Raw genomic sequence first — 56,371 nt, forward strand, 5'->3', positions numbered from 1 at the left:
TGGGCAGCTGCAGGTCCGGGGTGATGACTGCGCTGGCGCTGTCCAGGGTTTCGCGGTTAGTAGGCGCTGCCCGGTGGCAGCTGATGGTGGAGGCCAGCAACAGGCCGCAAACGACGAGAACGGGGGTGCGGAAAGGCATGGCCAATATTCGGCAGCTCTACGGCAAATAGCAAACGCCCACCAACCGCAGGGCAGTAGGTGGGCGTGGCAGATGAATTGGTAAACGAAAAGCAGCCAGGCAGGTAACCTCTAGCTTGATTAGGCGTCGAGCTTCTGGCGCAGGAGCTGGTTGGCGAGCTTGGGGTCGGCTTTGCCACCGGTGAGCTTCATCAGCTCGCCCATGAACATACCCGTGAGGCTTTTTTTGCCGGCGCGGTACTCGGCCACTTTGGCCGGGTTGGCATCCAGCACTTGCTGAATCATGGCTTCCAGCGCACCGGCATCTGACTGCTGCAATAAGCCCTGGGCCTCAGCGGCGGCGGCGGCGGTGTGCGTGGGGTTGTCGAGCAGGAACGGGAACAGCTGCTTGCTGGCTACCGAGTGGCCCACCTTGTTTTCGTCGATGAGCCCAATGATGTCGGCCACATGCCGGGGCGTGAGCGGGAACTGCTCCAGGGTGAGGGCCCGCTCGTTCAGGTAGGCCTTCACGGGGCCCGTTACCCAGTTGGCGGCGGCTTTGGCGTTAGAGGTCAGGCGTGTCAGCTCGTCGAAGTACAGGGCTATGTCCTTATCGGCCGTCAGCACGGTGGCGTCGTAGTCGGAAAGGCCCAGCTCGCCGGTGAAGCGGGCGTAGAGCTGCTGGGGCAGGGCGGGCAGCTCGCTCTGGATGCGGTGCAGCCAGGCATCGTCAATCACCACCGGGGGCAGGTCGGGCTCCGGGAAGTACCGGTAGTCGTTCATGGTTTCCTTGCTGCGCTGGCCGCTGGTAGTGCCGGTCTGCGCGTCAAAGCCGCGGGTTTCGCTGATAATTTCCTCCCCGGCTTCGAGCAGGGCAATCTGCCGCTCTATTTCGTACTCGATGGCGCGCTGCACGTTGCGGAAGGAGTTCATGTTCTTCACCTCCACCTTGGTGCCGTACTGCGCGGCGCCTTTCAGCATCACCGACACGTTGGCGTCGCAGCGCAGGGAGCCTTCCTCCATGTTGCCGTCGCAGATTTCGAGGTACTCCACCAGTTTCTTGATTTCGGCCAGGTATGCGTAGGCTTCCTCCGAGGTGCGAATGTCCGGCTCACTCACGATTTCGATGAGCGGCACGCCGGCGCGGTTCAAGTCCACCAGGGTTTCTACTTCGCCCGCTAAGTGCATGGATTTGCCCGCATCTTCCTCCATGTGAATGCGCGTAACGCCAATGCGGCGCTCCGAGCCGTCGGCGAGGCGGATATCCACGTGGCCCTCGTAGCAGATGGGCGTCTTATCCTGGGTTATCTGGTAGCCCTTGGGCAGGTCGGGGTAGAAGTAGTTTTTGCGCGCAAACAGGTTGTCGCGGCGGATGTGGCAGTTGGTGGCCAGGCCCATTTTCATGGCGTACTCCACGGCCGTGTAGTTCACGCGGGGCAGCGTGCCGGGGTGGCCCAGCGTAATCACGCTCAGGTTGTTGTTGGGCAGGGCGCCGTACTCGTTTTCATCCGAAGAGTACATTTTGCTGCGCGTGAGCAGCTGGGCGTGTACTTCCAGGCCGATGACGGGCTGGTATTTGGCTTTAATAGCTTCGTCCATGTAGCACAGGTTGGCTTGCGCCGAACTTTGATTTCCGCAGCAGTTGCGGCGGGGCTGATTGTGGGTGCAAGTTAAGGACTCGGCCGCTAGGAGCACGAAAGCGGGCCGCAGGAAAGTTTTCTCCGCGTCCCACTCCGGTTTTCAGGCTTGCCTATGCGGTTCCTCAGTCGTTGACCACCGGCACGTTGGCATCCAGGAAGGCGGTGCTGGCCCGGTTGTAGGCCTCGTTGAACTTCTGGCTCTGGGTGTTCAGGGTTTTGATGTAGCGGTTGTAGTCCTCCACATCGGCGCGGGTGAGCTGGTCTTTGCGCAGGAGCAGCTCCTGCAGCTTGCGGAAGTCGTTGCCGCACTCCACCACGTAGAAGTTGGCCAGGTTCTTCGCCGCGTCGCGGTACTGGTTCTGCTTGCCCCGAAAAGCGGGCAGGGCCGCCAGCTCGGCGGCCGAGGTTTCGGCGGCTTCCAGCTGGGTGCGGGCCGTCTCAAAGGCCGCGGCGTCCTGCTTGGTGAGGGCCGCAGAGAAGGCGGCATTCACCTTTTCCAGGCGGAAGGTGGTCAAATACACTTTGTGGTGGTAGGCGCTAACCTCGGAAATCTGCCGCATGGTTTCGCCCATTTTCCGGCTGGCGGGCGTTTCCTGCATGGTCAGGCCGAACTGCCGGGCAAAGCGCTGCTGGGCCGCCTCTACACTGTCGCCGGCGGCTTCCAGCTTGGCTTCGGCCTGCTCCATAGTGTCGAAGTACTGCTGCATGGCTTCCAGGCTCTGGGTGCGGCCGGCGGCCAGGGTATTCACCTTTTTGTAGTCGAGCGAGTACACGCTCAGCATCTGCTGAAACGAGGCCTTGGCTTTGTCGCGGAAGTCGGTGTTGCCTTTGAAGGCCGGCAGGTGGGAAATCTTGGCCAGGGAGAGTTTATTCTGGGTGATGACGTCCTGCAGGCGGGCCGCAATCTTCTTCTCATTCTCACTGTGCGCCGATTTGCTGATGTAGCGAAGGCACTTCTGCATCATCACCTGCTGCTCGGCCACGATGAAGTTGTTGTACTCCACGGGCTCCGTGAACCTGGTTTGGGCCGTGGCGGTGGTGCCAGCCAGCAAAAGGAAGGCGGCGGTGAAAAGGGTAGAAAGGCGCATAGTTGAGGTTATAAAAAGTGGTTTTTAGCGGACTTGAAAGGTTACTGGCACTGTAAAATCCGCGCTGGCTGGCGTTCCATCTAACTTGCCGGGGGTCCAACCATGAAGCGTTTTTACCACACGCAATGCCTCCGCATCCAAACTCGGGCTTACGCTTTTCAAGACGCGTGCATTAACCACCTGTCCACGGGAGTCAATTGTAAAACTGACCATTGATTTGCCTTGCTCTCCGTCACGGAGCGAGTTAGCTGGATACACTGTGGCTGAACGGATAGCCTCCAGCAACGCATTTATGCCACCCGGATACTCCGGCAATTGTATGAAAGGAATCCAGGAAGTGGATTTGCCGGCCGCATCAAAACACTGTGAAACCATACGCTTCCCTAACTTAAATTCCTCTTGGCGGCGCAAAACCCCATTGGAATAATACACCAGTACTTTTCCCTGACGTTTACCCGCCACAAATCCTTCCTGGGTGTATATCTGTCCCGATTCGAACCAGCGGCGGTGGATACCATGCAACGTGCCTTTTTGCAGGTTGCTGTAGGGAATTTCCTCCTGCTTTTTCCCCGAAGCATAGTAGTGGGTAATTACGGCCGCCCCCTTCGCTAGCCGAGTCGTATCAGTACGAGCAGCTTGCAACGGGTGAAAACTTATGCTATTATTCTCCCCTAACTCGGTTTTGAAGAATCCATTAATGGATTGCCCGTTAGCTGAATAAGCATCAAGCAAAGAAAAAGCTATACTAACTATCCAAGCACAATGCTTGATAACACCAGAGCGAGACATTATTTAGTCGTACTAATGGACATGAAAAATGGGCGCTGCAAGACATCCTGCCTTACAACGCCCATTGCGGTTTAGTAGCCGAATAGTCAAAGCTATTAAACTAGCTCTTGATTAGCAACTACCCCAGCAGCCCGCTTACCAGCGCCTCAGCCTTGCTGATAGCAGCGCCTAGGCCGGCTACGTTCTTGCCGCCGGCCGTGGCGAAGAAGGGCTGTCCGCCGCCCCCACCCTGGATTTCCTTGGCCAGTTCGCGCACCAGCGTCGAGGCGTTGAGCTTGCCACCTTTGGCCAGCTCGTCGTCCAGCATCACGGCCAGTTGGGGCTTGCCGTCGATTTCGGCGCCGAGCACGGCTACCAAGTTGGGCACGGCCTGGCGAAGGTTGAAGGCCAGGGTTTTGAGCGAATCAGCGGAAGACGCCTGCACTTGCGCGGCCAGGAAGTTCACGCCATTCAGCGCCTTCACCTGGCCAGCCAGCTGGTCTTTCTGCTGGTTGATGCTCTGCTGGGCAAACTGGTCGATCTGCTTGCGCAGGCCGGCAATTTCCTCGGTTTGCTTTTCGATGCTGGGAATGAGGTGCTGGGGGTTGCCCAGGGCCTCGCGCACCTGGGCCAGCAAGTCCAGCTGCTGGTTCACGAAGGCTTCGGCAGCCTCGGCCGTCACGGCCTCAATGCGGCGTACCCCGGCCCCTACGGCGCTTTCCGAGGTGATTTTGAAGAAGCCAATGTCGCCGGTGGTACGCACGTGGGTGCCGCCGCAAAGCTCCACCGAGAAGTCCCGGTCGAAGGTGATGACGCGCACGAACTCCCCGTACTTCTCCCCGAACAGGGCCGTAGCCCCCAGGCTCTTGGCCTCTTCGATGGGCACGTTGCGGCGCTCATCCAGCGGAATCTGCTGGCGGATGCGCTGGTTGACAATGGTTTCCACCTGCCGCAGCTGGTCGTCGGTTACTTTGGTGAAGTGGGAGAAGTCGAAGCGCAGCAGCTTCTCATTCACCAATGAGCCTTTCTGCGCTACGTGCATGCCCACCACCTCGCGCAGGGCCGCCTGCAGCAAGTGCGTAGCGGTGTGGTTGCGGCGGATCTGGTCGCGGCGGGCAGCATCAAAGCGGGCCGTAAACTCGCCTTCCAGGTCCTGGGGCAGTTCCAGCACGGTGTGCACGATGAGGTCATTTTCCTTCTTGGTGTCCAGCACGCGCACCTTGCTCAGCGCCGACTCCAAGTAGCCCGTGTCGCCAATCTGCCCGCCCGACTCTGCGTAGAACGGGGTCTGGTCGAGCACCACCTGGTACTCGGTTTTGCCTTTGCGGTCGGTGCGGCGGTAGCGCAGGATACGGGCCGGGGCCTGCTCCTGGTCGTAGCCCACGAAAGCCGGCTGTTCCTCTGAGTCGTGCACAATTACCCAGTCGCTCTGCTCAGCCTCCTGCGCGTTGCGGGAGCGGTTTTTCTGCTGTTCCAGCTCCTTTTTGAACCCGTCCTCGTCCACCGTCAAGCCCTTTTCGCGGGCAATGAGGGCAGTGAGGTCGAGCGGGAAACCGAAGGTATCCGACAATTCGAAAGCGGTTTTGCCGTCGATGCGGTTGCCGTTGGCATTAGCGGCTTCTTCCAGAGCATCGAGGCGGCGCAGGCCGTTTTCCAGGGTTTTGAGGAAGGCAATTTCTTCCTCCTCTATCACGCGCTGTACAAACTGCTGCTGGGCCTTCAGCTCGGGGAAGATGTTGCGCATCTGCTCGGCCAGCACCGGCACGATTTTGTACAAGAACGGCTGCTTCTGTCCCAGGCTCGAAAACGCGTAGCGCACGGCCCGGCGCAGGATGCGCCGAATCACGTAGCCGGCCTTCACATTGCTGGGCAGCTGGCCATCGGCAATGGTGAAGGAGATGGTGCGGATGTGGTCGGCAATGACGCGGATGGCAATGTCGGTCTTCTCGTTTTCGGTAGCCGGCTGGTCGTTCACGGTGGCCGGGGCGGTACCGTGGTACTGGATGCCGGCCTCGGTGGCAATGAACTGAATCAGCGGCTGGAAAACGTCGGTGTCGTAGTTGGACTTTACGCCCGACACGGCCATCATCAAACGCTCGAAGCCCATGCCCGTATCTACGTTCTGCTGAGGCAGTTTTAGCAGCGACTTATCGGCACGACGTTCAAACTCCATGAACACGTTGTTCCAGATTTCAACTACCTGCGGGTGGTCGGCATTCACCAGCTCAGCTCCGCCTTTCTGGGCAATTTCGGCTTCGTCGCGCAGATCGATGTGGATTTCGGTGCAGGGGCCGCAGGGGCCGGTGTCGCCCATTTCCCAGAAGTTGTCCTTCTTGTTGCCGGGCAGAATCCGGTCGTCGGAAGTGTACTGGCGCCACAAGTCCTGCGTCTCCGTATCGGGGCCGAGGCCGTCGCCCTGGTCGCCCTCGAAGTAGGTGACGTACAGCCGCTCCTTAGGCAGCTTGTATACCTCGGTGAGCAGTTCCCAAGCCCAGGCAATGGCGTCTTTCTTGAAATAGTCCCCAAACGACCAGTTGCCGAGCATCTCGAACATGGTGTGGTGGTAGGTGTCGTAGCCTACCTCTTCCAGGTCGTTGTGCTTGCCCGATACGCGCAGGCACTTCTGAGTGTCGGCAATGCGCTTGAAGGGCGCGGGCTTGTTGCCGAGAAAGTAATCCTTGAACGGGGCCATGCCCGAGTTTATGAACAGCAGCGTGGGGTCGTCCTTGACCACGATGGGCGCCGAGGGCACGATGTGGTGGCCTTTGGAAGCAAAGAAATCCAGGAATTGCTGGCGGACGTGGCTGGCGGTGGGCAGTGACATGGTAGAATAGATGACGGCGGGCGCAGAAATTGGCCGCGGCCGGGATTTTGGCTACTTTTCGCCTTTCCGGCGGAAAGGCGCTAGCGGCAAAGGTAGCCGACTGAGCCGGAAAGCGAAATTACCGCCGCCAAGCTGGCTTTTTTGGCCGTCATTCCGAGCGAAGCCGAGGAATCTCGCGTGCTTATGTTGTGGTGTCAATCATGAGTTACCACACTAGCGAGATTCCTCGGCTTCGCTCGGAATGACGTTCTTTAGAGTTTAGAATACCTCCTGCCCCATCCCATGCCCTACAAAGACCGCGAAATCGAAAAGCAGTACTTCACCATCGGCGAGGTGGCCGCGCAGTTCAACGTGGCACCTTCGCTGATTCGCTTCTGGGAAACGGAGTTTGAGGAGCTGCGCCCGCGCAAAAGCAAGAAAGGCAACCGTCTCTACACGCCCCAGGACATCGACACGTTCCGCACCATCTACCACCTGGTGAAGGAGCGCGGCTACACCATTCCCGGCGCCCGCGACATGCTCAAGCAAAAAGGCCCCCAGCTCAAGGAGAAAATCGACGTGATTCAGAGCCTGGAGCGGGTGCGCAAGTTCATGGTCACGATGAAAAAGGAGCTGGACGCCATTGGAAAAGCGCAGCAGGGGTAATTATTCTTCTGCTTGCCTAATCTGTGCAAAATAGTTCGTAGCAGCTCCTGCGGCGGGCAAGCTAATTCCTAAGAAAAAACCAATCAGATCAGGAAGAAGGCTGAAGACCGAATTTAGGACGAAGCCTAAGAGGAATTGTGTGCCGAAAGCCCAAAGCAGAACTTGTTTAATTTTAACTGATTCTGATGGATACTTAGATTGAAGTACTTTGTAGGTCAGGAATCCAACACATAATGGCATGATAAGATACCTCATTAAAAAATAGAATGTTAACATGACGATGAGGCTTGATACATCATCTTCCGTCATGTGGTCAAAAGGGTTCCAATGATATTCGGCATGAGCAGGCATAGCAATAAACATCATTGACACTCCTGCCAAAGAAGCAAAACGTAACAATTTCAGATATTTCATACTGGTCTGTACTCTTATGTATTCTCTACACTAAAGTTCATTGAAATAAATTCATGAACGACGACACCCTGCTCCACGAAGTCGCCCTGACGCTGTTTCCCGGCGTGGGGCCGCAGCTCACGCGGCAGCTGATGAGCTACGGGGGCTCGGCGCGGAACGTACTGCACCTGCTGCCGGGCAAGCTGCTCAAGATTCCGGGCGTGGGACCGGCCACGGTGGCCGTACTTACCGGCAAGGAGCGTATGGCGGCCCTGCAGCAGGCAGAAGCATCGGTACGGAAAGCGGAGAAAGAAGGCATACAACTGCTGTTTTACACCAGCAAGCAGTTCCCGGCCCGCCTTAAGCACATTCCCGACGCGCCAGTGCTGCTCTACTACCAGGGCACGGCCGACCTCAACCAGCCCAAAACCCTGGCGCTGGTGGGCACCCGCCAGGCCACCGACTACGGCCGCGAGCAAACCGAGCGGCTGGTGCGCGGTGTCGCCTCCCACCGCCCGCTGATTGTGAGCGGGCTGGCCTACGGCATCGACATTGCCGCCCACCGCGCGGCCCTGCAGGAAGGACTGGACACGGTAGGCGTCATGGCGACGGGCCTCGACGTCATTTACCCTCACGCCCACCGCAAAACCGCCGAGAAGATGCTCAGCCAGGGCGGCTTGCTCACGGAGTTTCCCTTCGGCACCCCGCCCGACAAGTACAACTTCCCCGCCCGCAACCGAATCATAGCCGGGCTGGCCGATGGCACTGTGGTAGTGGAAGCCGCAAAAAAAGGCGGGGCACTGATTACGGCCGACCTGGCCCAGGGCTACGACCGGGACGTGCTGGCCGTGCCGGGGCCCCTGGGGTCGGCGGCCTCCGAAGGCTGCCACGAGCTGATCAAAACCAACAAAGCCGCGCTGTACTCCGAGCCGGCCGATATCGAGCAGGTGCTGAACTGGGACCTTGCCCTCCACCTCACCGGCAAACCCCAGGCCCCCACCACGTTCGACCCGCTGGATTTTACGGATGAGGAGTTTGGACTCCTGACGGTACTGCAGCAGGCTCCCAACCGTGAGGAACACCTTGATTCCCTGGCCTGGAAAGCCCAGCAGCCCGTGCACCAGGTGGCTTCCCTCCTACTGGGTCTGGAGTTTCGGGGGCTGGTGAAGGCGCTGCCGGGCAAGCGGTTCGGGCTCAGCTGATTTCTTTGCGCATGGTATGACATCAACAACGTTCCTGCTCTACAACGGTCGGTTGCTGCCCGAAGCCGCGTTTGCCTTGCCTTTGCCCAACCGCGGGCTTTCCTTCAATGATGGATTTTTCGAAACCCTGGTGTGGAGCCAGGGCCGCCTGCGCTACGCTGAGCAGCACGCGCGCCGCATGCAACAGGCCGCTGCTGTATTAGGCTTAGAGCTTCCAGAGGCAATAAGTACTGCCCAGCTAGAAGCCGCTTTAAGCCAACTTGCTCAAGCCCAGCAGCTACCCCAGGTCCGGATGCGGGTGCAGCTCTGGCGGGCTGGCGCTGGGCTCTACACGCCCGAATCTCAGGAAGCAGAGTGGCTGGCTACGTCCCAGCCCTTCCAAGCCAACGACACACCCGTTCAACGTGCTGACTTTGCTAAGACGGTACAGACGCAGGTCTCCCCGGTATCATTTTGTAAAGGCCCTAACGCGCTACTATACGTAATGGCGGCCCGGGAGCGGCAGCAGCGGGGACTCGACGACTTGGTGTTGTTGTCGGTGGCGGGCTACGTGGCGGAAACTATTTCAGCGGCCATTTTCTGGGTGAAGGATAAGCAGCTCTACACCCCGGCCTTGACGACGGGCTGCGTGGCCGGGGTGCGCCGGGCACATCTGCTCCAGGTTGCCCGGCAGCAAGACATCGAGTGCCACGAGGTCCTGGCCCGCCCCGAAGAGGTGCAAAGGGCAGATGCAGTGTTTTCGGCCAACGTGGCCGGTATACGCTGGATCAAACAGCTGGGCACGACTTGCTGGGAGGCTGAGCATCCGCTGCTCAGCCAGCTGCGGCACTGGGAGGCGCAGCCCTGACTTTATCGACCCGGCGGAGTTTAACTTAAGCGCCTTACCGCCACCCGTGGCGGTAAACCACCCACGCCATTGTGCCCCAGAAGATCAGCAGCAGCGCAATACAGAAAGCCTGACCGAGAAGATTTCCCAGCCGGCTGCCTTCCTGCTGAAGGCTTTGTGGTTGCTGCCAGAGCTGGCGTAGCGGTACCTGCCCGCGGCTCTTGACCGAGAGGCTGAAAAGGCCTACCAGCCGCGCCAAACCACGAAAAAGCCAGCCGAAAAGCCCATCGACTAATCCCTCTAGTACGAAACTTGCAACTGCCTCAAACATACCGATGCTATGGTGGAAGCTATACCGCCACCGGGGCTTTGATGGCAGGATGCGGATGGTAATTTTCCAACTGAAAATCCTCGTACCGGAAGGCGAAAATATCCTGCACGTCAGGGTTCAGGCGCATCTGGGGCAGCGGGCGGGGCTCCCGGGTGAGCTGCAGGCGGGCCTGCTCCAGGTGGTTGCTGTAGAGGTGAGTGTCGCCGCCGGTCCAGATGAATTCGCCGGGCTCCAGACCAGTTACCTGGGCCATCATGAGCGTAAGCAGGGCGTAGGACGCAATATTGAAGGGCACACCGAGAAATACGTCGGCGGAGCGCTGATAGAGCTGGCAGCTGAGCTTGCCATCGGCCACGTAAAACTGGAAGAGGGCGTGGCAGGGCGTGAGGCGCATGAGCGGCAAGTCGGCCACGTTCCAGGCCGATACCACCATGCGGCGCGAATCGGGCTGGGTGCGCAGTAGATGTACCATCTGGCTGATCTGGTCGATGCTCTGCCCGTCGGGGGCTGACCAGCTGCGCCACTGCTTGCCGTAGATGGGGCCGAGCTGCCCGTTTTCGTCGGCCCACTCCCGCCAGATCGTCACGCCCACGTCTTCCAGGGACTGGTTGCTGGTGTCGCCGCGCAGAAACCAAAGCAACTCGTGGATGATGCTTTTCAGGTGGACTTTCTTGGTCGTCACCAGCGGAAAGCCTTCCTGCAAGTCAAACCGCATCTGGTAGCCGAATACCGAGAGTGTGCCCGTACCGGTGCGGTCGGTTTTCTGGGTGCCGTGGTCGAGAATGTGTTGGAGCAGGGCGTGGTACTGGCGCATAGAAGGCGAAAAAGCAGGTCAGGGGAAGAAGTCAAAAGTACAGAAACCCGCCCGAAACGCCGGTACGCTTTGGGCGGGTTTCTGCTGCTCATTCGTCCTTTGCTAGGTGGACAGTGAGCAAAAAGGGCGTCATGCTGAGCATAGCCGAAGCATCCCTACAGCTGGCTAACTTCTACTGTGAGGACGAAGCGGTAGAGATGATTCGGCTATGTTCAGCATGACAGTTTGGAAAGTTTTTCATGTCCTTAGGCGTGTATTGCCCATACAGGCTACCAGCCAAACCGGACCACGTAACTGCCTGGCAATTTAAAGACTACTTACCTGCACCCACCCTCAGCTTCTTCAGATGCTCAACTGCCCCGGTGTTCTGTGGATTCAGGGCCAAGGACTGCTGATAGTTGCTAATGGCCAGCGCGCTATTGCCCTGCATTTCATAGGCCTCCCCCAGGCTGTCGTAGGTATTCCAGCTGTTAGGGTGCAGGTCCACATTCAGCTGGAACAGCTCGACTGCCTGCTTGATCTGGCCTTGCCGAGCCAGCACATAGCCCCACTCATTTACAGCGTCTTCGGACAGGTGCAGCTCGGGGTGCGTTTTCTTCACGGCATTGTACACATCGAGAGCCCGGCCGTGGTCTTTCGAGGCCAGAGCGCTGCGGAATGCCTGTAGCGCCGGCGGCACGCCGTACACGCCTTCCACTATCTGGTGGGCAAGATCCCACAGCCGCCCCTGCGTTTGCGGGTCCGATTCGTTGGCCAGCACCACAATGCCAAAGCCCAGCTCGGGGTAAAAGCTGCAGTAGCTGGCAAAGCCGAAGGTGCCGCCGGTGTGCACAAACTGCCGCTTGCTGTCCGGGGTCTGGCGCATAGTCCAGTTCAGGCCAATAGCTTCTGCGTCCACGCGTCCCCAGGTTATCTGATGACTTAGGGCTACGGCTTTATTTGATTCTGCCAGCTGGTAAGCCAGATACTTCACCATGTCGGCCGCGCTGTAGCGCAAGCCACCTGATGGTTCCAGGTTCCCGATGAAGTGGTACGGCATTCGGTGGCCCTTTTCATTGTGCCCCACCGCCAGCTGGCTATTCCCGGCTTTTGCCTGCACGGCGCTTTGCAGCTGCAGCGGCTTGGCTATGTATTTTTCCACCAGCTTTTCGTACGGCGTCTGGTAGACGCTTTCCAGGATGTAGGCCAGCAGCTGCGCCCCGGCGTTGGAATGCCGCGGAATCAGGCCGGGCACCGTATCGGGTTTTACGGCGTGCAGGTCGGCGTAGAACTGCTGCTTGGTGTAGGTGCTCGATGCCCTAAGAATAAGCGCCGGAATAGAATCGGGTGGGGCCTGCTGCAGAATGGCGGTCAGATCGGGCAGGTTGTCGGGCAGGGCCGAGGTGGTATTAGCCAAGTGCACGAGTTTGATGGGCTGGCCAGCGTAGGCAAGGTTAGGATACTTTCCTAGCATGTACTTGCGGATATCATCCTCCAGGCTCACCCGTTTTTCCAGCACGGCCTGGGCCAGCAGCAGACTCGTAAACGTTTTGCTGACCGAGCCGATTTCGTAAATGGTATGCGGCGTGGGCGCCTGGCTCGTTCCTTTTCGCGTGGTGCCGAAGTTGTAAAAGTAGGTGTGCTTGTCTTTGATGATGCCTATGGAAAGGCCTACTGCGGTGGGTTCTTTGCTGAATGGCCTTCCCTCCCGCTGCACCACCAAGTCAAGCTGTTTATTGGGGTTGCTGCTGGCTGTGGGCGCCGTGGGCTGCCCAAACACAAGGGAAGCCATTAGCAGGAAAAGGCCGGTAAAAAGGGGCGCGCGGTTTGCCGTCATAGAAGTCTGGTTTCCGCAGGACACTGCCGCTGCCCGAAAAGGTTACAGCTGGGCGGCAAGTTTTTAACTCGGCAGGCTGAGCTTTGGGCGGCCGGTCAATTTGCCATGAATTCGAATCAGCGTCAGCAACGCCGCAACGCGAAGTAGCACGTCTCTCCTACGGATGGCTAATCACCTCTTCAGCCCTCTCCAACCTCCTGGCGGCGCAGGACTTTTTCGCACTTTTTCCAGTAGTTGAAAAAGCTGGGGAAATAGCCCGCCACCTCCGGCACCAGCCAGGGACGGGCGTCGTGAGTGCCGGGGTAGTGAGCCGTGGTCGGGTGCTGGCGGGTGTAGATGGCCGGTACGTCGGCCAGGTGGGGCAGCTCCGTCACCTCCCCCACGAAAACCTGGATGCCGGGGATATTGTCGGTGGCCAGCTGCTGGATAAAGGCCAGCACCGCCCCGCTCACCGGGAACCGCCGGAAGTGTGAGGGTTCCAGCACCAGGATGCGGTTGGCGGGCTCGTCGGCGCGCCACTGCGGGTCGAGGTGGTAGCTGTTGTAGAGCAGCAGCGGCCGGGCGGGGTCGATAACCGGGGCGGACGGCGCGGGCAGCGGCGTTGCCAGGTCGGGCGCGACGGTGGCCTGCAGCTCCGAGGGCACGGGCAGCGTAGGCAGCTCGCTGTAGGCTACGTCGAGGTAAGTGTGGCGCTGCTGGCTGCCTGTATAGTGGTTGATGTTTTCCTGGTTGCAGTAATACTGCTTGCCGGCAAACGCGCCGGCTACCCACTGCCAGCTGCAGGTGTTGCTGGCCAGGTCGCCGTCGAGCAGGTGGTAGTAGAGCCAGGCCGCCGGAGCCGACCAGTGCGCCCGCCCGATGCAGCAGGCCAGGCTGGCTACGTACATGCGCAGGTGGTTGTGCAGATAGCCGGTGGCGGGCAGGCGGCGCAGATATCCATCCACGGCCGCAATGCCGGTGCGGGCTTCGGGCAGGGCCCGGGGCAGCTGGTGGTGCCGGGCGCCGGGCTGGGGCTGGCGCAGGTCGCGGAACAGCTCGTCGCCGCGGGCCTCCCACACCCGCTGGAAATAGTCGCGCCAGCCCAACTCACTGGCTAGCTTCTGCATATCCTCGAAGGCGAAGCCGCGGGCCTGCAGGGCCTCGTACACCTGCCGGGTGCTGATGACGCCCCGGCTCAGGTAGGGCGACAGATACGTGAGGGCTCCGTTGAGGAAGTTGCGCGAACGGCCGTAGCGCACCGGGTCGATGGCCGCTATGCGGTCCAGAATAACCGCGTACTGGGTGGGGAAGCTGATGGCGGGCGCAGCGGCGGGCTCGGAGTGGGCCTGGCCGGCGTGGAGTTTGCGCAGGTGGGTGCTCATGACGGGAAAGGGGCGCTACCGCTTGCTGATTTTGTTGCGGGAGATGCTGCGCTGCTGGTTGCTCTTGAAGCCGTCTATATCGTCGGGGCGGAGGGCGCGGTGCTTGGTAGCGCGGCCGCTCATGCGCGCCCGCCACATCCGGAATGAGGACGCCTTCATTTCGCGGCGCATCAGGGCAATGACGTCCTTTTCGGCTAGGCCAAACTGCGCCTCAATGGCCTCGAACGGCGTGCGGTCCTCCCACCCCATCTCGATGATGCGGTCGATGTCGTCGGGCGATAAAGGGGCGTTTGCGGGCATACGGCAGCGAATGTGTGCCGGCATGAGGCAGCCGGCGCTTCTGCAACCGTTGGGCTTCGGGGGATGTTTCGGGCGGCAGAGGCTTCAAACCTGCCATTGCCGGTATCTAGCGCAAATACAATTATTGTGCTTGTATCTTTAGTAAGCTCTTTACCCCATATTCTATGAAAGCGCCGAATCTAGGTATCGACCCTGATGATTTGAGTGAAGTCATTATACCGCAAATTGAGAAGTCATTCGGCATTACTTTTCAGCAAAAAGATGTGGCTGATGTATATACCTTCGGCCAGCTCTGTGCGGTAGTACGAAGTAAACTTCCAGCTCAGACAGCCAATGATTGCACCACTCAGCAAGCATTTTACAAACTTAGACAGGCACTTGAATTGCATACTCCGACGGAATCTATCCATCCGGGTGCATTGCTGGTTGACATCCTGCCGGTGGGCCGACAACGGCGCCGGACAGTAGCTGCTATCGAGCGGGAGCTGGGTATGAAGCTCAATCTGCTGGGAATGCCGCCGCTCATTTTAGGGGTTGGCTGTTCTCTCCTGATCATTTCGTTAGGTAGCTTATTTTTCGATCTGACTTTTGGTCTGATCGGCATAGCCTGTTCTATTGCTGGCTTACGATTAGCAGACAAGCTGGGTACCTACCTGACGATCAATACCCTCCGTGATGTAGCTGAGCGCATGAGCAGCCGTCATTACCGAGCCTCACGCCGCCATCCGGAACAGGTCAACCCACGGGAAATAACGGCCCGAATGCAGTATCTTTTCTTAAAGGATTACGGCATTGATTTAATTGAATTAACGCCAGAGGCCACTCTGTAGAAGCAAAAGAGCCACTCGGTTTCGAGTGGCTCTTTTGCTTCTACAGAGTGGCCTCTTTACATCGACTTCACCGCCGGAGAAGCGGCTGGGGCAGGCGTTACTGCAGCCGTCTTGGCGCCCTTCTTGGCGCAGCAGGAGCCGCCCGCGGTGGCTTTCTCGCCGGGCGTGCAGCTGGCTTTGGTGAGGGTGGCGGTAGTTTTCTTGGACTTTTTGCCTTTGGCATCGGTGGGACCTTCGTTGGCCGCAGCCGAACCTACAAAAGCAAACAGGGCGAGGGCGAGCAAAGCGTTTTTCATGGCAGTTCTTGGAAAAGAAGGAAACAAAAGCGGAAAAGCGGCGGTTGGCTATCCGCCTGCTCTAAAGTAGCAAATAAGCCGCGGCCGTTGCATGCCGGCATCCGGCCGGTGGAGCCGCACGTTATTCTTTCTATGCCCCTTCGCAAACTCGCGCACCTGACGCTCCTGGCCCTCGGGCTGCTCACGGCCCTGGCCGTGTTCTTCGTGGCCCAGCTGCGGTTCAACTACAATTTCAACGACTTTTACCCCGCCGGCGACCCGGACCTGGACTACTACATGGCGTACTCCGGGCGCTTCGGCAACGACAACGACTACGTGCTGCTGGGCCTGGAAGCCCCGGCGGGTCAGACGGTGTTCGAGCCCCGGTTCCTGACCAAGGTCGATTCGCTCACTCAATTTATTCAAAGTCGGCGCCACGTTACGCAGGTGTCGTCGCCCACCACCGCCACCAACCCGGTGGTGGAAGGGCTGGGCGTGTTCAACGTGCCCTACCTGCACCCGCAGGAGCCGCAGCGCCGGGCCCAGGACTCGGCCCTGGTGTACCGCACCCCGGGCCTGGTGGGCAACCTGATTTCCCGGGATGCGCGGGCCGTGACCATCCTGTTCCAGACCTCACCCAACCTCAGCAAGCCGCCCGGCGACTCGCTGCTCACGGCCGTGCGCACGGAGCTGCAGCGCCAGGGTATTCCCGAAACGCAGTACCACCTGGCCGGCAAGATGGTGGCCCAATCGGTGTTTGTGGACCGCCTGCAGGTGGAGCTGATGGTGTTTATGAGCCTCTCGGTGGTGCTCGTGACGGGGCTGCTCTGGCTCACGTTCCGCACGTGGTGGGGCGTGGTACTGCCCCTGGTGGTGGTGCTGGGCTCCATTCTGTGGGGCCTGGGCGTGATGTCGGCCTTTGGAGTCAGCATTGATTTGATGACGGCGTTGCTGCCGGTGATGCTGTTCGTGGTGGGCATGTCCGATACCATTCACATCATCACCCGCTACGTCACGGAGCTGGGCTACGGGGCCAGCAAGAAGGATTCGCTGCTAATTGCCCTCAAGGAATCGGGGTTCGGCTCGGGGCTGTCGGCGCTGACGACCAGCATCGGGTTTTTCACCTTGATGACCAGCACCATCCGGCCCATTTACAACTTCGGACTGTTTACGGGTATTGCCGTGCTGCTCACGTTTGCCCTCAGCTTCACCTTGCTGCCGGCCATGCTGGTGCTGCTGCGCAAGCCCCAGCTGCGGGTGCCGCGCGAAACCGGCCACAGCTGGGACGGGGTGCTGGGCCGCATGTTCCGCACGGTGCTGGCCCGGCGGCACTGGGTGGTGGCCATCAGCGCCCTGGTGCTGGGGCTGTCGGTAGCCTCGGCCTCGCGCATCCGTATCAATTCGGCGTTGCTGGATGACCTGTCGAAAAACGACCCGGTGAAGCTGGATTTCGCCTTTTTCGAGCGGCAGTTTGCCGGGGTGCGGCCCTTCGAGCTGGACTTGAAACCCGGCCCCGGCCGCACGATTTACGACCTGCAGGTGCTGCGCCAGACCGAGCAAGTCGAAAATTACCTGCAGAAAACCTATGGACTGAACTTCGTGGCCTCGCCCGTCACTATCATCAAATCGGTGCGCAAGGCCCTGAATGGGGGTTTGCTGGAAGAGTACCGCCTCCCCGACTCGGAAGCCGAGCTGGCGCGCCTGACCCGCAAGGTGAAGCTGTTTCGCAAGAAGCCGGAGTTTCGGGCCCTGGCCTTGCCCGACGGCTCCGAGGGCCGCCTCACCGGCCGCATGCCCGATGTGGGCTCCATCCGGGCCGACCAGTTGAACGCGGATTTGCGCCGCTTCCTGCGCACGTCGGTGGACAGCACCGTGCTGCAAACCCGCCTCACGGGCTCGGCCAACCTCATCGACAAAAACAACGAAAACCTCACGCTCAACATGATTACGGGCATGAGCATCGACATCGTGATGGTGACGCTGATTGTGCTGCTGCTCTTCCGCTCGGTGCGCATGACGCTGGTGGTGCTCATCCCCAACCTGGTGCCCATCCTGATTGTGGCCGGGGTGATGGGCGCAGCCGGCGTGAGCATGAAGGTGAGCACCAGCATCATCTTCACCATTGCTTTCGGCATTGCCGTCGATGACACCATCCACTTCATCTCCAAGCTGAAGCTGGTGCTGCTGCAGGAGCCCAGTTTGTTTAAAGCCGTGCGCAAAACCTACCTGATGGCCGGCAAAGCCGTTATCGTCACCTCCCTGATTCTGGTGGGTGGCTTCTCCACGCTTATCTTCTCTTCCTTCGACGGCACGTTTTACGTGGGGCTGCTCATTGGCCTCACGCTGCTGTTCGGGGTAGTGGCCGAGCTGACCTTGCTGCCGATTCTGATTCTGTGGTTTTACCGGCACAAGCCCAAGGAAATCCGCCAGCCGGTGCCGCTGCTGGAGGCGTAGGCAGGCTTGCTGAGGAGCCACGTATCTTTACTCCCGATACGAGCATGCCTTTCCCTGCCCACCTCCGAAAAAAAGTAGCGCGTCGCCGGATCCTGCGTTTCAGCGGGCGCCTAATTCAGCTTGCCCTGGGTGCCGGTTTTATAGGGTGGTTCTTTTACAACTTTTTTGGGCTTGATCTGGTGAAGGTAAACCAGGAAATGGCGCTAGAAGGCGTCGTAACCAAGCGCGAAGTGAACCGCCAGCATTTCAACTGGTACCTCAACCACGACGAATCGGCGCGGTACGACTTCTGGTCATTTGAGCCCGGCGACGCGGCTACCCGGCAGCAAATTACGACCGACAGCCTCGCGTTTATCCGCTCCACGGGCGACGCATCCGGCTACACCTACTATAACACGCTGGGCTATTACCTGCGCCCCGGGGCCCGGCTGCGGAAAGCCGCTCATTCGTCTTACATCACTGTCGTACAAAATCACCAGGTAACGCGGTGGAAATACCGGCCGTAAGGGCATGAGGTAGCCTATCAACTGCGCCAAGCCGCCATCTTTACCCTATGATCAAACGCCTTTTGCCCGTTCTGCTTGTCCTTGCCAGCGCCGCAGCCTTCGCCCAAACGCCCAGCGCCGCCCCCGACGACCCGTTGCCCAGCCTGATCAGGGAGCGGGAAACGCTGGTGCGCCAGTACGAAGAAGCCAATGCCCAGCGCAACGCTTTTCTGGCCAACAAGCCCAGCAAGAAAGATCTGCAGGAAGTAGTGGACGCCCTGAAAGGCATCATCCGCAAGGACACCGAAATTGTGCGGGCCGTGCAGGCCGCCACCCTGCGCAAAACCGCCGCCGTGGTAGCCGAAAACCAGCAGACCAAGCAGCAGATTACCGTGGCCCAAACCGACCAGACCAGCACCCGGGAGCGGTTTCACGACCTGGAAAACCAGATTGCCAACCTGCAGGAGCGGGACCGGCAGCGCACCAAGAAGCTCCAGGAGCTGCAGGCTACTGCCGAAGAAGCCACCGATGCGCGCACTTCGCGTGAGCTGCTGGCCGCTGCCCTGGCCGTGTTGTCGGTGGGGCTGCTGTTCTACGTGCTGAAGCTGCGCGGCCGCCTGAGTGCTGCCCCAACTCGTCGGCGGAAGTAGAACAACGTTACCGATGTTGGTTAAGTAAACCGTCATGCTGAGCGGAGTCGAAGCATCTCTACTGCTTCGTCCACACGTCAGAAATTAGCCAGAGGTAGAGCTGCTTCGACTCCGCTCAGCATGACGTTCTTTTATTTGAACATCGATATTTCAACTTCGACGCCTCACCACCTTCATGCTCGTGCCCGCCGCCCAGTTTCTAAGCTACGCCGAGGCGGTAGTGCTGTACCAGCAACTCAAAGAGGCCGACGTAGACGCGCTGGTGAAAACCTGCGGGCCGCCGTCATTTCCCTTCGGTGACGGAATGTACTACCAGCTACTGATCGAAGAAGCCGACGTGCCGCTGGCCCGGGAAACGGTGGAAGCATTTGAGCAGCAGCGGGCCACGCCGCAAGCCTTGCGTTGCTCCCGCTGCCGAGCTGAGGGCGCAACGCCGCTCACTAAGCCGAAATGGTGGCAGCGGCTGTACTACGCGGGCACCCAGCTGCACAAATGCCCAAATTGCGGCGCGGTATTTCCCGTCTGAACGCCTACTTTGCCCCGGCACACCAAACCGCGACATCGTTTTGACCTGGACCGAAGAACAGGCCCGCGCCCTCATCACCGACTCCGGCACCCTGAAACGGGGCCAGGAGCTGGCCGCTCCCGCCAAGTGGGGCAACCTGGGCCAGACCGAAACCGCCGCTTGGGGCGAGTGCAAAGGCAGCGGCAGCAAGCCCTACCAAACCGGCATCGACCTCACGGCCCCGGCCTTCAAGTGCAGCTGCCCCAGCCGGGTGTTTCCCTGCAAGCACGGCGCCGGGCTGCTGTTGCTGCTGGCCCGTCAGCCCCAGCTGCTGAGCGGCACCACGCCGCCCACTTGGCTGCAGGAGTGGCTGGATAAGCGCCAGCAGACGCAGGAAAAGCAAGTAGCTAAAGCTGAACCAACCGCCGCGCCAGCCACCGATTCGGGAGCCGCTGAAGCCGCCCGCCAGAAGCGGGAAGCCCAGCGTCAGACGCGCATGCAGCGGGGAGCCCAGGAGCTGGAAACCTGGCTGGCAGATATTATGCGGGCCGGGCTGGCCGCCACCGACCAGCAGCCGCGCACCTTCTGGGAAAACCAGGCGGCCCGCCTCGTAGACAATCAGCTGCCCGGCCTGGCCACGGTAGTGCGCGAGCTACCCACCCTGCGCCACCAGGGCCCCGACTGGCCCGCCCGCCTACTGGCCCGCCTGGGCGAGCTGTACCTGCTGGTGCGGGCCTTCCTGCGCCTGCCCGAGCTATCCGAAGAGGCCCGCCAGGAAGTGCTGCAACAGGTAGGCGTGAACCTGAAAAAGGAAGACGTGCAGGCCACCCAGCCCCCCGTGGCCGACGAGTGGCGCGTACTGGCCCAGACCACCACCGAAGAAGAGCGCCTGACGGTGCGCCGCTCCTGGTTGCGGGGCCATCAAACCGAGCGGTTTGCGCTGGTAGTGGAGTTTTCCTTTGGTGGGCAAGCATTTGCCACACCTCTATTGCCCGATGGTTCTTACACCGGCGAGTTGACGTTTTACCCCGGCCTGCTCCCTCTGCGCGCTATTCCTGGTCAGCTCACATTTCTGGGAATTCAGCCGGGCAACCCCATTCCCGATGGCGGCATTGGGCCCGACCAGCTGCTGACAGAATATGCTGATGCCCTGAGTCGACTGCCCTGGCTGCGCGAGTGGCCCGCCTTGCTCAAGGGCGGCGTCCCCACCCCCGTGGTCGATGGCTGGGTGCTGCGGTTTTCGTCAGCCCCAACCAACGTCGAAAACCCAGTAGATTCGACTTCCCCGGAACAGCACTTCACCGACCTGCCCCTGCTCTGCGACGACCTCTCGGGCTGGGAGCTGCGCGCCATCAGCGGCGGCCAGCCGCTCACGGTGTTCGGGGAATGGACCGGGCAAGTTCTGCGCCCTTTAGTGGGCTGGAATACAGTGGTTGAACCTGCAAAAAGCCTGGTCGATGCCTGAACACGTCACCAACCCCGAAACTACCCTGCGCCCCGGCGCCGACTGGCAGCGGCTGCAGCGCCTAGGCCTGCTTGGCACCCGTCAGAGCCCCGGCGAGCTGCCTCAGGTGCCCGGCTTCACCCTGCCCGAAGCCACGGCCGACTACCGTGAGAAGCAAGCCCTGCTCACGGCCGGTGTGCTGAGCGTTATCCGCAAAGCCGGATACCAACCTGCCACTAGCCAGAAACCAGCCGAAGCAGTAGCCGCCCCCGAAACCCAGGATGCCCTTGGCACCAACGGTACGCAGTTGCTTCAGCAGCTCCTGGAAGGCCAGTACCCCGAGCTGCTGCCGGAGTTTCTGGCGGCGCTGGCCGAAAACCAGCGGCGGGTGCCGCACCAGCTGCTGGTGCAGCTACTCGAACACGCCCGCACCCGCTCCCAGCTTCACCGCGCGGCAGCCGCCGTGCTGGGCCAGCGCGGGGCCTGGCTGGCTTCCCAAAACCCGGCCTGGCAGGCGCTGCTGGCCGCTTCGGAGCAGGCTACCGAGGAAACCGCCTGGGAAACCGGCACCATCGGTCAGCGCGCTCTGTTCCTGGAAGCCCTGCGCCGCCGGGAACCGGCCCACGCCCGCGAGCTGCTGGCGGCCGTGCTGCCCCAGGAACCGGCCAAGCATCAGGCTCTACTCCTGAATATCCTGCAGGAGGGTCTTTCCCCCGCTGATGCGCCCTTACTCACGCAGTACCTGGCGGCCAAAAGCAAGGAAGTACGCCAAACCGTATTGCCCTTGCTCGTGCGCCTGCCCGACGGCACGCTGACGGAGCGGCACTGGCAGCGCGCCGAGCCGCTGGTACAGCTAAAACGAAACCTGCTAAGCAAAAAACTACTGGTGGAGCTGCCCGCTACCGACTGGGATAAAACCTGGCTACTCGACGGAATTGAGCAGAAGGACAGCCGCTTTCCGGGCGAAAAAGCGGCCCTGCTCGGCCAGCTTTTCGCCCTGATTCCACCCCGCCGCTGGTCCGAACACTGGAACCTCTCTCCTTCCAAAATCCTGGACCTCGCCGCTGATACGGAGTGGACCGCGCTCCTGCTTACGGCCTGGGCCGAAGCGGCCGTGTTGCACCAGGACCCGGCCTGGGCTGAAGCACTGCTGGAATGGTTTTACGAGCGGACGCGTAAGCAGCTTCTCGTTCTGCCCACGGCCAGTCTGGCCCGGCTCCTGCCCCCGGCCCGGCTCACCGAACTAGTACTGCCGCTCATCAGCGCCACCCCGCATTTCCACTCTGAGGTACGCTGGCTGCCGCTGCTGCTGCTGGTGCCGGCGCCCTGGCCCGAACGCCTCACGCGCCGGGTGGTGGAAGTGCTGCGCACAGCCTTCAGCAAGCCCGCCGAACTGTACCGCATCCAATACGCAGCCTCTCAACTGCTGGAGTACATGGCCCGCGTAGTGCCTGCCGAACAGTACAACCTCTGCGCCGAGCCCCTGCAGCCCCTGCTCCAGGACGTGCCTTACCTCCACAACAGTCTCGCCCGCCTGCTCAACACCCTGCACTTCCGCCAGCAACTCGCCGAAGCCCTTCACGAGCCGACCGCGCCCGGCTAGCAAGCAATACCGATGAGGAAAGGTTGGCGGTGCTTGACCAATCAGCCGACAAACACCTAGCTAATCGAAAAAGAGCAAGGTCGAAGCAGGACGGTCAATGATTTGATTCACCCGCATCTTCCTCTTTTTTCCTCATCTGAAGAAACCCACTCTTGGCATCTAACTCTACCTTCCTTTATGTCCACTACCGCTCCTTCCAACGTCCTGCGCCCGCACGCCGAGGACGTGTACGCCGAAGAACTAGCCGCCCTGCGCGCCGCCGACCACGACCGGCCCAAGCCCCCGAACTGGCACCTCTCGCCCTGGGCTACCGTCATCTACCTGCTGGGCGGCAAGCTGGACAATGGCTTCGAAATTGAGCCCAAATACATCGGACAGCGGCGGCTGATGGAAATTGCCGTGGCTACCCTGGCCACGGACCGCGCCCTGCTGCTGCTGGGCGTGCCGGGCACGGCCAAAAGCTGGGTATCAGAGCACCTGACGGCGGCCATCAGCGGGCGGTCCGACTTGCTGGTGCAGGGCACGGCGGGAACTTCGGAAGATGCCATCCGCTACTCCTGGAACTACGCCCGTCTCATTGCCGAAGGACCTTCCCTAGGTGCGCTGGTGCCCTCTCCCCTGTTCAAAGGCATGCAGGAGGGGCGCCTCGTGCGCCTCGAAGAGCTTACCCGCATACCCTCCGACGTGCAGGACACGCTCATCACTATGCTCTCGGAAAAGGTGCTGCCCATCCCCGAGCTGTCTACGGAAGTGCAGGCGACCAGCGGTTTTAACGTCATTGCTACCGCCAACGACCGGGACAAGGGCGTGAACGAGCTGAGCAGCGCCCTGCGCCGCCGCTTCAACACGGTGGTGCTGCCGCTGCCCAACTCCCAGGCGGAAGAAGTGCGCATTGTGCAGACGCGGGTGGAAAAACAGGGCAAGGCCCTGCAGCTGCCCGTAGAGGCCCCGGCCCTGGAGCAAATCAGTCGCCTCGTAACCATCTTCCGGGAGCTGCGCTCCGGCGTGACGGATAATGGCAAAACCAAGCTCAAGAGCCCCAGCGGCACGCTTAGCACCGGCGAGGCCATTTCGGTGATGAACAGTGGCCTGGCCCTGGCCGCCTACTTCGGCGACGGCAGCCTGCGCGCCCACGACCTGGCCGCCGGCCTCACCGGCGCTGTAGTGAAAGACCCCGTGCAGGACCGTACCGTTTGGCTCGAATACCTCGAAACCGTGGTGAAAGAGCGGGAAGGCTGGAAAGACCTGTACCGCGCCTGCCGGGAGGTGGTGGAGTAGCGCGTAGAATACTAGCCAGTCCTGCATCTGGCAAGCAGAGCTGTACTATCAATCCATCAAGAGCCTATGAATGCCCAAATCCTCAAACAGCTATTACTTCTTTTTGCCGTTATACTGCCGCTAAGGTCCAACGCTTTTACTGAGTGGCGACAGTCTCTTTTGGGTAGCGCTGCCGATATAGTGGTAGTGAAGAACCGCATCTGGGTGCTTAATAATGGCGGGCAGATAACGGTTTATACTACTGATGGAGCAAAAGTGCAGATGGCTTCGCTTCGTGGCATCCAGGCACAGCTTATTGCTCAAGCAGGAGATGATATAGTAGCTCAGACAGGTCAGCAACTGCAGTTATGGAGCAGCAAAGATTCCACTTGGCGCGTCGTTGGAAAGTTGGCTGTCAATGCGTATGCACTGGCAGTCACTAGCCGGAACCATATTTTCGCCATCACTAACAAGGGCGTTCTGGATGTTGTCATGGGCCAGACCCATTTACCCGATTCATCCCCTAATAACCAACTCAGGGAGCTAAAGGAATTAGGCAAACCATCCGCCTGCTTTCTAGATAAAGACGACAATATCTGGCTGGGATTTGGGTATGGTGAATGGGGCGGGAATATTTTTGCTTATGACACGCAGCATCAGAAATTCACCGATCTAAAATTCAATTCATTCAACATTACCCTGCATCCTATCAAATCCTTTTTTCAGCTACCCTTTAGTATAGGCACTTCTTCTGGTTTGCAGCATATGTCGAATTCCGGTGCTGTGGCTGAGTTCAGAAACCAAAGTGCCCAGTTGCTTTATAGTTCCTGGAATGATCGGGATACAAGCGCAACCAGCCAACCCTCTTTCAGAAGTAATGCGCCGTATGTCGGGCCGGCGGCGTATGATGCCGGTACCAATACCATCTATGTGTATTCCAACCTAGGGGTTTATAAAGGTTCGTACGGCACCAACCTTTCCCGATTTACATCATGGAAAAAGGTATTTCATCCTAAGCTGCATTGGCGCAATGGCCAGCCTGATGCAGTGGGCTCACCGATGAATGTATTGAAGTTGCTTTCCTTGGGCAACGGAAAATTGGTGCTACTAACTCAAAACGACGGAGTGGGCATCTGGGATGGGCAAGCATTCAAATTACTCTAAGCCCATAGATTACGACCTCCGCCTTTTCGGCATCATTCACCACGGGCCCAGCAGCGCCGCCAGTCCGTCTCAAACCCTTCCATGACCTTCGCTAAACTCCTTGCCCGGCTAGATGCCCTCCTCCAACGGCACCGCCCGGAGTATTACGCGGAGCTCAACCCACCCGCTACAGCAGCTGAACTAGCGGCGTTTGAGGCGGAAGTTGGCTTAACGCTGCCAGCGGAACTGTGGGCGTGGTTTAGCTGGCACAACGGCCAGAACGATGAGTGCTTTGAAAGCCTGGTGGCCAACTACGAGTGCCCCAGCCTGAGCAGTGTGGCAGAAAGCATGCGCATCAACCGGGAGCTACTCGAAGCCGGCGACTTTGTGCTCAACTGGTGGCAACCCAACTGGGTGCCGTTCTTGACCAACGGCAGCGGCGACCATGTCTGCCTCGATCTGGAGGGCACGTTCACCGGCCAGCCGGGGCAGCTCATCGAGCATTGGCACGATTGGGAGCCGCGCGACGTGGTGTTCCCAGACTTAACCGTCTGGCTGGCTGCCGTGGTGCAGGCCTACGAAGCAGTTCTGGCCGAAACGGGCGAACCAGAACTGACCGATGAGCAAATCCTTGACCTAGAGTTGGGGTCACCAGCCGGGTTTCCGCTTGAGTTTCGCGCAAGATAGCTGAATGTATGACTCCGAAAAGCTGCGTATTACCTTCTCAATCCATGTACTACTCTATGCCCGATTCTGCCCTTCACTTAATTGAAACCTGGCTGGCGGCCAACGCGCCGCGCATCCTGCACGAGTCGCTTAACCCCGGCGCTTCCGAGGAAGTCCTGGCGGCGCTGGAAAAAGCCGTTGGCCGCCCGCTGCCCGACGACTACAAGACCTTGTACCGCTGGCATAATGGCCTGGATGAGGAGGCCGAGAACTTCGGCAACTTCGCGTATGGCCTGAGCTTTTTGCCCCTGGAAGAAGTAACGGCCAACGTTCATTCCCGGAAGCAGGATGCCGAGGCCTTTCCCCTGGCGCGCACCGCTGCCGAGGTGCGTGCCGACAATGTGCTGAACCCCTACTGGGTGAGCCTGGGCTTCGATGGCTCGCACGCGTGGCTGCACGTGGACCTTGACCCCACCCCCGCCGGCACCTACGGGCAGGTAATTTTCCTGGATGAAGTAGAGGAAACTGCCTTTCTGGTAGCCAGTTCAGTAACCAGTTTCCTGTCTGATTTCGCCCGCGACCTGCAGCAGGGTCTGTATTCCCTCAACCCCGATGCGCTGGAGGAAGACGACAACGAGTTTCTGGCTCCGGACGCCATTATCGACTTGGTGAACCGGGACGCTACCACCCGCTGGCAGGCAGCGTCCCGGTTCTAGTCCTGTTTCTATCGACCGTAGCTGGCAGGCTATTTTTTTGAACGGCAATCATACCCTACCAGCCAACCCTCGCCTTTCCCCAATGCCCACTGACCTTCGCCTTTTCGGTATTCGCCACCACGGCCCCGGCAGCGCCGCCAGCCTGCGCCAGGCCCTCGACGCGTACCAGCCCGACATGGTGCTGCTGGAGTGCCCCGCCGATGCCGAAGCGGCGCTGGCCGCGGCCACCCACGCCGAGATGGTGCCGCCCGTGGCCCTGCTCATCTACAACCCCAAGCAGCACCAGCAGGCTTCATTTTTGCCCTTCGCCGAGTTTTCGCCCGAGTGGCAGGCCATTCACTGGTGCCACCGGCACGGCGCCCACCTGCGCTGCTTCGATTTGCCGGCGAGTTTGCGCTTTGCCCAGGAACAAGCCGCGCAAACATCAGAGGCGGAGCTGGATATTGAGCCAACCGCAGCCGCTGAGCCAGTTGACGAACCCACGCCAGAGCCCGACAACGAAGTAGCGGCAGAACCAGCAACGCCCGATGACTTCCTGCCTTCCCCCAAAACTGACCCTATTTCCTACCTGGCCGAGCTGGACGGCTACTCCGACGGGGAGCGGTGGTGGGAGCTGCGCCTGGAGCACGCCCCCGGCCACGCCGACACCTTCGCGGTGGTGCTGGACATGATGACGGCCTTGCGGGAAGAGCTGGCTCAGCCCGAAACCGAGGAAACCCTGCTCCGCGAGGCCTTCATGCGCGAAACCCTGCGCGCCACCCTCCAGCAGGGCTACCAGCGCGTGGCGGTGGTGTGCGGGGCCTGGCACGCGCCGGTCCTGCGGCCCGAGCTGCTCAAAAAAGAAGACAAAGCCCGCCTCAAAGGCCTGAAGAAAGTACCCACGGCCGCTACCTGGATTCCGTGGACGTTCGAGCGGCTTTCCTATGCCTCGGGCTACGGGGCGGGCATTTTGTCGCCGGCCTGGTACGAGTTACTGTTCACGGTGCCCCGGGCCGAGGTAGTGACGCACTGGATGGTGGGCGCTGCCCGCCTGCTGCGCACCCGCGACCTGGATGCCTCCGCCGCCCACGCCATTGAGGGCGTACGGCTGGCCGAAACCCTGGCCGTCGTGCGCGGGCGGGAGCTGCCGGGCATTGAGGAGCTGCAGGAAGCCGCCGTGGCCATTCTGGGCGGGGGCAACGCCGAGGCCCTGGACCTGGTACAGCGGGAGCTGGTGATTGGGGAGCGGCTGGGCGCGGTGCCGCCCGAGCAGCCCGCCACGCCCCTGCAGCAGGACCTGCAGCTGCAGCAGAAAGTTACCCGCCTCAAGCCCGAAGCCACCGCCAAAACCCTCGACCTGGACTTGCGCAAGGAGCTGGACCTAAGCCGCAGCCACCTGCTGCACCGCCTGCGCCTGCTGGGTATCCGGTGGGGTGAGCCGCGCCGCGCCCAGGGCAAGGCCGGCACCTTCCACGAGCTGTGGGAGCTGCAGTGGCAGCCCGAATACGCCCTCAACGTGCTGGACGCTGGCCGCCTGGGCAATACCGTGCTAGCCGCGGCCGCCGCTAAAGCTGCTGCCCGCGCCGCCGAAGCCCCCGACCTGGAAGCGGTGAGTAAGCTACTGGAAGAAGCCCTGCAGGCCGACCTCGGCCCGGCCATCGGGACGCTGGTGGCGCGGCTGGAAACCCTGTCGGCCGGCACCCGCGACGTGACGCACCTGCTGGCCGCCCTGCCCCCCCTGGTGAACGTGCTGCGCTACGGCAACGTGCGCCGCACCGAAACCGCCCAGGTAGCCACGGTAGTCCATCATCTGGTGCCGCGCCTGTGCATTGGGCTGCCCCAAGCCTGCACCGGCCTCGACTACGACGCGGCCCGCCAGCTGCTGCCCCGCATCGAAGGCACCCACCAGGCCATCCGGCTTTTGCAGGACGAAGCCCAGGAAAATGACTGGTACGATGCCCTGGCCGTGGTGCTGCGCAATCCGGCTTCTTCGGGGCTGCTGGCCGGGGCGGCGGGACGACTGTTGTTTGACGCCCACCAATTGGCGCCGGAAGCAGCGGCCACGGCCCTCGGCCTGGCCCTGGCCCCGGCCCAGCCCACCGACTACGCCACCGCCTGGATTGAGGGTTTCCTGAGCGGCAGCGGGCTGCTGTTGCTCCACCACCGGCCCCTCTTCGACCTGCTCAACGACTGGCTCGGGGAGTTGCCCGAAGATACCTTCCGCGAAATCGTGCCCCTGCTGCGCCGCGCCTTCACCGACTTCAGCCTGCCGGAGCGCCGCCAACTCCTGGATCTATCCCGCCAGGGTCACCAGCCGGTAGCCGTAGCCGGGGAAGAAGATTTCGACCTGGAACGTGGCTTGCGCGTGTTGCCGGGGCTGCGGGAGCTGTTAGGGTTTTGAGCCCGAAAGAAGATAGAGACGCGTACTTGCGTCTTCGTCGTTGAACGATGGTACGTGACTAACATCAGCAACGAAGAAGACGCAAGATGCTGGGTTTCTACACCGTTCCAAATTTCAGCCGTCGTACCTTGCTGCCTATGCCTACTACCTACCCTTTCCTGGTTGCCGACTTAGCAGAGCGGGCCGAGCCCGGCCGCCAGGAGCGCATTTTGGTGAACCTCTCCAACATGGAGGACTACTACAACGTGTTTGAGAAGTACGGTTTCAGCGGCAGCGGCGCCAGCTGGGCCGAGCACATCGAAACCATTTTGGAAGAGTACGCACCCGCCCTGTTGGAGCACGTAGAGCTGGCCGGTGAGGGGGAAATCTTCCTGGCCTTCACCGATGGGCCCGTAGCCACCGAGCAGTTCCTGGCCCTGATTCAGCCTATCTTCGGCGACCTGGGCAGCCTCAATAAGTACCTCAGCCAAGCCGACCCCGCCGACTTTTTCGAGTAATTACCTGCTCCATGAAACCCGCTACTGACAACGCCACCCGCTGGAAGCTCGTGCTGGGCTCCGAGGCCGATGCGCAAAACCAGCTTGCCTTTGATGCCGACTACAAAGGCATGGACGAGGTATTGACCTCGCTCTACGACCAGTCGGAGCGCAAGGCCGGACTCGGCGGCTCCGCGCCGCGCGTGAGCCGCTGGCTGGGCGACATTCGCACCTACTTCCCTTCGGAGGTGGTGGCCGTGATGCAGCGCGACGCCATGGACCGCCTGGGCCTACACCAGCTGCTGATGGAGCCCGAAATCCTGCGCACGGTGCAGGCCGATGTGCACTTAGTGGGCACGCTCATGTCCTTAAGCCGGGTAATGCCGCAGAAGGTGAAGCACACGGCCCGCGAGGTAGTAGGCAAGGTGGTGAAGGAGTTGGAGCAGAAACTCTCGAACCCGCTGCGGCAGGCCGTGCAGGGCGCCCTGAGCCGGGCCGTGCGCAACCCCAGGCCCCGCTACCGCGAAATCGACTGGGCGGCTACCATCCGCGTCAACCTTAAGCACTACCAGCCCGAGCAGCGCACCATTATCCCGGAGCGGCTGGTAGGTTTTGGGCGGCGCGGGCAGGCCCTCAAGGAAATTGTGCTGTGCGTGGACCAAAGCGGTTCCATGGCCTCCTCGGTGGTGTATGCGGGCGTGTTTGGGGCGGTGCTGGCGTCCATCAGGGCGGTGAAAACGCACATGGTGGTGTTTGACACCAGCGTGGTAAACCTGAGCGAGGATTTGCAGGACCCGGTAGACTTGCTGTTCGGCGTGCAGCTGGGCGGCGGCACCGACATCAACCTGGCCCTGGGCTACTGCCAGCAGCTCATCACCCGCCCCACCGATACCATTCTGGTGCTCATCAGTGACCTGTACGAGGGCGGCAACGAGCGGGAGATGATCAAGAAAGCCGCCGCCCTGCGCGCCGCCGGCGTTACGGTTGTGGCCTTGCTGGCGTTGGCCGATGACGGGGCACCTTCCTTCGACCGGCGCGTGGCCGAGCAGTTTGCGGCCCTGGATATTCCTTCCTTTGCCTGCACGCCCGGTCAGTTTCCGGCGCTGATGGCGGCGGCCATTCAGGGGCAGAAGTTGCAGGTGTAGCGCGTAACGGCCCGGGGTGGGGTGGCCGGAGCGGGACGTTTATGCGTATGAGCGGGCAGGAAAGTTTGCGTTTGGCTTCGGCCCCCACGCGGACGGCCCCGCTCACCTCCAACTCATTTTCCTGATGACCAACACCACCACCTCACCCGCCAAAACCTTCACCCTGGGCGGGAACCTGACCGTTAACCGCATGGGCTACGGCGCCATGCGCATCACCGGCGACGGTATCTGGGGCCCACCCCGGGACCACGCCGAGTCCCTCCGGGTGCTGCGGCGCGCCCTGGAGCTGGGCATCAACTTCATTGACACGGCCGACAGCTACGGCCCCCACGTGTCGGAGGAGCTGATTGCCGAGGCCCTGCACCCCTACCCGGCCGGGCTCGTCATCGGCACCAAGGGCGGGCTGCTGCGTACCGGGCCCAACCAGTGGCCCATTGATGCCAGCCCCAACCACTTGCGCGAAGCCCTCGAAGGCAGCCTGAAGCGCCTGAAGCTCGACCAGCTTGACCTCTACCAGCTCCACCGCATCGACCCGAACGTGCCGTTTGAGCAGACCCTGGAATTTTTGCAGAAGGCGCAGCAGGATGGCAAGATCAAGCACATCGGCCTCTCGGAGGTGACCGTGGAGCAGATCCAGCAGGCGCAGGAGTACGTGAAAGTGGTGTCGGTGCAGAACATGTACAGCGTGGACAACCGCAAGTGGGAAGCCGAGCTGACGTACTGCGAGCAGAACGGTCTGGCTTTCATTCCGTGGTACCCGCTGGCGGGCGGCAACCAGGAGGCGCTGAGCAAGCTTACCGAAATAGGCCGGCGGCACCAGGCCAGCACCCAGCAGGTTGCCCTGGCCTGGCTACTGCACCGTTCCCCCAACATCCTGCTCATTCCGGGCACCTCCAAGGTGAAGCACCTGGAAGAAAACGTGCAGGCCGCGTCCATTGAGCTTTCCGCCGAGGATATGGCGGCCCTGGATAAGCTGGGCGGCCAGTAGACTTCTTCAAGACGGTTAACACATAACGTCATTCCGAGCATGTGGCTTGATGCACCACATGCTTGGAATGACGTTCACGGTTTGTTTACACGAATTATTTAGCTCTATCATGCCTCAGCAACCCAACCTGCAACGCTTCCTCGATGCCCAGCAGCGCGACTACGCCACCGCCCTGGCCGAAATCCGGGCGGGGCGCAAGCGCAGCCACTGGATGTGGTACATTTTCCCGCAGATACAAGGGCTGGGCTACAGCGAAACCGCCCGCTTCTACGCCATCCAAAACCGGCAGGAAGCCGAGGCATATTTGCAGCACCCGGTGCTGGGCACGCGCCTGGTGGAAATCAGTCACGCCCTGCTGACGCTGGAAAGCAACGACGCCACCCGCATCATGGGCAGCCCCGACGACGTGAAGCTCTGGTCATCGATGACGCTGTTTGGGGCCCTGGACAACCCCAATCCGGTTTTTCAGCGGGTGCTGGATAAGTTCTTCGGCGGAAATCAGGACGCTAAAACGGTGCAGATCCTGCAGCAGAATCCGTAGCTCGTAATTCCTCCAATTACGCTAGAGCCCATCCTACTATGTCATGCTGAGCTTGTCGAAGCATCTCTACCGCTTCGTCTGAATACTGCCACAACAAAGCGGTAGAGATGCTTCGACTTCGCGGACGCCAGATAAAGCAGGACGGACTATTAGACAGCAGGCGTACTCCAACTTTACTTTAACACAGCCTCTATCCGCGCCAACTCACCCTCGTTGAACTGCAGATTTTCCAGGCAGCGCAGCGAGTCGGTGAGTTGCTCGGGCTTGCTGGCCCCAATGAGCACGGAGGTAATCCGCTCGTCGCGCAGAATCCAGCTGAGGGCCATCTGGGCCAGGCTCTGGCCGCGCTCCTGGGCCAGGTCGTTGAGCTGGCGGATTTGGGTGAGGCGCGCCTCGGTTAGCTGGTTTTCGGTGAGGAAGCCCACGCCCTTGGCCACGCGCGAATCCTCCGGGATGCCGTGCAGGTATTTATTGGTGAGCAGGCCCTGGGCCAGGGGCGAAAACGGGATACAGCCCACCCCTTCCTGGCCCAGCAAATCCAGCAGGCCGTCTTCCACCCACCGCTCAAACATCGAGTACTTGGGCTGGTGAATCAGGCAGGGCGTGCCCAGCTCGCGCAGAATACGGATAGCCTCGGCGGCCTCCTGGGGCTGGTAGTTGCTGATGCCCACGTACAGGGCCTTGCCCTGGCGCACCACGTGGTCGAGGGCACCCATGGTTTCCTCCAAAGGCGTGTCGGGGTCGGGCCGGTGGGAGTAGAAGATGTCCACGTAGTCCAGGCGCATCCGCTTGAGGCTCTGGTCGAGGCTCGAAATGAGGTATTTGCGGGAACCCCACTCGCCGTAGGGGCCTTCCCACATGTGGTAGCCGGCCTTGGTGGAAATAATCAGCTCGTCGCGGTAGCCGCGGAAATCTTCTTTCAGGATGCGGCCAAAGTTGGTTTCGGCCGAGCCGGGCGGCGGGCCGTAGTTGTTGGCCAGGTCGAAGTGCGTGACGCCGCTGTCGAAGGCCCGGTGCAGGATGGCGCGGAAGTTCTGGAGCACGTCCACGTCGCCGAAGTTGTGCCAGAGGCCGAGCGACACGGCGGGCAGTTTCAGGCCGCTGCGGCCAGTGCGGCGGTAGGGCATAGCGGCGTAGCGGCCGGGGCTGGGTTGATAGGGCATAGCAGGTGGAGTTGGTTGGCTTGGGGAAGCAAGTACGCAGGAACCCGGAAATAGTCAGCGCCGCAGCGGCCGTTTTTTGCCCTTCCGGCTCCGTTATCCAGCCTCTCGCCCAGCCTGCTTGCTTACTCGCAAAGCTCTATTTCTTTCCCCAGTTAGCCATGAGCAACCGATAGTTTACTCTCCTGGCTGCACAGCCTGGCCCGCCCCCGTCAAGGAGCCAACGTCCGGGTTTTTCCTGACCAAGCCGAGCCCCACGGCCGACCCGCCCGAATGCCGTACCGGGAACACCGCAGCATAAGGGTCCCGTCATGAGCTGGTAACGGGCTTGCACTGCGGCGCTTATACCTTACATTAGGCAGCGGACCCTGCCTGCTGCTTATGACACCTCCTCCAACTGCCGCCGCGCCGACCCTGAAGAAAGTGCTCCGTCCTTTGCACTTGTGGGCCCTGGCCGTGGGGCTGGTGATTTCGGGTGAGTACTTCGGCTGGAACTACGGCTGGGCGGTGGCCGGGCCGGTGGGGTTTCTGGTAGCCACGCTGCTGGTAACGGTGCTCTACGTGACGTTCATTTTCAGCTTCACCGAGCTGACTACCGCCATTCCGCACGCGGGGGGGCCGTTTGCCTACTCCTACCGCGCCTTTGGGCCGCTGGGCGGACTGGTAGCCGGCTACGCCACCCTGGTAGAGTTCCTGCTGGCCCCGCCGGCCATTGCGCTGGCGCTGGGCAGCTACGGGCACTTTTTGCACCCCCAGGTGCCGGTGCTGGGCACAGCCCTGGTGTGCTATGTGGTGTTTATCGGCGTCAACCTTCTGGGTATTAAGGAGTCGGCGCGGTTCTCGCTGTTGGTAACAGTGCTGGCTGTGGCCGAGCTGGTGCTGTACATGGGGCTGGTGGCGCCGGGCTTTCAGGTACGCAACTTTCTGGCCCACCCGGTGCCGCTGGGCGCGGCGGGCGTGTTTGCGGCTCTGCCGTTTGCCATCTGGTTTTACCTGGCCATCGAGGGCGTGGCCATGGTGGCGGAGGAAGTCGAAAACCCGAAAAAGACCATTCCCAAGGGCTACCTCTACGGCTTGGGCACGCTGGTGGTCCTAGCCCTGGGCGTGATGGTGCTCACCGGCGGCGTTACGGACTGGCGCACCCTCAGCCGCATCGATTACCCCCTGCCCGAGGCCCTGGCCGTGGTGCTGGGCCGCCACAGCCGCCTGACGCAGCTGTTTGCCAGCATCGGGCTGTTTGGGCTGGTAGCTTCGTTTCACGGCACCATCATTGGCTACTCGCGGCAGGTGTTTGCCCTGGCCCGCAGCGGCTACCTGCCCGGCTTTCTGGCCCAGGTGAATCCTCGTTTCCAGACGCCGCACTGGGCGTTGGTAGCCGGTGGCGTAGTGGGCGCGGGCGCGCTGCTCACCGGCACCACGGCACAGGTGATTGTACTATCGGTGCTGGGAGCGGTGGTGATGTACGCCATCAGTCTGCTGAGCTTGTTTGCCCTGCGCCGCCGCGAGCCACAACTGGAGCGGCCCTTCGTGGCCCCGTTCTACCCGTGGTTTCCGCTGCTGGCATTGGCCCTCACCCTGCTGAGCCTGGGGGCCATTGTGTATTATAATATCTGGCTGAGCGTGGTATTCTTCGCCGGTTTGGGGCTGGCACTGGCGGTATACGTGCTACTGGGCCACCACCGCCGGCCAGTGCCAGAGGATGCTTTGCTGAACGCCGAACGGCTGTAGAAACGCGAAGTGTCGCGTCTCGGCGTTGCTGAGGTTGCGTGTACTTAGCAAGCCACAATCAATTCAGAACGTCATTCCGAGCTTGCCGAGGAATCTTGCGTGCTGACGTCGTACTGATCGTACTGGTAATAAAACGAAGCGGTAGAGCTGTTTCGATAAGCTCAGCATGACGGTCAATAAAAACAACCTCACCAACGACGCGACGCGAAGTGTCGCGTCTCTACAGCCGCCAGAACGAGTCTCATTACTTAATACCGATTACTCACTACTAACACCATGTACCGCCATACCATCCGCCAGCGCACGTACACTTTCCCGGATCTGAAGACGCTGCTGGCGCGGGCCTCGCCCCTGCGCTCCGGCGACCAGCTGGCCGGCGTGGCGGCCAATACCTACGAGGAGCGCGTGGCGGCCCAGTACGCCTTGGCCGACGTGCCGCTGCGCCGATTTCTTACCGAGGCCCTGGTCCCCTACGAGCAGGACGACGTCACCCGCCTTATTCTGGACACCCACGACGCAGCCGCGTTTGCGCCCATTAGCGCCTTCACCGTGGGTCAGCTGCGCAACTGGCTGCTGTCGAAATCGGCGGATACGGTGGCGTTGCAGGGCCTCGCTCCCGGCCTCACGCCCGAAATGGTGGCCGCCGTAAGCAAGCTGCTGCGCAACCAGGAGCTCATTGGCGTAGCCCGCAAGTGTGAGGTGATTACCCGGTTTCGCAACACGCTGGGGCTGGGCGGCCGCTTGGCTACCCGCCTGCAGCCCAACCACCCCACCGACGACGTCCGGGGCATTGCCGCCAGCCTCGTGGATGGCCTGCTCTACGGCAGCGGCGACGCCGTACTGGGCATCAACCCCGCCACCGACAGTCCCCGCGCTATCCGCCAGCTGCTGGAGCTGCTCGACGGCGTGCGGGAGCAGTTCCAGATTCCGACTCAGACCTGCGTGCTCGGCCACGTCACCACCACCCTGGAGCTGATCCGCCAGGGCGCACCCGTGGACCTCACGTTTCAGTCCATCGGGGGCACCGAGGCCACCAACGCCAGCTTTGGGGTGAGCTTAGGCCTTTTGCGGGAAGCCCATGAAGCTACCCTGAGCCTGAACCGGGGTACGCTCGGCCAGAACGTCATGTACTTCGAAACCGGCCAGGGCAGCGCCCTGAGCGCCAATGCCCACCACGGCCTCGACCAGCAGACCTGCGAGGCCCGCGCCTACGCCGTAGCCCGGCAGTTCCGGCCGCTGCTGGTGAATTCGGTGGTCGGCTTCATTGGTCCTGAGTATCTCTACGACGGCAAGCAGATCATCCGGGCGGCCCTGGAAGACCATTTCTGCGGTAAGCTGCTGGGCCTGCCCATGGGCGTGGACGTGTGCTACACCAACCACGCCGAGGCCGACCAGGACGACATGGACACCCTGCTCACGCTGCTGGGCGTGGCCGGCTGCACCTTCATCATGGGCATCCCCGGCGCCGACGACATCATGCTGGGCTACCAGTCCACCTCTTTCCACGATGCCCTCTACCTGCGCCAGGTGCTCGGCCTGCGGCCCGCCCCCGAATTTGAGGCCTGGCTCCAGCATCAGGGTATCTTCGGAGAGCAAGGCCAGCTACTGCCGGCTTCGGCGGGGCATAGGCTGCTGGGTGCGGGCGGACTGAAACCTCGAACTTAGCGCCCGGCACGCCTTCTTTTTTCAACCCAACTGCATGACTGCCCAGGACATCATCCGTCACCTGCACCTGACGCCCCACCCGGAGGGCGGCTACTACCGCGAAACCTACCGCGCTGCCCAAACGCTGGCAACGGCCGAAGGCCATACCCGCCACCTCAGTACGGCCATTTACTACCTGCTCGAAAACGAGGACAAGTCGCACTTCCACCGCATCAAATCCGATGAACTGTGGTTTTTCCACCAGGGACAGCCGCTGGAAATCATCCTGCTCACAGACGGCCAGCCAACGCGCCTCGTCCTCGGCAGTGACTTGGCCAATGGCGAATTACCCCAGGCTGTTATCCCGGCCAATACGTGGTTTGCGGCCCACCTGCAACATAGTGCGGGCTACGCGCTGGTCAGCTGCACCGTGGCTCCCGGCTTCGATTTCGCTGATTTTGAGTTGGCCGAACGAGCGGCACTGGTTGCGGAGTTTCCGCAGGCGGCGGAGCTGGTGGAGCAGTTTACTTAGTATTTATTCAATCATATTGTATCATTTCTATACTATAGAGTTCGATGAAAGAAATTATTAAAACTGCTTATCGAATTTTCTCAAAGTACAAGGCCGCTCGTCCTCTAGATATCTGCACCGAATGCTGCATGAATATTAATAATGAAGCTCTTTTGGCAAGTCTTCCTGTTCACGATATACCAAAGGACCTATTGGGTAAATACAATGATGAAGCATCCACAGGCAAAACTCCTATCAGTGAATTAAAACATTTTCTACCAAGATACATTGAGCTAGCAAGCCATTTTCAATTCCCTTCCCATTCACCAGAGCTATCATTTAAAAGACTCACTCCTTTCGATAAAAGCGAATGGACATCAGCTGAACTTACTTTCCTCAACAGATTCTCTCTTGAATATTTCAAGTATTGTTTATCTATTTATCCATTGCCAACTGAATACGAAGGCATCGACTCTATATTAATCATGTTGTGGCTCGGTAGTTTTGATATAGACACTCTTTTAGAATACTGGAAGGATAACAACAGTATTGAAAGCACTTTGCATTTTCAATACTTATATTTTCAAATTTCCAACCCAATTAATACTCGCAAGCTATCTAATCCTTTCGGCGACAAGTTCATCTCACTAAAAATAATTAACTAGATTAATCACTCAGATACCAAACGCAATTTTTTAACAGGTATAGAAGACATCATAATGAATGATACTATTCAAATTACGCCATGTGATTTAGAACAATTAAATCTATTGTATGATATCATAAAAGTACCTTAAAGGCCAGCCCATATATGCAAACGCCTGTTCATCCCCACACCCCACCGCCCGACGACCCTTGGGCCGGCTTGCGGGCCTACACCGCCGCCCGCATTGCCCTGGGCCGCACCGGCACCAGCGTACCACTGCGGGAGTCACTGGCGTTCCGGCTGGCCCACGCCCACGCCCGCGACGCCGTGTACTCGACCCTCGACCTGCCCCACCTCACCGCCGGCCTGAAGACTCTCGCGCTGCCGGTGTGCACCGTGCGCAGCCGCGCCGAAACCCGCGAGCAGTACCTCCACCGCCCCGACTACGGGCGCCAATTAGCCGAGGAGTGCCGGCAACAGATGCAGGAAGCTGCGGCCCCCGAAGCAGCCGTAGTGATTATCCTGGCCGATGGTCTATCAGCCACCGCCGTAAACGAGCATGCCCTGCCCCTGCTGCACGAGTTGCTGCCGAAGCTGCGGCAGGCCGGCTTCCGCCTCGCGCCCGTGGTGCTGGCCGAGCAGGCCCGCGTAGCTCTCAGCGACGACATCGGGGAAGTGCTGGGGGCGCGGCTGGCGCTGATGCTCATTGGCGAGCGGCCGGGCCTGAGCGCCCCGCACAGCCTCGGAGCTTACCTCACCTACGCCCCCCGCCCCGGCCGCACCGACGAAGCCCGCAACTGCGTGTCCAACATCCGCCCCGAGGGATTATCGTATGTGGCCGCCGCTGATAAGCTGTTCTATCTGATCCAGGAGTCGTTGCGCCGCCAGCTCTCGGGCGTGGCCCTCAAGGATGAAACCGGGCTGCTGGAAGGGTGAATTGAAATTGGCTCGTCATGCAGAACACGAACTTCTTACATATTTGGTAAGTTATTGTATCTTTAAACTTCATGCGCATCATTACGAAGGCCCCCCTGCGCCAATTCTGGGAGAAGTACCCGGCGGCGGCACTACCGTTGCAGGTGTGGTATAAAGACACCGTGCAGGCTACCTGGCAGAATCCGAACGACGTGAAAGCGCAGTATGGCAACGCCAGCATCGTAGGCAACAACCGCGTAGTCTTCAACATCAAAGGCAATGACTTTCGCCTAATTGTTGCGATTAACTACGCCGCCGGCATTGTTTTCATTCGGTTCATCGGCACCCATGCCCAATACGACACCATCAACGCTGCTACTATATGAGCGCCATCAAACCCATTCGTAACGCCGCCGACTACCAGCAGGCTATGGCCCGCATCGAGAGTATCTTCGAGGCCGCGCCTGGCTCCGCAGAGTTTGATGAGTTGGATGTGCTGACCACGCTGATACAGGCCTACGACGCTGTCCACCACCCCATTCCTGAGCCCGACCCCATCGAGTACATCAAGTACAAAATGCAGGAACGGGGCCTGCGCCAGCGCGACCTGGCCGAGTGGCTGGGCGGGGAAAGCCGCGTGAGCGAAATCCTGAACCGCAGACGCAAGCTCACCGCCAAAATGATGAAGGCGCTGCACGATAATTTGGGTATTTCGGCGGAGGTGTTGCTGGCGGCGGCTTAGTCATAATTTCGTACAATTTATGGAAGAAAAAGCCCCAGCTCGGCAAGTCGGTTATCGAAATCCTGACGGTTCGGTAACGTATATATCACAACCTAAAAAATGGGGCAATCCTGCGGGTAAAACACGCAGTCAAGTCTTACTAGCAATAAGTGACTCTGTTGATACACAACCCTTAACACAGGAGAACATAGAGGATTCTTTAGATCAAGTAAGCGCCATCTTATGGCGTGAATTCCAAGACAATGACCATGAACTATATAAGTCAGTAAATCATCTCATCCATTACTTGCGCAAGTCCAACAATCAGCCTTCTCAAGTCAAGAAACAGAGCCTATTGGAAGATGTAGCTCAGAAGTGCAAACAATACATCAAAGATTACCTTGATACAGAAGGAAGGTAATTCCTCCCGACCTTCGGCCACCTTTTCCCCGCTTTCGTTGTTATCAACGATTCGCAAAAAGAACCCATCAGTTGGCTGAACAACCTACCTATACCGACCCTTACGCCATCGAGAAAGAGCTGCGCAAGGTGCAGGCCCTCATGAAGCTCGAGCAGCAGGAGGACCTCGAACAATTCAAAATCAAGAGCGCCCAGGCTACTATTGCCGAGCGACAGAAGCGGGGCCTAACCTGGTACCCGGTCAAAATCACGAAGGAAGACATTGGTTTCGGCGGCAAGCTCGTTATTGAGCTGGAGCGCCCCTCGGGCCAGGCCGGGCTGCACCTGTTTCAGGTGGGCAAAAACGCGGCGTTGTTCGGCAACATTCCGGGCCGCTCGGGCTCCGACCGGCCCACGCTCTCGGGCGTTATCACCAGCGTGAAGCGCAACAAAATCCTGCTGGCCACCACCAAAGAGGATTTGCCCGACTGGGTGGAGGAAGGCAAGCTGGGCGTGGACCTGACCTTCGACGAGGTGAGCTACCGCGAGATGGAGTACGCCCTGGGCAAAGTCATGGGCGCCTACGAAAGCCGGCTGGCCGAGCTGCGCGACGTGCTGCTGGGTGCCAAACCGGCCCGCTACAAGCCCGAAGCCGAAGCTCAGCTCTACTACCCTTCGCCCCTGAATGAAAGTCAGCTAGCGGCTGTGCGCCACGTGCTGGCGGCCCAGGATGTGGCCATCATTCATGGCCCGCCCGGCACCGGCAAAACTACCACCTTGGTGCAGGCCATCCTGGAAACCATCCGCCGCGAGCGGCGCGTGCTGGTGTGCGCGCCCAGTAACACGGCCGTGGACTTGCTCACCGAAAAGCTGGCTGAGCGCGGGGTGAACGTGATTCGCATGGGTAACCCCTCGCGCGTGTCGGACCTGCTGCTGGAGCACACGCTTGATGCCCAGATTATGGCGCACAAAAGCTACCCCGAGCTGAAAAGCATGCGCCAAACGGCCGAGCAGTACCGCGAGCAGGCCGGCAAGTTCAAGCGCCATTTCGGCTGGGAAGAGCGGGAGCAGCGCCGGATGTTGAAAGAACAGGCCCACCTCATGCTCCAGGATTCCGACAACCTGGAACGCTACATCACCGAGGACCTGCTGGAGAAGGTGCAGGTGATTACCTGCACGCTGGTGGGGGCCGGCAACCGCGCCATTCGCCACCTCACCTACGAAACGGTGTTTATTGACGAGGCGGCCCAGGCCCTGGAGCCGGGCTGCTGGATTCCCATCACGAAGGCGAACCGCGTGGTGCTGGCCGGCGACCATCAGCAGCTGCCGCCCACCGTGAAAAGCGAGAAGGCGGCCGCCCAGGGGTTGCGCGAAACGCTGTTTGAGAAGTGCATCAAGCGCCAGCCCGACACGGCCCGCATGCTGGAGTTGCAGTACCGCATGCACGAGCAGATCATGGAGTTCAGCTCGGAGCAGTTTTACGAAGGCCGGCTGAAGGCCGCGCTCACCGTGGCCCACGCCGACCTGCCCGCCTACGACCTGCGGTTTGCCCCCGACATGGCCGTGGAGTTTCTGGACACGGCCGGCTTCGGCTTCCAGGAGCTGGGCATCGAGGAAAGCCGCTCCATTGCCAACCCCGAAGAAGCCGATCTGCTGCTCAAACGCCTTTCTCAGCTGCTGGAAGTCTACGACCCGGCCGACCACACCGAGGATCTGCTCACTATCGGTGTTATTGCCCCCTACCGCGCCCAGATCAACTACCTCAAGGATGCCGTGGAAGACAACGATGAATTGGTAGGCCTGATGGAGCACCGCATGCTCAGCATTGGCACCGTCGACTCGTTTCAGGGCCAGGAGCGCGACATTATTGCCATTACCCTCACGCGCTCAAACCCTCAGGGAGAAATTGGCTTCCTGAGCGACATTCGCCGCATGAACGTGGGCATGACGCGCGCCCGCCGCAAGCTCCTCATCGTGGGCGACTCGGCCACCCTGGGCGGGCATCCGTTCTACAAGGCTTTTCTCGATTATGTGGAAAGCATCGGGGCCTACCGCACGGCCTGGGAGTTGCAGTAACAACCCAGTGAATTCGCTCTGGCCTCCGTGTTTTTCCGGATGCCTGCTATTAACCCTGAAAAGCCCCGTCCTCAGAAACGGGGCTTTTTTATGTGCGTATGCAGCACTACCATCCTTCCAAAACCACCTTGTAGTTATGAATAAGTACGCTATTGTCATTCACGGAGGCGCCGTTACCATGGACCCCAGCGAGCTACCCCCCGAGGAAGAAGCTGCCCAGCGTGAAGGCCTCCATGATGCTCTACAAGCTGGCTGGGAAGTGCTGCACCGCGGGGGCTCGGCCCTCGACGCCGTGGAAGCCGCCGTGAACAGTATGGAAAACAATGAGCACTTCAACGCCGGCCGGGGCAGCAGCCTCAACAAGCAGGGCGAGGTACAGATGGATGCCTCCATCATGGACGGCAAAACGCTGAAAGCCGGGGCCGTAGAGGGTGTGCGCTACGTCAAAAACCCCGTTAGCCTGGCCCGCACGGTGATGGAAAAGTGCGAGCATGTGTACCTCTCCGGGGAAGGTGCCATTGAATTTGCCCTGCAGCACGGCCTTGACATGGAAGCAGTGCATTATTTCATCACGGAAAAGGCCCAGCAGGAGTGGCTGGAAATCATGCAGGAAGAAGCTAAAGTATCCCAGAAAGATACCGTGGGCGCCGTGGCCCTCGACCAGGATGGCAACCTGGCCGTGGCCACCAGCACCGGCGGCATCGAAGGCCAGCTGAAAGGCCGCGTGGGCGACAGTCCGGTAATTGGGGGCGGCTCCTACGCCAGCAACGAGGCCTGCGCCGTCTCAGCTACCGGCGACGGCGAAGTTATCCTGCGCGGTGCCCTGGCCCACGGGGTGTACGCCTTGGTGAAATACAAGGGCCTGCCCGTAGAGGAAGCCTGCCGGGCCGCCATAGAGCTGCGCGACGAAGACCTGAAGGGCGACAAAGGCATGATTGCCGTTGACAGAGAGGGCAACATTGCCCTGGAAACCAACACCAACATCATGCGCCGGGGCTACCGCGTGGGTGAGCAGGAGCCCTTCGTGGCCATCTGGAGCGACGAAGAATAAGCGGCTGCGGCTCCTGCCGATGCCAGTGCGGCTGCAACTACTTGGCTACGTGCCGGATGCTCGCGAAACTGCGCCGCTGCACCGACTATTTCGGGCTATTTCCGTAACTAGCTAGCTGAAACCCAACCATCCATTTCTATCCCCCGGGCGCCAGCGTCCACCCGCAGCATGGCTCAAATCAGCGAAAACAAAGTCGTTACTATCACCTACGACCTGAGCGTAACCGACGAGAATCAAGAGAAAGTATTGGTAGAATCGGCCGAGGCCGATGCACCCATGGTCTTCCTGTTTGGCCAGAGCGGCCTGCCCGAAGAATTCGAGAACCAGCTCAACGGCAAGCAAGCCGGCGACACGTTCACCTTCTCCCTCACCCCCGAGCAGGCCTACGGCGACTACGACCAGCAGGCCGTGGTGGAAATTCCCAAAAACGTCTTCGAAATCGACGGGCAGCTCGACAACGAGATGCTGCAGGTAGGCAACTTCCTGCCCATGGCCGATAACCAGGGCAACCACATGCAGGGCAAAATCGTGGAAATCAGCGACGAAGTAGTGAAAATGGACTTCAACCACCCCCTAGCCGGCATGGTCATGCACTTCGACGGCAAAGTAGCCGCCGTGCGCGACGCCACCCGTGAGGAGCTCGACCACGGCCACGTGCACGGCGAAGGCGGGCACCATCACTAAGTCAATTTGACTTCACAACGGAAAACGGGGCCAATTGGTCCCGTTTTCTTATTTTCAAGGGACATGCGCCAATTTTCCCTATTCTCCTGCTTGGCCAACTGGGCCGCCCTGGTTTACCTCGTTACCCTCTCCTCCTGCCACGGTAAATCTGATGAAGGTATAAGACAGCCTGTATCCGCTACTTCTGCAACTAAGTCGAACCCAAAACCGCTTAAGAAGTATCCGAAATACTTACCTGATACAACAGCTATTTTAGCCAATCAGAACTTGATGAGCCTCATAGCAAAGGTGCAGCAAGACTATTTGGTTGAATATAGAAAAGTCAGTGCTATTCCTCCTGTCGTTTCTGCCTTTCTACACCAGAACGACAGCCTCTACCGTGAGCCATTTGCTATGGCAGATTATGGACAACGCTACAACGCCACTGATGTCATTTGGGAAGAACTACCGAGAAGACAGTTACTCTACTTAGGCGTAGGTACCCAGACCGTCATGTTAGTGTATAATTTAGGTGGCGAAGGCTCATCCCGACGGGTATTATTATTTGATATACATGAAAACAAAATCACAGATTTCTGGACCGGGTATGTGCCTAATTCTGTGTTAAATAAGAATTCTATTGTTAAAGAATTGTTGGTGAACAAAGACAGACGCTGGGGGCTTAATTCTAATATCATTTATTTCTAAACGAATAAGATTTTTTCCGCCCCCACCCGCAGTTCCGGCCAGAACTCCCGGAAATCCGCCTCATAGGCCGGCAGTTCAGCAAGAAACGCGGCCGCGCCGGTAGCCAGCACCTCGGCCTGCGGCACGCGGCGGCTTAGGCCCAGCAAGGCGTTGCGCAGGCCCTCGGGGTGGGCGTAGCCGGTAAGCCAGTCGCCCTGGCGCATGTACTGGAGCATGTGCTGCAGGCGCGGCGGCAGCTCGGCGCGGCGGGCGTGCAGCAGGGCGTACATGCGCTGGGCAAACGCGGGCAGGGGCTCGGCGGCATCGTAGTGAAACCCGGCAAAGTCGCGGGCCAGCAGGTGGTCGAAGCCTACGTCGGACACGACGCCGGCCCACTTGCCCAGCCCAGCCGCGCGCAGGCGGGCAGTGGTGCGGCGCACCACGGGGTGGGCGTCGGTGAAGGAGTCGATAAAGCGGTGGAGGCGGATGCCGCGCTGCACCGCTTCGGGGTAAGCCAGCACGGCGGCCCGGCCCCGCACGGCCTCGGCCGCGAAGTTGCCCACGACGATGTCGGCGTAGTCGGGGGTGGTGGGCGGGCCGGAGAGCAGCAGGTGAGCCAGGAAGTTCATTGGGGGCGGAAGGTCGGGAAAATCCGGGCAACCTGGGCTGCACCCGAACCCGACCGTAGCGCGGGCCGTACTTCTGGCAGGCCCACTTTGGTGGCCCGCTCCGCCCGTGCGGGGCGTTTCTCTGATTTACTATTCTTCAACCTCCTGCCCCATGGCCGACCAAACACCCGTCACCAACGACTTAGCTACCCTGCTGGAAAAAATCCAGGATGTGCGCATTGCCATGCTCACCACCACCGACGAGGACCACTCCCTGCGCAGCCGCCCCATGTACACCCAAAAGCCCGATGGCTCGGGCGCGCTGCTGTTCCTGACCGACAAGGAATCGGCGAAAGTGTACGAAGTGAAGAAGGACAGCCAGGTAAACCTGAGCTTCGCCAACCCCGAAAAGAACGTGTACGTCTCGGTTTCGGGCCGCGCCAACGCTTACCGCGACCAGGCGAAAATTGATGAACTGTGGAGTGAGCCCCTGCGCGCCTGGTTTCCCGGCGGCAAAGATGACCCGAGCATCTTCATCCTGAAAGTGGAAATCGACAAAGGCGAGTACTGGGATACGCCCAGCTCTGTGCTCACGCGAGCTTATGCCTACGTGCGCGCCCTGGCCACCGGCGAGCGGAGCAAGTCCGATGACGTGAACGAGCACGCCAAAGTGAACGTGCAGTAATCCTGCTAGCATTTTTAAGAAAAAGGCCGGAACTGCTTCCGGCCTTTTTTATGCATTGGGCAACCAGGGGCTAAAAAACTTCCCTTCTTTTTTACAAAAGAGTAGCCGCAGGTCGGGACAGGAAAATTTGTTGGAACGAGGGGTAGAGCAAGCAAATCCTTCCTTGACTTGTTAACTCTGACCCTGTAGCTCTAGTTTTACCTCCCCGCCCTCCGGGCACCCCTCCTTTTGAAAGAAGGGGAACTAGCCTGTAATTTATACCTCTCCTCCCTTGCATCTAACCACTATTTCTCTGCTGACGCTGCACCCCAACCAGAAACGCTGGGGGTTTGCGCAGATGGGCACGGCCCAACGCCCTCTGCAGCGCGTACCCGGGCTGCGGTTTCAGAAGCTGCTGGGCAGCGGAGCCGGGGGCTTCGGGGCCCTGCCCAACCTGCTGCGCTATGGCTTTATGGCCGTGTGGGAGACGGAAGCGGCGGCGGCAGATTTCTTCAATACCCACCCACTGTGGCAGGAATACGAGCGGCGGTGCCAGGAAATCTGGACGGCCCAGCTGGCCCCAATCAAGTCGCACGGGCTATGGGACGGGCAGAACCCATTTGATTATCCCGATACCAGTCCGGCTGCCGATGGGCCGGTGGCGGTGCTTACCCGCGCCTCTATCCGCTGGCACAAAACGCCGCGCTTCTGGCGGTACGTGGCGCCTACCAGCGCTACCATTGCCCAGGCCCCCGGCGTGCTGGCGGCTATTGGCCTGGGCGAGCTGCCCGTCGTGCGCCAGGCCACCTTTAGTTTGTGGACCTCGGCCCAGGCCATGCAGGACTACGCCTATCGCAGCGAAAAACACAAAGAAGTCATCAAGCTCACCCGCCAGGAGGACTGGTACGGGGAGGAGATGTTCGCGCGCTTCCGGGTGCTCAGCAGCCGCGGCACTATCGACGGCCGAAACCCGACGCAGGACTAGCCATTGGGCGGTAAATCCATAGCACATGGTGTCTGCGCCAGCGAATCGCTCGGTAGCAAGGTGTAGATGATTACGGCATTGTAAACTGAACGTCCTGCTGAGCTTGTCGAAGCATCTCTACCGCTTCGTTGAATGATGCAGGCTAAGCGGTAGAGATGCTTCGGCTCCGCTCAGCATGACGGCTTAGACAGCTTCATTCTGAAAACCGACCCTTCCAAAATGGAAGGGTTTTTCGTTTTGCAGAAAATTTACTGTCGTCCTATTTTATTTTTACTTATTCATTATCAATTATATACATCATTATCCAGCTACTGTAGCTGCGGGCGGCACCGGGTTTGGCAATAGGCTACCATCAACCAAACACCGCCTGACCAATGCCCATCTTCGACAACCTCGCCAAAGCGGCCAAAGACTTCTTCATTGAGGAAGGCGAGGAATCCACTTCCCCCACGCCTGCTTCGGCCCGGCCGCTGCCGAATGCTACTCCCCCGGCCTTCACCCCAGCGGGCATGGCTTACTCGGCTCCGGCTCCCCTGGTTAACCAGCCCGAGCAGCGCCACCTCGACCACATTCAGAGCCTGCTCACGGGCAACGGCAAGGACTTCGTGGCCTACACCAAAATGGTAAAAAGCCTGGGGGCTAGCGGACTGAGTGGGCCCATCCTCTACCAAACGGCCTTCAACGCCTTTTCAGCCGTGACGGGCCTGGACTTGCCGGGACTGCTGGCTTCGGCCGAGGAGTTTGAGCGCAAGCTCACCGCCGACCGCAACCACATCCTGGAGCGGCACCGCGAAAAGCTCGGCGAAATCAAGATTCCAAACCAGCCGCCCAGCACCCTGGTGCAGCTGCAGCAGCAGGAAGCCCAGCTGCAAACGGTCCTTACCGACCTGCAGCGCCAGCTCGAAGCCAAGCAGCAGGAGTTGTTGCAGGTGCAGCAGCAGCGCCAGCAGGAAAGCCAGAAAGCCACGGCCGCCATGGCCTCCTACGAGCTAGCCAATGCCGCCGCCGCGGCCGAGCTGCAAGCCCACCGCCAGGCCACCCAGTCCTTCCTACTGAAGTAGCCCGCGGGTCCATCCTCCACAACCAACTCCTACAACCATGAACACTCCTCTCCTTTCCAACGCTTCTTCCAGCCTCTCCGGCGACTTGCCTAAGTGGCAGCAGCCGGAAAAAGTAGCCGGCTGGGTTTTTCTCGTCGGCCTCGTAGCTGCCGGCATCTACGGCTGGGGCACCATCGTGCCCTTCTTGGTCGACATGGTGTTCGACACCGTGAAGCTGGGCGTTGGGCTGGGCGTGCTGTTCCTGATGTTCCTGCTCGTGACGAGTCCGCGCATTAAGGCGGGGCTGTGGTATGCCGGGCAGCGCATTTTCCGCACGGCCGCCGGCATCTTCGTCAACACCGACCCCATCGGCATCATGGAGGACTACATCCGCAGCACCGGCCAGGAAGCCCGCAAGATGGAGGAAGAAGTGGGCCACATCGAAGGCGCCCACGAGCTGGTGAAGCGCAAGCTGGAAGCCAACAACCAGCAGATGCGCGAGTACCTGCAGCTGGCCGACTCGGCCACCCGCCAGCAGGAAGGCGACGCCGCCGCCTCCTACGCTTCCCGCGCCGCTCAGCTCCAGGAGTACAACCAGCGCCTGCAGCCCATGCTCACCACCACCCAGAACGTGAGCCTGGTGATGCGCCAGATCCTGAAAGCGGCCCTGCGCCAGATCGACAACAGCAAGTTCAAAGTGAACCTGCTGAAAGACGAATATGAGCTGGTGAAGCGCACCAGCAGCGGCATGCGCGCCGCCATGAACATCCTGCGCGGCGACCCAGACAAGAAGTACTTCTTTGACCTGGCCACCGACCGCGTGGCCCAGGACATGGCCCAGCAGCTGGGCCAGATCAAGCAGGCCATGCGCTACTCCCAGGAGTTCGTGAAGGAAATGGACATCCAGAACGGAGTGATGAGCGAGAAAGGCCAACGCCTGCTGGAGAAATACCAGAAAGGCGAGTTCAACGCCCTGCTCGACGAGCAGCCCGCGCCCCGCACCACCGCTCAGACCCGCACCGCCACCAACGACGCCTATACCAGCCTGCTGGACTAAGGCTAAAAGCGGAGCTAGTCCCCCTCCTACATGCACGCGGGGAATCCCCAACCAACCACTAAAAACCAACCATCAATAAAATGACAACTCGCGGTAAAATTGTAATTGGCGCCCTGCTTGTGGCGCTGCTGTACTTCGGCATCAACAAGCTAGTGTCGAGCGGCATGGTCTTCAAGAAAGCGGCCACTGAGTCGGTGCTGCTGAACTCCATTGAGCTGCCTACTCAAAGCGGCGGCGCCCGCACCAACGTGGCCGTGCCGCTGGCTCCTTTGCCTTCCGAAACCCCGGCCGAGAAAGGCACGCCGGTGGTATGGGAAGTAATGGCCTGGAACTCGCAGATGGCGGGCATGCTGGCCAACGGTGGCCCGCGCACCACCCAGGGCTCCAGCATGGCAGCCAACGGCCTGGACCTGCAGATTGTGCGCCAGGACGACGTAGCCAAAATGCAGGCCGACCTGGTGAAAAACGCCCTCGACCTGCAAAGCAACCCCGAAACGCCGGGCCTGCTGGTGAGCATCATGGGCGACGGACTGCCGGCCTTCTCAGCGGTGCAGCCTCAGTTGGAAAAGGCCGGCACCAGCCTGCAGATTATTCCCTACTCGGTGGGTAAAAGCTTCGGCGAAGACAAGTTGATGGGCCCGAAAGAGTGGCTCGACAACCCCAAGGCCGCCCTGGGCAAAACCGTAGCCTGCTACCTGCGCGACGGTGACCAGAATATTGCCCTGAAGTGGTGCGCCGACAACGGCCTGAAAGTCAACCCCGACGAAACCACCTACGACCCCGAGGCGGTGAATTTTATGGCCGCTTCCGACTTCCTGGTGGCCGCCGAGAAGTACATCCTGGGCAAGCCCGAGCAGCGCACCAAAGTGGTAAACGGCAAGAACACCGGCGTGAAAGTAGACGTGGTGGCCGATGCCGTAGCCACCTGGACACCCGGCGACGTGAACATTGCCCGCCAGAAGGGCGGCCTGGTCAACATCGTAAGCACCAAGGACTACTCCAACCAGATGCCCAACATCATGGTAACGACCAAGCTCTGGTATGAAACCCACCAGAAAGAGGTAGAAGGCCTGATTACGGCCCTGGCCGTGGCCGGCGACCAGGTGAAAAGTCACCCCGAGGCCCTGAGCCGCGCCGCCGATATTTCCAGCGTGGTGTATGGCGACAAGGACAAGCCTGGTGCTTACTGGCTGCGCTACTACAAGGGCGTGAGCGAGGCCGACCGCAACGGCGAGGTGGTGGAGCTGGGCGGCTCCAAGGCCTTCAACTTCTCGGATAACCTGGCTTTGTTCGGCCTCAACGAAGGCGGCACCAACATCTACGCCGCCGTGTACAAAACCTTCGGCGACGTGCAGCACCGCCTCTACCCCAAGGAGTTGCCCAGCTACGTACCCCTGGACCAGATGCTCGACCTTGCCCCCCTGCGCAAGCTGCAGGACAAATACCGCGGCAAAACCCTGGCCCCGGCCGAGCAGCAGCAGTTTGCCGCCGATGATGAAATCCGCCAGAGCGTGAGTAAGCGGGCCTGGAACATCGAGTTCAACACGGGCCAGAGCTCCTTTACCCCCGCCGCCGAGCAGCAGCTGGCCAAGCTTTTCGATGACCTGGTGGTGGCCGGCCGCCTGAAAGTAGCCGTGCACGGCCACACCGACAACGCCGGCGACCCGCAGCGCAACCAGCAGCTGTCTGAAGACCGCGCCCTGGCCGTGCAGCACTGGCTCGAAGCCAAAAGCGCCAGCGCCTTCCCCGCCGGCCGCGTGCAGGTGTACGCCCACGGCGCCCAGGAACCGGTAGTCAGTAACGCCACGCCCGCCGGCAAAGCCAAAAACCGCCGCGTAGAAATCGTGCTGGGCAACTAGCGGTGAATGGATGAGTGTGAATGAGAGACTTGTCATTTCATTCTCTTCAACTAAGAACAGTCCTGCTGAGCGAAGCCGAAGCATCTCTACCGCTTCGTTGCAATGGCAATAATTAGCCAGAGGTAGAGATGCTTCGACTTCGCTCAGCATGACGTTCTATTTCTGATCCTTGATTTCCCATGAAAGAGTTATTCTCCCCCAACGCCCAGCCCCGCCGCCGCACTTTTGCGTTGATGGCGGCGGGCCAGGCGGCCCTGCTGCTGGTGCTGTGGCTGTGGATGCCGCTGCGCATGTTTCCCTCCCTTGGCGAAGTTCTCCGCGCATTCGTGGACATGGTCACCACGCAGGGCCTCATCCAGGAGCTGTGGGTCAGCATGACCACGGCGCTCCAAGCCCTGGCCGTGGCCACCGTATTGGCGTTGCTGATTTCCTACCTCACGGCCCTGCCCTTCTTCCGGCCGCTGGCCTACGCGGCCTCCAAGATGCGCTACCTCACCCTTACCGGCCTCACGTTCTTCATGGCCCTGATGGTCAGCTCGGGCCACGAGGTAAAGCTTTCGGTACTGATTTTTGCCACTACGGTGTACCTCGTCACGGGCATGACCTCGGTGATTCTGACCACCACTCAGCAGGAAATGGACCACGCCCGCACCCTGGGCCTGGGCGAGTGGCGCAGCTTCTGGGAAGTGGTGGTGCTGGGCAAGTTGGATGATATGCTGGAAGTGGTGCGCCAGAACTTCGCCATCATCTGGACGATGATTACGCTGGTGGAAACGCTCTACCAGTCGGAAGGCGGCATTGGGCTGCTGCTCTACAAGCAAAACCGCTACCTCCACCTCGACGGCGTAATGGCCATTCAGCTCGTCATCCTCGCCGCCGGTGCCGCCCAGGACTACCTTTTCAGCCTCCTGCGCCGCGTGTTCTTCCCCTACTCCTCCCTCACCACTGCCCGGTAGCTTTAAACTTTAAGTATCGTCATTCCGAGCGCAGCCGAGGAATCTTGCTAGTGTGGTAAAGCCAACGAAGCGGGAGAGATGCTTCGACAAGCTCAGCATGACAATAGTTTGGCAACATCAGCACGCGAGATTCCTCGGCTGCGCTCGGAATGACGGCCTGATATGCACTAAACCTCAACCTTACCATCTCACCACCTCACCAATGACTCCCTATTTCTACAAAGCCCCGGTCCTTACGCTCGACAACGTGTCGATGGAATATGGGGGCGAAACCGTGCTGCGCGACATTTCGGCGCAGGTACTGGACGTGTGCCGCCCCAACATGAACCAAGGCCAGGTAGTGGGCTTCTACGGTCGCTCGGGCCTGGGAAAATCGGTGCTGTGCCGCATCATGGCCGGGCTGATTACGCCCACCAGCGGCACGGTGAAGGTGGGCATTGAGCAGGAAGAAGTGACGCCCGGTGCCGTGGGCTTTGTGCAGCAGCAGTACCCGCTGTTCAACCACCGTACCTTGCAGGACAACCTGCTGGTGGCGGCCGCCCGGAAGTATGAGCCCGAGGAAGCCAAGCGGCAGACCGATGCCTACCTGGACCGGTTCCAGCTCAGCCAGCACCGCAAGAAATACCCGGCCCATCTTTCCGGCGGGCAGCGCCAGCGCGCCGCCATTGCCCAGCAGCTCCTCTGCTCCGACCACCTTATCCTGCTCGACGAGCCATTCTCCGGCCTCGACATTGCCATGATTGACGAGGTCAAGAAAATCATCCTCGAAGTAACGACCATGGACGAGCTGAATACCGTCGTCATCGTCTCCCACGACATCCAGACCACCACTGCCCTGGCCGACCGGCTCTGGCTCCTGGGCTACGAGCGGGATGCCACCGGCCAGCTGCTGCCCGGTGCCACCATCAGCGCCGCCCACCAGTACAACCTGGCCGAAATGGGCTTGGCCTGGCACGAAAACGTGGAAGCTGAGCCCGAATTCAACCGCTTCGTGGAGCACCTGAAGGACGAAATCCGCCAAAGCGCGTAAGGGCCCGGAGTCAGCCTTCCGCTACGAAAACTTCCATCACCAACCTTCTTGCTTTCTTCCCCTACGTTCTACCCGACGCACTCTTTCTCGACCATGAAACTCCAGCTACTGTGCTGTCTGACCTACTTGTTCGCTGCCTCTGCCGTGGCGCAGGTGCCCTCGGCCGCTCCTGATACGGCCGCTCCCACCCCGTCTATCACTTGGTACGGCTTCGCGGACGCTTACCACGGCTACGATTTTCCGGGCCGGAGCCCGCAGCGGCCGGCGTTTCTGTATTCGCACAACCGGGCCAATGAGTTTGCCCTCAACAATGCCGTGCTGGGCGTGCGCTACCAGGACGAGCACGCCCGCGGTGCGCTGGGCCTGCACGCCGGTACCTACGTGGAGGCCAACTACGCCGCTGAGCCGCTGGTGCTGCGCCACCTCTACGAAGCCTACGCCGGCTTCCGGCCCACCCGCCAAGCCTGGCTTGACCTGGGCATTTTCGCCTCGCACATCGGGCTGGAATCGGCGCTGAGCAAGGATAACTGGACGCTGACCCGCTCCCTGGCCGCCGAAAACTCGCCCTACTACGAGGCCGGCGCCCGCCTCACCTACGAGATTTCGCCCCGGCTCACGGCTACGGCGCTGGTGCTGAACGGCTGGCAAAACCTGCGCGACAACAACCGGGGCAAAGCCGTGGGCACCCAGCTGCAGTGGAAGCCCACCGGGAAGCTGGTCCTCAACAGCAGCACCTTCTTCGGCAACGAGCAGCCCCAGGACTCTGCCCGTCGTCGCCGCTATTTCCACGATTTCTACCTCACGTACGCGGCCTCTCCCCGGCTAAGCCTGGCCGCCTTACTTGACCTGGGCGCTCAGCAGGCACCCGGCCGCCGCGCCGACGTGTGGCACACTGGCTACGCCCTCGCCCGCTACCAGTTCACCAAGCAGGTTGCGGCCACCGCCCGCGCCGAGTACTACCGGGCCGCCCACGGCATCATCATCCAGACCACCCGGCCCACCGGCTTCGAAAACTTCTTCCGCGTGGCTGGTGCTTCCCTGAACCTGGATTACGCGCCCACCTCCCACGTTACGGCCCGCCTGGAAGGCCGCGTGCTGCGTGGAAAAGATCCACTGTTTGCCAAGAAGGAGAATGGCCTAACCCGCACGTACGGCAACGTGACGTCGTCGGTGGCAGTGAGTTTTTAAGTTATTGCTCTCCTGTATAACCTAGCTAAAATGGGCCTGGTTTGGTACGAAAACGTGGAAGTCGAACCGGAACTCAACCGCTTCGTGGAGTATTAGAAAAATGAGATTCAGCAGAGTGCTTAGCGAAACACCATGCTAACTGAGGAAGCATCTAGCTTGCTAATTGCCCTGTTTGTCAGGTGACTTCCTTGTTACCTTCGCTTACTGCCACTTTCCGCTACTTTTTAATCATGCTGTTTTCTATGCGCTGCTCGCTTGTATTAGTAGTACTCCTACTGCTAGGACTACCGTGGTTCCCTTGCTTTTTACCAGCAGCCTTTAGCCAAACAGCGCAGCAGATAGAGGCCCAAACAATCCAGCAGGGTATTGCACTTCGTCAGCCGGAAGAAGCTGATACCATCTTTCTAAAGCGCATCCTACCGGTTTCCTTTCCTACTTCCGGTGACTTAGTTGTATACCCATGGCGACTAAATACATATGGCAAACAGTTATTCTTCACAGTAAAGGGTGGCGCAGACAATGAATATGGATATGACTTATTCGTGTTAGACCCGATTCAAGCTAATACTTATGCTGTCCAGATTCTTTCGTTAGGGTCATCTATGGGTGATATGACTTATTTGACTTCTCTATTTTTTGCCGACGTTGATGAGGACGGACAAAAGGAGTTACTGACCTTACTAGAATGTAGTCTTCGGGAAGAATTTAAGGTGGATGGTCAATGGCTTATTGGCCGCAAAACGCATTATCAAACGAGGATTTTTAAATACATGATGCCAAGTAGCACGGGCCGACCTCAATATCAAGAGGATACAACGCCCCGGCCTTATCTGGACGAATTAGCTACGGCGGCCGAAGTCAGGCAGAATTTACCCAAACGCAAATCAACTCAGCGCAAACCAGACGCCAAAGTGCCAAAGTAACTAAGCGACATAGATTGCTGGTCCGACTCCTATCCTAATCTACTATTTCTTGGGCATGTACCACTTTTCGGCAGCACTCACGCCGCAAGCCGATACTTTCGCACCCGCATCCCAATTCTTCATTACTAATTACTCCTTGCTAATTACGCCTCCATGCCCACCGGTACCCTGCTCCTGATTGACGACGAACCGCGCTTGCGCCAGCTGCTGGCGCGGGTAATGGAGCTGGAAGGCTACACCGTGCTGCAAGCCCCCGACGCCAGCCGCGGCCTGGAGCTGCTCCAGCAGCACGCCGATGAGGTGCTGGTGGTGGTGTCGGACGTGCGCCTGCCCGACGCCCACGGCGTGGACCTGATTCCGCGCCTCAAGGCTAAGGCCCCCGATATCGAAATCGTGCTGCTCACCGCCTTCGGCACCATTCCGGACGGGGTGAAAGCCATGAAGCTGGGCGCTTTCGACTACCTCACCAAGGGCGACTTCGAGCAGCAACTGGTAGTAGTAGTGGAGCGGGCCGCCGAAAAATCCCGCCTGCGCCGCCGCGTGGCCGAGCTGGAGCGGCGCATGGGTCAGCGCTTCAGCTTCGCGAGCATGATTGGCGCGGCCCCGGCTTTGCGCCGCGCCCAGGACCTGGCCCGCCAGGTAGCGCCCACCGACAGCACCGTGTTGCTGGAAGGCCCAACCGGCGCGGGCAAGGAGCTGTTTGCCCAGGCTATTCACGAGGCCAGTGAGCGGAAGCTTAAGTCCTTTGTGGCCGTGAACTGCTCGGCTTTCCCAAAGGACTTGCTGGAATCGGAGCTGTTTGGCTACAAGAAGGGCGCGTTTACGGGCGCGCTAGCCGATAAGAAGGGGCTGCTGGAAGAAGCCAACGGCGGCACCTTGTTTCTGGACGAAATCGGGGAGCTGGAACTGAATGTGCAGGCCAAGTTCCTGCGGGTGCTGGAAACGCGGCAGTTCACCAAGCTCGGCGACACCAAGCCCACCAGCGTGAACGTGCGCATTGTGGCCGCCACCAACCGCAACCTGCGCCAGGAAGCCGCCGCCGGCCACTTCCGCCCGGACCTCTACTACCGCCTGTCCGTCTTCAACATCTTGGTGCCCAGCCTGCAGGAGCGCGCCGCCGATGTACCCGCCCTGGCCCAATATTTCCTTCAACATTTCGCGGCCCAGCTGCGCAAGCGCCTGCCCGGCCTGGAGCCCGAGTGCGTGGAGTTGCTACAGCGCTACGAGTGGCCCGGCAACGTGCGGGAGTTGAAAAACGTGCTGGAGCGCGCCGCCATCCTCGCCCCCGCCGACCAGCCCCTCGCCGCCGGCTACCTCCCCGACGAGTTCCACACCCTCCCCGCCTCCGGCAGCCCCGACGCCGACCCCACCGACCAGAGCCTGCGCGCCGTGGAAGCCCGCCACATCCGCCAGGTGCTGCACCAAGTGCAAGGCAACAAAACCGAAGCCGCCCGCCGCCTCGCCATCGGCCTCACCACGCTCTACCGCAAGGTGCAGGAGTACGGGCTGTAGGTCGGCCTTTGTCTCTTACACAAACGGCTGTTATCCTGAGCAGCCCGAAGGACCTTATCACGGCAGAACAACTTCAGCGCCCTCTGCGGAAACTTCTGGGGCCTCTGCGGGCTAACAAATTTGTTCTGGCTTCACAAGCCTTCGCAAGCTCAGAATGACAAGTGAAGCAGAACAATCAATCCAAGACCCTAAGTACTAAAGTCCACATTATCCATGTCCCTGAAACTCAAAATCCGCCTGAGCATTCTCACGATGCTGGTCCTGCTGCTGGGACTGGGCGGGTACACCTTCTTCACCATTCAGCGGCTGGAAGGCGGGACGCGGGGCGTACAGCAAGCCAATTTCCGCTCTGTGGAATACGGCCAGCAGATGCTTCGGGCTCTGGAGCAGCTGGAAGATGCGCCGGCCGATGTGACTCCGTTGGCCGCCCTACGCCGGGCCCTTACCCGTGAGGCGGCCAACATCACCGAGGCCGGGGAGCTGGAACTGGTTGATACGCTCACCCAGCAGGTGGCCGACTATCAGCGCCTGGTGGATGACCGCGCCCCCACCCCTGAGCAGCTTGCCCGCCTCCGCCAGCTGCGGGCCGAAACCCACCGCATGATGGCGCTGAACGAGGCTTCCTTCCACCGCCAAACTCAGCAAACCGCCGCCGCTGCGGCCGG

The 56,371-nt window shown here is 60.2% G+C and carries 56 protein-coding genes (2 of these 56 cut by a window edge); 42 read left to right on the top strand and 14 right to left on the bottom strand.

The window, feature by feature from the left end; all coding sequences use genetic code 11:
• The 5 genes from HER32_RS01015 to alaS form a co-directional block, all read right to left on the bottom strand.
• Nucleotides 1-139, bottom strand: the beginning of a protein-coding gene (locus HER32_RS01015; protein WP_168679795.1) for a TlpA family protein disulfide reductase. Its footprint begins 386 nt before the window's first position; the window shows 139 of its 525 coding nt (coding positions 1-139); its start codon is at nt 137-139; the stop codon falls past the left edge of the window.
• A 119-nt stretch (nt 140-258) separates the two neighbouring features.
• Nucleotides 259-1,716, bottom strand: a complete 1,458-nt coding sequence (gene gatB / locus HER32_RS01020) for an Asp-tRNA(Asn)/Glu-tRNA(Gln) amidotransferase subunit GatB (protein WP_168679797.1) — start codon at nt 1,714-1,716, stop codon at nt 259-261.
• A 163-nt stretch (nt 1,717-1,879) separates the two neighbouring features.
• A complete protein-coding gene (locus HER32_RS01025) occupies nt 1,880-2,845 on the bottom strand; it encodes a hypothetical protein (protein ID WP_168679799.1) in 966 nt (321 codons plus the stop codon).
• Between the two features lie 24 nt (nt 2,846-2,869).
• Complete coding sequence (locus HER32_RS01030; RefSeq protein WP_168679802.1) at nt 2,870-3,634, bottom strand: energy transducer TonB; 765 nt, start codon at nt 3,632-3,634, stop codon at nt 2,870-2,872.
• A gap of 118 nt (nt 3,635-3,752) precedes the next feature.
• Entirely contained in the window at nt 3,753-6,437 is a 2,685-nt protein-coding gene (gene alaS, locus HER32_RS01035) for an alanine--tRNA ligase (protein ID WP_168679804.1), read from the bottom strand.
• A 282-nt stretch (nt 6,438-6,719) separates the two neighbouring features.
• Between alaS and HER32_RS01040 the strand changes: the two genes are divergently transcribed.
• On the top strand, nt 6,720-7,082 hold the full coding sequence (locus HER32_RS01040) for a MerR family transcriptional regulator (RefSeq protein ID WP_168679806.1): 363 nt from the start codon (nt 6,720-6,722) through the stop codon (nt 7,080-7,082).
• Here HER32_RS01040 and HER32_RS01045 read toward each other — a convergent pair whose 3' ends face one another.
• Nucleotides 7,083-7,496 (bottom strand): hypothetical protein, encoded by a 414-nt coding sequence (locus tag HER32_RS01045; RefSeq protein ID WP_168679809.1) that lies wholly within the window; start codon nt 7,494-7,496, stop codon nt 7,083-7,085.
• Nucleotides 7,497-7,549: 53 nt separating this feature from the next.
• Here HER32_RS01045 and dprA point away from each other — a divergent pair, with 53 nt between their 5' ends.
• Entirely contained in the window at nt 7,550-8,677 is a 1,128-nt protein-coding gene (gene dprA / locus HER32_RS01050) for a DNA-processing protein DprA (RefSeq protein WP_168679818.1), read from the top strand.
• Between the two features lie 16 nt (nt 8,678-8,693).
• A complete protein-coding gene (locus HER32_RS01055; RefSeq protein ID WP_168679820.1) occupies nt 8,694-9,524 on the top strand; it encodes an aminotransferase class IV in 831 nt (276 codons plus the stop codon).
• A 34-nt stretch (nt 9,525-9,558) separates the two neighbouring features.
• Here the strand turns inward: HER32_RS01055 and HER32_RS01060 are convergent, their stop codons facing one another.
• From HER32_RS01060 to HER32_RS01080, 5 genes are all read right to left on the bottom strand, one after another.
• Nucleotides 9,559-9,834, bottom strand: a complete 276-nt coding sequence (locus HER32_RS01060) for a hypothetical protein (RefSeq protein WP_168679822.1) — start codon at nt 9,832-9,834, stop codon at nt 9,559-9,561.
• Nucleotides 9,835-9,853: 19 nt separating this feature from the next.
• Complete coding sequence (locus HER32_RS01065; protein ID WP_168679823.1) at nt 9,854-10,648, bottom strand: thymidylate synthase; 795 nt, start codon at nt 10,646-10,648, stop codon at nt 9,854-9,856.
• Between the two features lie 313 nt (nt 10,649-10,961).
• On the bottom strand, nt 10,962-12,419 hold the full coding sequence (locus tag HER32_RS01070) for a serine hydrolase (RefSeq protein ID WP_168679825.1): 1,458 nt from the start codon (nt 12,417-12,419) through the stop codon (nt 10,962-10,964).
• Between the two features lie 224 nt (nt 12,420-12,643).
• Nucleotides 12,644-13,825, bottom strand: coding sequence for an FAD-binding domain-containing protein (locus HER32_RS01075; protein ID WP_168679827.1), 1,182 nt, complete (start codon nt 13,823-13,825; stop codon nt 12,644-12,646).
• A gap of 15 nt (nt 13,826-13,840) precedes the next feature.
• Entirely contained in the window at nt 13,841-14,125 is a 285-nt protein-coding gene (locus tag HER32_RS01080; protein ID WP_168679829.1) for a TIGR03643 family protein, read from the bottom strand.
• Nucleotides 14,126-14,289: 164 nt separating this feature from the next.
• Here HER32_RS01080 and HER32_RS01085 point away from each other — a divergent pair, with 164 nt between their 5' ends.
• Nucleotides 14,290-14,955 (top strand): hypothetical protein, encoded by a 666-nt coding sequence (locus HER32_RS01085; RefSeq protein ID WP_168679832.1) that lies wholly within the window; start codon nt 14,290-14,292, stop codon nt 14,953-14,955.
• Between the two features lie 56 nt (nt 14,956-15,011).
• Here HER32_RS01085 and HER32_RS01090 read toward each other — a convergent pair whose 3' ends face one another.
• Nucleotides 15,012-15,251 (bottom strand): hypothetical protein, encoded by a 240-nt coding sequence (locus HER32_RS01090; protein ID WP_168679834.1) that lies wholly within the window; start codon nt 15,249-15,251, stop codon nt 15,012-15,014.
• 132 nt (nt 15,252-15,383) lie between these two features.
• Here HER32_RS01090 and HER32_RS01095 point away from each other — a divergent pair, with 132 nt between their 5' ends.
• The 15 genes from HER32_RS01095 to HER32_RS01165 all read left to right on the top strand — a co-directional run bounded on the left by HER32_RS01095 (nt 15,384) and on the right by HER32_RS01165 (nt 31,683).
• On the top strand, nt 15,384-17,684 hold the full coding sequence (locus tag HER32_RS01095; protein WP_168679842.1) for an efflux RND transporter permease subunit: 2,301 nt from the start codon (nt 15,384-15,386) through the stop codon (nt 17,682-17,684).
• A gap of 44 nt (nt 17,685-17,728) precedes the next feature.
• Nucleotides 17,729-18,190 (top strand): hypothetical protein, encoded by a 462-nt coding sequence (locus HER32_RS01100; RefSeq protein ID WP_168679844.1) that lies wholly within the window; start codon nt 17,729-17,731, stop codon nt 18,188-18,190.
• A gap of 47 nt (nt 18,191-18,237) precedes the next feature.
• Nucleotides 18,238-18,819, top strand: a complete 582-nt coding sequence (locus HER32_RS01105) for a hypothetical protein (RefSeq protein WP_168679846.1) — start codon at nt 18,238-18,240, stop codon at nt 18,817-18,819.
• Between the two features lie 175 nt (nt 18,820-18,994).
• Entirely contained in the window at nt 18,995-19,345 is a 351-nt protein-coding gene (locus HER32_RS01110) for a hypothetical protein (protein WP_168679848.1), read from the top strand.
• Between the two features lie 40 nt (nt 19,346-19,385).
• Nucleotides 19,386-20,789: an SWIM zinc finger family protein gene (locus HER32_RS01115; RefSeq protein WP_168679850.1), complete on the top strand. Its 1,404-nt coding sequence runs from the start codon at nt 19,386-19,388 to the stop codon at nt 20,787-20,789.
• Complete coding sequence (locus tag HER32_RS01120; RefSeq protein ID WP_168679852.1) at nt 20,782-22,371, top strand: DUF5691 domain-containing protein; 1,590 nt, start codon at nt 20,782-20,784, stop codon at nt 22,369-22,371. Before HER32_RS01115 ends, HER32_RS01120 begins: the two co-directional genes overlap by 8 nt.
• 177 nt (nt 22,372-22,548) lie before the next feature.
• Nucleotides 22,549-23,649: an ATP-binding protein gene (locus tag HER32_RS01125; protein WP_149072855.1), complete on the top strand. Its 1,101-nt coding sequence runs from the start codon at nt 22,549-22,551 to the stop codon at nt 23,647-23,649.
• Between the two features lie 66 nt (nt 23,650-23,715).
• On the top strand, nt 23,716-24,792 hold the full coding sequence (locus HER32_RS01130; RefSeq protein WP_168679854.1) for a hypothetical protein: 1,077 nt from the start codon (nt 23,716-23,718) through the stop codon (nt 24,790-24,792).
• 81 nt (nt 24,793-24,873) lie between these two features.
• Nucleotides 24,874-25,458: an SMI1/KNR4 family protein gene (locus HER32_RS01135; protein WP_149072853.1), complete on the top strand. Its 585-nt coding sequence runs from the start codon at nt 24,874-24,876 to the stop codon at nt 25,456-25,458.
• Between the two features lie 56 nt (nt 25,459-25,514).
• A complete protein-coding gene (locus HER32_RS01140) occupies nt 25,515-26,153 on the top strand; it encodes an SMI1/KNR4 family protein (RefSeq protein WP_232066335.1) in 639 nt (212 codons plus the stop codon).
• A gap of 82 nt (nt 26,154-26,235) precedes the next feature.
• Nucleotides 26,236-28,533, top strand: a complete 2,298-nt coding sequence (locus HER32_RS01145) for a DUF5682 family protein (RefSeq protein ID WP_168679858.1) — start codon at nt 26,236-26,238, stop codon at nt 28,531-28,533.
• 137 nt (nt 28,534-28,670) lie between these two features.
• Entirely contained in the window at nt 28,671-29,030 is a 360-nt protein-coding gene (locus HER32_RS01150) for an Imm51 family immunity protein (RefSeq protein WP_168679860.1), read from the top strand.
• An 11-nt stretch (nt 29,031-29,041) separates the two neighbouring features.
• Complete coding sequence (locus HER32_RS01155) at nt 29,042-30,154, top strand: VWA domain-containing protein (RefSeq protein ID WP_168679862.1); 1,113 nt, start codon at nt 29,042-29,044, stop codon at nt 30,152-30,154.
• A gap of 124 nt (nt 30,155-30,278) precedes the next feature.
• Nucleotides 30,279-31,142, top strand: a complete 864-nt coding sequence (locus HER32_RS01160) for an aldo/keto reductase (RefSeq protein WP_168679864.1) — start codon at nt 30,279-30,281, stop codon at nt 31,140-31,142.
• A 109-nt stretch (nt 31,143-31,251) separates the two neighbouring features.
• The gene (locus HER32_RS01165; RefSeq protein WP_168679865.1) at nt 31,252-31,683 is read left to right on the top strand and encodes a DUF1810 domain-containing protein; all 432 of its coding nucleotides are present in this window, start codon (nt 31,252-31,254) and stop codon (nt 31,681-31,683) included.
• Between the two features lie 173 nt (nt 31,684-31,856).
• Here the strand turns inward: HER32_RS01165 and mgrA are convergent, their stop codons facing one another.
• Nucleotides 31,857-32,846 (bottom strand): L-glyceraldehyde 3-phosphate reductase, encoded by a 990-nt coding sequence (gene mgrA / locus HER32_RS01170; RefSeq protein ID WP_168679866.1) that lies wholly within the window; start codon nt 32,844-32,846, stop codon nt 31,857-31,859.
• Between the two features lie 378 nt (nt 32,847-33,224).
• Between mgrA and eat the strand changes: the two genes are divergently transcribed.
• The 12 genes from eat to HER32_RS01230 all read left to right on the top strand — a co-directional run bounded on the left by eat (nt 33,225) and on the right by HER32_RS01230 (nt 43,905).
• On the top strand, nt 33,225-34,571 hold the full coding sequence (gene eat / locus HER32_RS01175) for an ethanolamine permease (RefSeq protein ID WP_168679867.1): 1,347 nt from the start codon (nt 33,225-33,227) through the stop codon (nt 34,569-34,571).
• A gap of 276 nt (nt 34,572-34,847) precedes the next feature.
• Complete coding sequence (locus tag HER32_RS01180) at nt 34,848-36,236, top strand: ethanolamine ammonia-lyase subunit EutB (protein ID WP_168679868.1); 1,389 nt, start codon at nt 34,848-34,850, stop codon at nt 36,234-36,236.
• A gap of 34 nt (nt 36,237-36,270) precedes the next feature.
• Nucleotides 36,271-36,747 (top strand): cupin domain-containing protein, encoded by a 477-nt coding sequence (locus HER32_RS01185; RefSeq protein ID WP_149072842.1) that lies wholly within the window; start codon nt 36,271-36,273, stop codon nt 36,745-36,747.
• Nucleotides 36,748-36,791: 44 nt separating this feature from the next.
• The gene (locus HER32_RS01190; protein WP_168679869.1) at nt 36,792-37,391 is read left to right on the top strand and encodes a hypothetical protein; all 600 of its coding nucleotides are present in this window, start codon (nt 36,792-36,794) and stop codon (nt 37,389-37,391) included.
• A 146-nt stretch (nt 37,392-37,537) separates the two neighbouring features.
• The gene (gene eutC, locus HER32_RS01195) at nt 37,538-38,308 is read left to right on the top strand and encodes an ethanolamine ammonia-lyase subunit EutC (RefSeq protein WP_149072840.1); all 771 of its coding nucleotides are present in this window, start codon (nt 37,538-37,540) and stop codon (nt 38,306-38,308) included.
• A gap of 71 nt (nt 38,309-38,379) precedes the next feature.
• Nucleotides 38,380-38,673, top strand: coding sequence for a type II toxin-antitoxin system HigB family toxin (locus HER32_RS01200; RefSeq protein WP_149072839.1), 294 nt, complete (start codon nt 38,380-38,382; stop codon nt 38,671-38,673).
• A complete protein-coding gene (locus tag HER32_RS01205; RefSeq protein WP_149072838.1) occupies nt 38,670-39,029 on the top strand; it encodes a type II toxin-antitoxin system HigA family antitoxin in 360 nt (119 codons plus the stop codon). Before HER32_RS01200 ends, HER32_RS01205 begins: the two co-directional genes overlap by 4 nt.
• A 19-nt stretch (nt 39,030-39,048) precedes the next feature.
• Complete coding sequence (locus HER32_RS01210) at nt 39,049-39,429, top strand: hypothetical protein (RefSeq protein ID WP_168679870.1); 381 nt, start codon at nt 39,049-39,051, stop codon at nt 39,427-39,429.
• Between the two features lie 71 nt (nt 39,430-39,500).
• Nucleotides 39,501-41,483 (top strand): AAA domain-containing protein, encoded by a 1,983-nt coding sequence (locus HER32_RS01215; RefSeq protein ID WP_168679871.1) that lies wholly within the window; start codon nt 39,501-39,503, stop codon nt 41,481-41,483.
• A 136-nt stretch (nt 41,484-41,619) separates the two neighbouring features.
• Nucleotides 41,620-42,534: an isoaspartyl peptidase/L-asparaginase family protein gene (locus tag HER32_RS01220; protein ID WP_168679873.1), complete on the top strand. Its 915-nt coding sequence runs from the start codon at nt 41,620-41,622 to the stop codon at nt 42,532-42,534.
• A gap of 168 nt (nt 42,535-42,702) precedes the next feature.
• Nucleotides 42,703-43,218, top strand: coding sequence for a peptidylprolyl isomerase (locus HER32_RS01225; protein WP_168679875.1), 516 nt, complete (start codon nt 42,703-42,705; stop codon nt 43,216-43,218).
• A gap of 63 nt (nt 43,219-43,281) precedes the next feature.
• A complete protein-coding gene (locus tag HER32_RS01230; protein WP_168679877.1) occupies nt 43,282-43,905 on the top strand; it encodes a hypothetical protein in 624 nt (207 codons plus the stop codon).
• Here HER32_RS01230 and HER32_RS01235 read toward each other — a convergent pair.
• Nucleotides 43,902-44,513 carry an ACP phosphodiesterase gene (locus HER32_RS01235; protein WP_168679879.1) on the bottom strand — a complete coding sequence of 204 codons (612 nt, stop codon included), beginning with the start codon at nt 44,511-44,513 and terminating at the stop codon, nt 43,902-43,904. The two genes, HER32_RS01230 and HER32_RS01235, sit on opposite strands and share 4 nt — an antisense overlap.
• 151 nt (nt 44,514-44,664) lie before the next feature.
• Here HER32_RS01235 and HER32_RS01240 point away from each other — a divergent pair, with 151 nt between their 5' ends.
• The 11 genes from HER32_RS01240 to HER32_RS01290 all read left to right on the top strand — a co-directional run.
• Nucleotides 44,665-45,177 (top strand): pyridoxamine 5'-phosphate oxidase family protein, encoded by a 513-nt coding sequence (locus HER32_RS01240; protein ID WP_168679881.1) that lies wholly within the window; start codon nt 44,665-44,667, stop codon nt 45,175-45,177.
• A gap of 271 nt (nt 45,178-45,448) precedes the next feature.
• A complete protein-coding gene (locus tag HER32_RS01245) occupies nt 45,449-46,141 on the top strand; it encodes a spheroidene monooxygenase (RefSeq protein WP_232066336.1) in 693 nt (230 codons plus the stop codon).
• A 374-nt stretch (nt 46,142-46,515) separates the two neighbouring features.
• A complete protein-coding gene (locus tag HER32_RS01250; RefSeq protein ID WP_168679883.1) occupies nt 46,516-47,202 on the top strand; it encodes a hypothetical protein in 687 nt (228 codons plus the stop codon).
• Nucleotides 47,203-47,239: 37 nt separating this feature from the next.
• Nucleotides 47,240-48,238 carry a hypothetical protein gene (locus HER32_RS01255; RefSeq protein WP_168679884.1) on the top strand — a complete coding sequence of 333 codons (999 nt, stop codon included), beginning with the start codon at nt 47,240-47,242 and terminating at the stop codon, nt 48,236-48,238.
• 80 nt (nt 48,239-48,318) lie between these two features.
• Nucleotides 48,319-50,097, top strand: coding sequence for an OmpA family protein (locus HER32_RS01260; RefSeq protein WP_149072593.1), 1,779 nt, complete (start codon nt 48,319-48,321; stop codon nt 50,095-50,097).
• A gap of 179 nt (nt 50,098-50,276) precedes the next feature.
• Nucleotides 50,277-51,053, top strand: a complete 777-nt coding sequence (locus tag HER32_RS01265; protein WP_168679886.1) for an ABC transporter permease — start codon at nt 50,277-50,279, stop codon at nt 51,051-51,053.
• Nucleotides 51,054-51,255: 202 nt separating this feature from the next.
• Nucleotides 51,256-52,083: an ATP-binding cassette domain-containing protein gene (locus tag HER32_RS01270; RefSeq protein WP_168679888.1), complete on the top strand. Its 828-nt coding sequence runs from the start codon at nt 51,256-51,258 to the stop codon at nt 52,081-52,083.
• A 93-nt stretch (nt 52,084-52,176) separates the two neighbouring features.
• A complete protein-coding gene (locus HER32_RS01275) occupies nt 52,177-53,271 on the top strand; it encodes a porin (protein ID WP_168679890.1) in 1,095 nt (364 codons plus the stop codon).
• A 230-nt stretch (nt 53,272-53,501) separates the two neighbouring features.
• Nucleotides 53,502-54,194: a hypothetical protein gene (locus HER32_RS01280; RefSeq protein WP_168679892.1), complete on the top strand. Its 693-nt coding sequence runs from the start codon at nt 53,502-53,504 to the stop codon at nt 54,192-54,194.
• A gap of 153 nt (nt 54,195-54,347) precedes the next feature.
• On the top strand, nt 54,348-55,706 hold the full coding sequence (locus tag HER32_RS01285; RefSeq protein ID WP_168679894.1) for a sigma-54-dependent transcriptional regulator: 1,359 nt from the start codon (nt 54,348-54,350) through the stop codon (nt 55,704-55,706).
• A 213-nt stretch (nt 55,707-55,919) separates the two neighbouring features.
• Nucleotides 55,920-56,371, top strand: partial view of an ATP-binding protein gene (locus tag HER32_RS01290; RefSeq protein ID WP_149072599.1) — the 5' end (the start) only. It continues 1,333 nt past the right edge of the window; only the first 452 of its 1,785 coding nucleotides appear in the window; its start codon is at nt 55,920-55,922; its stop codon lies beyond the right edge, outside the window.

It is taken from the genome of Hymenobacter sp. BT18 (assembly GCF_012273015.1).
GTDB lineage: Bacteria > Bacteroidota > Bacteroidia > Cytophagales > Hymenobacteraceae > Hymenobacter > Hymenobacter lutimineralis.

What these genes read in the sequence shown, in the direction of transcription:
- HER32_RS01220 (WP_168679873.1), top strand. Translation starts at nt 41,620, where the DNA reads ATGAATAAGTACGCTATTGTCATTCACGGAGGCGCCGTTACCATGGAC.
- HER32_RS01275 (WP_168679890.1), top strand. Translation starts at nt 52,177, where the DNA reads ATGAAACTCCAGCTACTGTGCTGTCTGACCTACTTGTTCGCTGCCTCT.
- HER32_RS01140 (WP_232066335.1), top strand. Translation starts at nt 25,515, where the DNA reads ATGCCCGATTCTGCCCTTCACTTAATTGAAACCTGGCTGGCGGCCAAC.
- eat (WP_168679867.1), top strand. Translation starts at nt 33,225, where the DNA reads ATGACACCTCCTCCAACTGCCGCCGCGCCGACCCTGAAGAAAGTGCTC.
- HER32_RS01080 (WP_168679829.1), bottom strand. Translation starts at nt 14,125, where the DNA reads ATGCCCGCAAACGCCCCTTTATCGCCCGACGACATCGACCGCATCATC.
- mgrA (WP_168679866.1), bottom strand. Translation starts at nt 32,846, where the DNA reads ATGCCCTATCAACCCAGCCCCGGCCGCTACGCCGCTATGCCCTACCGC.
- HER32_RS01200 (WP_149072839.1), top strand. Translation starts at nt 38,380, where the DNA reads ATGCGCATCATTACGAAGGCCCCCCTGCGCCAATTCTGGGAGAAGTAC.
- dprA (WP_168679818.1), top strand. Translation starts at nt 7,550, where the DNA reads ATGAACGACGACACCCTGCTCCACGAAGTCGCCCTGACGCTGTTTCCC.
- HER32_RS01240 (WP_168679881.1), top strand. Translation starts at nt 44,665, where the DNA reads ATGGCCGACCAAACACCCGTCACCAACGACTTAGCTACCCTGCTGGAA.
- HER32_RS01165 (WP_168679865.1), top strand. Translation starts at nt 31,252, where the DNA reads ATGCCTCAGCAACCCAACCTGCAACGCTTCCTCGATGCCCAGCAGCGC.
- HER32_RS01100 (WP_168679844.1), top strand. Translation starts at nt 17,729, where the DNA reads ATGCCTTTCCCTGCCCACCTCCGAAAAAAAGTAGCGCGTCGCCGGATC.
- HER32_RS01120 (WP_168679852.1), top strand. Translation starts at nt 20,782, where the DNA reads ATGCCTGAACACGTCACCAACCCCGAAACTACCCTGCGCCCCGGCGCC.
- HER32_RS01030 (WP_168679802.1), bottom strand. Translation starts at nt 3,634, where the DNA reads ATGTCTCGCTCTGGTGTTATCAAGCATTGTGCTTGGATAGTTAGTATA.
- eutC (WP_149072840.1), top strand. Translation starts at nt 37,538, where the DNA reads ATGCAAACGCCTGTTCATCCCCACACCCCACCGCCCGACGACCCTTGG.
- HER32_RS01125 (WP_149072855.1), top strand. Translation starts at nt 22,549, where the DNA reads ATGTCCACTACCGCTCCTTCCAACGTCCTGCGCCCGCACGCCGAGGAC.
- HER32_RS01185 (WP_149072842.1), top strand. Translation starts at nt 36,271, where the DNA reads ATGACTGCCCAGGACATCATCCGTCACCTGCACCTGACGCCCCACCCG.
- HER32_RS01260 (WP_149072593.1), top strand. Translation starts at nt 48,319, where the DNA reads ATGACAACTCGCGGTAAAATTGTAATTGGCGCCCTGCTTGTGGCGCTG.
- HER32_RS01150 (WP_168679860.1), top strand. Translation starts at nt 28,671, where the DNA reads ATGCCTACTACCTACCCTTTCCTGGTTGCCGACTTAGCAGAGCGGGCC.
- HER32_RS01180 (WP_168679868.1), top strand. Translation starts at nt 34,848, where the DNA reads ATGTACCGCCATACCATCCGCCAGCGCACGTACACTTTCCCGGATCTG.
- alaS (WP_168679804.1), bottom strand. Translation starts at nt 6,437, where the DNA reads ATGTCACTGCCCACCGCCAGCCACGTCCGCCAGCAATTCCTGGATTTC.
- HER32_RS01060 (WP_168679822.1), bottom strand. Translation starts at nt 9,834, where the DNA reads ATGTTTGAGGCAGTTGCAAGTTTCGTACTAGAGGGATTAGTCGATGGG.
- HER32_RS01040 (WP_168679806.1), top strand. Translation starts at nt 6,720, where the DNA reads ATGCCCTACAAAGACCGCGAAATCGAAAAGCAGTACTTCACCATCGGC.
- HER32_RS01085 (WP_168679832.1), top strand. Translation starts at nt 14,290, where the DNA reads ATGAAAGCGCCGAATCTAGGTATCGACCCTGATGATTTGAGTGAAGTC.
- HER32_RS01155 (WP_168679862.1), top strand. Translation starts at nt 29,042, where the DNA reads ATGAAACCCGCTACTGACAACGCCACCCGCTGGAAGCTCGTGCTGGGC.
- HER32_RS01270 (WP_168679888.1), top strand. Translation starts at nt 51,256, where the DNA reads ATGACTCCCTATTTCTACAAAGCCCCGGTCCTTACGCTCGACAACGTG.
- HER32_RS01255 (WP_168679884.1), top strand. Translation starts at nt 47,240, where the DNA reads ATGAACACTCCTCTCCTTTCCAACGCTTCTTCCAGCCTCTCCGGCGAC.
- HER32_RS01210 (WP_168679870.1), top strand. Translation starts at nt 39,049, where the DNA reads ATGGAAGAAAAAGCCCCAGCTCGGCAAGTCGGTTATCGAAATCCTGAC.
- HER32_RS01045 (WP_168679809.1), bottom strand. Translation starts at nt 7,496, where the DNA reads ATGAAATATCTGAAATTGTTACGTTTTGCTTCTTTGGCAGGAGTGTCA.
- HER32_RS01235 (WP_168679879.1), bottom strand. Translation starts at nt 44,513, where the DNA reads ATGAACTTCCTGGCTCACCTGCTGCTCTCCGGCCCGCCCACCACCCCC.
- HER32_RS01160 (WP_168679864.1), top strand. Translation starts at nt 30,279, where the DNA reads ATGACCAACACCACCACCTCACCCGCCAAAACCTTCACCCTGGGCGGG.
- HER32_RS01205 (WP_149072838.1), top strand. Translation starts at nt 38,670, where the DNA reads ATGAGCGCCATCAAACCCATTCGTAACGCCGCCGACTACCAGCAGGCT.
- HER32_RS01095 (WP_168679842.1), top strand. Translation starts at nt 15,384, where the DNA reads ATGCCCCTTCGCAAACTCGCGCACCTGACGCTCCTGGCCCTCGGGCTG.
- HER32_RS01070 (WP_168679825.1), bottom strand. Translation starts at nt 12,419, where the DNA reads ATGGCTTCCCTTGTGTTTGGGCAGCCCACGGCGCCCACAGCCAGCAGC.
- HER32_RS01075 (WP_168679827.1), bottom strand. Translation starts at nt 13,825, where the DNA reads ATGAGCACCCACCTGCGCAAACTCCACGCCGGCCAGGCCCACTCCGAG.
- HER32_RS01110 (WP_168679848.1), top strand. Translation starts at nt 18,995, where the DNA reads ATGCTCGTGCCCGCCGCCCAGTTTCTAAGCTACGCCGAGGCGGTAGTG.
- HER32_RS01250 (WP_168679883.1), top strand. Translation starts at nt 46,516, where the DNA reads ATGCCCATCTTCGACAACCTCGCCAAAGCGGCCAAAGACTTCTTCATT.
- gatB (WP_168679797.1), bottom strand. Translation starts at nt 1,716, where the DNA reads ATGGACGAAGCTATTAAAGCCAAATACCAGCCCGTCATCGGCCTGGAA.
- HER32_RS01105 (WP_168679846.1), top strand. Translation starts at nt 18,238, where the DNA reads ATGATCAAACGCCTTTTGCCCGTTCTGCTTGTCCTTGCCAGCGCCGCA.
- HER32_RS01265 (WP_168679886.1), top strand. Translation starts at nt 50,277, where the DNA reads ATGAAAGAGTTATTCTCCCCCAACGCCCAGCCCCGCCGCCGCACTTTT.
- HER32_RS01230 (WP_168679877.1), top strand. Translation starts at nt 43,282, where the DNA reads ATGCGCCAATTTTCCCTATTCTCCTGCTTGGCCAACTGGGCCGCCCTG.
- HER32_RS01285 (WP_168679894.1), top strand. Translation starts at nt 54,348, where the DNA reads ATGCCCACCGGTACCCTGCTCCTGATTGACGACGAACCGCGCTTGCGC.
- HER32_RS01145 (WP_168679858.1), top strand. Translation starts at nt 26,236, where the DNA reads ATGCCCACTGACCTTCGCCTTTTCGGTATTCGCCACCACGGCCCCGGC.
- HER32_RS01190 (WP_168679869.1), top strand. Translation starts at nt 36,792, where the DNA reads ATGAAAGAAATTATTAAAACTGCTTATCGAATTTTCTCAAAGTACAAG.
- HER32_RS01280 (WP_168679892.1), top strand. Translation starts at nt 53,502, where the DNA reads ATGCTGTTTTCTATGCGCTGCTCGCTTGTATTAGTAGTACTCCTACTG.
- HER32_RS01090 (WP_168679834.1), bottom strand. Translation starts at nt 15,251, where the DNA reads ATGAAAAACGCTTTGCTCGCCCTCGCCCTGTTTGCTTTTGTAGGTTCG.
- HER32_RS01065 (WP_168679823.1), bottom strand. Translation starts at nt 10,648, where the DNA reads ATGCGCCAGTACCACGCCCTGCTCCAACACATTCTCGACCACGGCACC.
- HER32_RS01055 (WP_168679820.1), top strand. Translation starts at nt 8,694, where the DNA reads ATGACATCAACAACGTTCCTGCTCTACAACGGTCGGTTGCTGCCCGAA.
- HER32_RS01025 (WP_168679799.1), bottom strand. Translation starts at nt 2,845, where the DNA reads ATGCGCCTTTCTACCCTTTTCACCGCCGCCTTCCTTTTGCTGGCTGGC.
- HER32_RS01135 (WP_149072853.1), top strand. Translation starts at nt 24,874, where the DNA reads ATGACCTTCGCTAAACTCCTTGCCCGGCTAGATGCCCTCCTCCAACGG.
- HER32_RS01225 (WP_168679875.1), top strand. Translation starts at nt 42,703, where the DNA reads ATGGCTCAAATCAGCGAAAACAAAGTCGTTACTATCACCTACGACCTG.
- HER32_RS01130 (WP_168679854.1), top strand. Translation starts at nt 23,716, where the DNA reads ATGAATGCCCAAATCCTCAAACAGCTATTACTTCTTTTTGCCGTTATA.